This is a genomic window from Prochlorococcus marinus str. AS9601, assembly GCF_000015645.1.
Classification (GTDB): domain Bacteria; phylum Cyanobacteriota; class Cyanobacteriia; order PCC-6307; family Cyanobiaceae; genus Prochlorococcus_A; species Prochlorococcus_A marinus_O.
This window is the reverse complement of record NC_008816.1, coordinates 1,314,667-1,369,548: the sequence shown is the minus strand read 5'-3', so window position 1 is coordinate 1,369,548 and position 54,882 is coordinate 1,314,667. Positions and strand designations below refer to the sequence as shown.

General features: G+C 29.5%; 72 protein-coding genes, 1 tRNA gene and 2 pseudogenes (1 of these 75 only partly in view). 34 read left to right on the top strand and 41 right to left on the bottom strand.

What is annotated here, in order from left to right:
* Positions 1-94: 94 nt before the first annotated feature.
* The 6 genes from A9601_RS18810 to A9601_RS16685 form a co-directional block, all read right to left on the bottom strand.
* Entirely contained in the window at positions 95-235 is a 141-nt protein-coding gene (locus tag A9601_RS18810) for a hypothetical protein (protein WP_002806251.1), read from the bottom strand.
* Between the two features lie 263 nt (positions 236-498).
* The gene (locus tag A9601_RS18805) at positions 499-654 is read right to left on the bottom strand and encodes a hypothetical protein (protein ID WP_011819027.1); all 156 of its coding nucleotides are present in this window, start codon (positions 652-654) and stop codon (positions 499-501) included.
* A 76-nt stretch (positions 655-730) separates the two neighbouring features.
* A complete protein-coding gene (locus tag A9601_RS16700) occupies positions 731-934 on the bottom strand; it encodes a hypothetical protein (protein WP_011819026.1) in 204 nt (67 codons plus the stop codon).
* A 120-nt stretch (positions 935-1,054) separates the two neighbouring features.
* Complete coding sequence (locus tag A9601_RS16695) at positions 1,055-2,662, bottom strand: ArnT family glycosyltransferase (RefSeq protein ID WP_011819025.1); 1,608 nt, start codon at positions 2,660-2,662, stop codon at positions 1,055-1,057.
* A gap of 220 nt (positions 2,663-2,882) precedes the next feature.
* A complete protein-coding gene (locus tag A9601_RS16690) occupies positions 2,883-3,095 on the bottom strand; it encodes a hypothetical protein (protein WP_011819024.1) in 213 nt (70 codons plus the stop codon).
* A 1,636-nt stretch (positions 3,096-4,731) separates the two neighbouring features.
* Positions 4,732-5,118, bottom strand: coding sequence for a DUF3804 family protein (locus A9601_RS16685; protein ID WP_011819022.1), 387 nt, complete (start codon positions 5,116-5,118; stop codon positions 4,732-4,734).
* A 322-nt stretch (positions 5,119-5,440) separates the two neighbouring features.
* Here A9601_RS16685 and A9601_RS18800 point away from each other — a divergent pair, with 322 nt between their 5' ends.
* The gene (locus tag A9601_RS18800) at positions 5,441-5,599 is read left to right on the top strand and encodes a hypothetical protein (RefSeq protein ID WP_225866253.1); all 159 of its coding nucleotides are present in this window, start codon (positions 5,441-5,443) and stop codon (positions 5,597-5,599) included.
* 31 nt (positions 5,600-5,630) lie between these two features.
* On the opposite strand, the gene A9601_RS16675 is transcribed toward A9601_RS18800, so the two are convergent.
* Positions 5,631-6,011 carry a DoxX family protein gene (locus A9601_RS16675; RefSeq protein ID WP_011819019.1) on the bottom strand — a complete coding sequence of 127 codons (381 nt, stop codon included), beginning with the start codon at positions 6,009-6,011 and terminating at the stop codon, positions 5,631-5,633.
* Positions 6,012-6,202: 191 nt separating this feature from the next.
* Here A9601_RS16675 and A9601_RS16670 point away from each other — a divergent pair, with 191 nt between their 5' ends.
* From A9601_RS16670 to A9601_RS16665, 3 genes are all read left to right on the top strand, one after another.
* Positions 6,203-6,688: a hypothetical protein gene (locus A9601_RS16670; protein WP_011819017.1), complete on the top strand. Its 486-nt coding sequence runs from the start codon at positions 6,203-6,205 to the stop codon at positions 6,686-6,688.
* 555 nt (positions 6,689-7,243) lie between these two features.
* Positions 7,244-7,387 (top strand): hypothetical protein, encoded by a 144-nt coding sequence (locus A9601_RS18795; protein WP_011819016.1) that lies wholly within the window; start codon positions 7,244-7,246, stop codon positions 7,385-7,387.
* An 84-nt stretch (positions 7,388-7,471) separates the two neighbouring features.
* Positions 7,472-8,056: a DUF1543 domain-containing protein gene (locus tag A9601_RS16665; RefSeq protein ID WP_011819015.1), complete on the top strand. Its 585-nt coding sequence runs from the start codon at positions 7,472-7,474 to the stop codon at positions 8,054-8,056.
* Between the two features lie 72 nt (positions 8,057-8,128).
* Here the strand turns inward: A9601_RS16665 and A9601_RS16660 are convergent, their stop codons facing one another.
* A complete protein-coding gene (locus tag A9601_RS16660) occupies positions 8,129-9,334 on the bottom strand; it encodes an LptF/LptG family permease (RefSeq protein ID WP_011819014.1) in 1,206 nt (401 codons plus the stop codon).
* A 934-nt stretch (positions 9,335-10,268) separates the two neighbouring features.
* Here A9601_RS16660 and A9601_RS16655 point away from each other — a divergent pair.
* Positions 10,269-10,475: a high light inducible protein gene (locus A9601_RS16655; protein WP_011819012.1), complete on the top strand. Its 207-nt coding sequence runs from the start codon at positions 10,269-10,271 to the stop codon at positions 10,473-10,475.
* 656 nt (positions 10,476-11,131) lie between these two features.
* On the opposite strand, the gene A9601_RS16650 is transcribed toward A9601_RS16655, so the two are convergent.
* Together A9601_RS16650 and A9601_RS16645 are read right to left on the bottom strand one after the other, a co-directional pair.
* Positions 11,132-11,272: a high light inducible protein gene (locus tag A9601_RS16650; protein WP_011819010.1), complete on the bottom strand. Its 141-nt coding sequence runs from the start codon at positions 11,270-11,272 to the stop codon at positions 11,132-11,134.
* Positions 11,272-11,379 carry a high light inducible protein gene (locus A9601_RS16645; protein WP_011819009.1) on the bottom strand — a complete coding sequence of 36 codons (108 nt, stop codon included), beginning with the start codon at positions 11,377-11,379 and terminating at the stop codon, positions 11,272-11,274. Before A9601_RS16645 ends, A9601_RS16650 begins: the two co-directional genes overlap by 1 nt.
* Before the next feature lie 576 nt (positions 11,380-11,955).
* Between A9601_RS16645 and A9601_RS16640 the strand changes: the two genes are divergently transcribed.
* Entirely contained in the window at positions 11,956-12,579 is a 624-nt protein-coding gene (locus tag A9601_RS16640) for a DUF938 domain-containing protein (RefSeq protein WP_011819008.1), read from the top strand.
* A gap of 44 nt (positions 12,580-12,623) precedes the next feature.
* Here the strand turns inward: A9601_RS16640 and A9601_RS18790 are convergent, their stop codons facing one another.
* Together A9601_RS18790 and A9601_RS16635 are read right to left on the bottom strand one after the other, a co-directional pair.
* Positions 12,624-12,785 carry a hypothetical protein gene (locus A9601_RS18790; protein WP_011819007.1) on the bottom strand — a complete coding sequence of 54 codons (162 nt, stop codon included), beginning with the start codon at positions 12,783-12,785 and terminating at the stop codon, positions 12,624-12,626.
* A gap of 117 nt (positions 12,786-12,902) precedes the next feature.
* A pseudogene (locus A9601_RS16635) lies at positions 12,903-14,069 on the bottom strand (fatty acid desaturase).
* A gap of 517 nt (positions 14,070-14,586) precedes the next feature.
* On the opposite strand from A9601_RS16635, the gene A9601_RS18785 reads away from it, so the two are divergent.
* Positions 14,587-14,727, top strand: coding sequence for a hypothetical protein (locus A9601_RS18785; RefSeq protein ID WP_011819005.1), 141 nt, complete (start codon positions 14,587-14,589; stop codon positions 14,725-14,727).
* Between the two features lie 140 nt (positions 14,728-14,867).
* Here A9601_RS18785 and A9601_RS18780 read toward each other — a convergent pair whose 3' ends face one another.
* Entirely contained in the window at positions 14,868-15,020 is a 153-nt protein-coding gene (locus A9601_RS18780) for a hypothetical protein (protein WP_167315829.1), read from the bottom strand.
* On the bottom strand, positions 15,013-15,171 hold the full coding sequence (locus A9601_RS18775) for a hypothetical protein (protein ID WP_011819003.1): 159 nt from the start codon (positions 15,169-15,171) through the stop codon (positions 15,013-15,015). The genes A9601_RS18780 and A9601_RS18775 overlap by 8 nt, the downstream gene beginning before the upstream one ends.
* Before the next feature lie 289 nt (positions 15,172-15,460).
* On the opposite strand from A9601_RS18775, the gene A9601_RS18770 reads away from it, so the two are divergent.
* Positions 15,461-15,613, top strand: a complete 153-nt coding sequence (locus tag A9601_RS18770) for a hypothetical protein (RefSeq protein ID WP_011819002.1) — start codon at positions 15,461-15,463, stop codon at positions 15,611-15,613.
* Between the two features lie 3 nt (positions 15,614-15,616).
* Here the strand turns inward: A9601_RS18770 and A9601_RS16630 are convergent, their stop codons facing one another.
* From A9601_RS16630 to A9601_RS16625, 3 genes are all read right to left on the bottom strand, one after another.
* Positions 15,617-16,723 (bottom strand): fatty acid desaturase, encoded by a 1,107-nt coding sequence (locus A9601_RS16630; RefSeq protein ID WP_011819001.1) that lies wholly within the window; start codon positions 16,721-16,723, stop codon positions 15,617-15,619.
* Positions 16,724-16,804: 81 nt separating this feature from the next.
* A complete protein-coding gene (locus tag A9601_RS18765) occupies positions 16,805-16,960 on the bottom strand; it encodes a hypothetical protein (RefSeq protein WP_011819000.1) in 156 nt (51 codons plus the stop codon).
* Between the two features lie 85 nt (positions 16,961-17,045).
* Positions 17,046-17,264, bottom strand: a complete 219-nt coding sequence (locus A9601_RS16625) for a M protein (protein ID WP_011818999.1) — start codon at positions 17,262-17,264, stop codon at positions 17,046-17,048.
* 210 nt (positions 17,265-17,474) lie between these two features.
* Between A9601_RS16625 and A9601_RS16620 the strand changes: the two genes are divergently transcribed.
* Positions 17,475-17,792: a hypothetical protein gene (locus A9601_RS16620; RefSeq protein ID WP_011818998.1), complete on the top strand. Its 318-nt coding sequence runs from the start codon at positions 17,475-17,477 to the stop codon at positions 17,790-17,792.
* An 11-nt stretch (positions 17,793-17,803) separates the two neighbouring features.
* On the opposite strand, the gene A9601_RS16615 is transcribed toward A9601_RS16620, so the two are convergent.
* The 3 genes from A9601_RS16615 to A9601_RS16610 form a co-directional block, all read right to left on the bottom strand.
* Positions 17,804-18,139, bottom strand: coding sequence for a DUF805 domain-containing protein (locus A9601_RS16615; RefSeq protein ID WP_011818997.1), 336 nt, complete (start codon positions 18,137-18,139; stop codon positions 17,804-17,806).
* Positions 18,140-18,206: 67 nt separating this feature from the next.
* Positions 18,207-18,371: a hypothetical protein gene (locus A9601_RS18760; RefSeq protein ID WP_011818996.1), complete on the bottom strand. Its 165-nt coding sequence runs from the start codon at positions 18,369-18,371 to the stop codon at positions 18,207-18,209.
* A 474-nt stretch (positions 18,372-18,845) separates the two neighbouring features.
* A complete protein-coding gene (locus tag A9601_RS16610) occupies positions 18,846-19,025 on the bottom strand; it encodes a hypothetical protein (RefSeq protein WP_011818995.1) in 180 nt (59 codons plus the stop codon).
* Positions 19,026-19,306: 281 nt separating this feature from the next.
* Between A9601_RS16610 and A9601_RS18970 the strand changes: the two genes are divergently transcribed.
* Positions 19,307-19,438, top strand: coding sequence for a hypothetical protein (locus A9601_RS18970; RefSeq protein ID WP_257008698.1), 132 nt, complete (start codon positions 19,307-19,309; stop codon positions 19,436-19,438).
* A 66-nt stretch (positions 19,439-19,504) separates the two neighbouring features.
* Here A9601_RS18970 and A9601_RS18755 read toward each other — a convergent pair whose 3' ends face one another.
* Together A9601_RS18755 and A9601_RS16600 are read right to left on the bottom strand one after the other, a co-directional pair.
* On the bottom strand, positions 19,505-19,675 hold the full coding sequence (locus A9601_RS18755; protein WP_011818993.1) for a hypothetical protein: 171 nt from the start codon (positions 19,673-19,675) through the stop codon (positions 19,505-19,507).
* 92 nt (positions 19,676-19,767) lie between these two features.
* A complete protein-coding gene (locus tag A9601_RS16600) occupies positions 19,768-20,043 on the bottom strand; it encodes a cupin domain-containing protein (protein ID WP_011818992.1) in 276 nt (91 codons plus the stop codon).
* A gap of 116 nt (positions 20,044-20,159) precedes the next feature.
* Between A9601_RS16600 and A9601_RS18965 the strand changes: the two genes are divergently transcribed.
* Entirely contained in the window at positions 20,160-20,294 is a 135-nt protein-coding gene (locus A9601_RS18965) for a hypothetical protein (protein ID WP_263890273.1), read from the top strand.
* 196 nt (positions 20,295-20,490) lie between these two features.
* Here A9601_RS18965 and A9601_RS16595 read toward each other — a convergent pair whose 3' ends face one another.
* Positions 20,491-21,363, bottom strand: coding sequence for an EamA family transporter (locus A9601_RS16595; protein WP_011818989.1), 873 nt, complete (start codon positions 21,361-21,363; stop codon positions 20,491-20,493).
* Positions 21,364-21,500: 137 nt separating this feature from the next.
* Positions 21,501-21,689, bottom strand: coding sequence for a hypothetical protein (locus A9601_RS16590; RefSeq protein ID WP_225866252.1), 189 nt, complete (start codon positions 21,687-21,689; stop codon positions 21,501-21,503).
* Between the two features lie 233 nt (positions 21,690-21,922).
* Here A9601_RS16590 and A9601_RS16585 point away from each other — a divergent pair, with 233 nt between their 5' ends.
* From A9601_RS16585 to A9601_RS16565, 6 genes are all read left to right on the top strand, one after another.
* Entirely contained in the window at positions 21,923-23,155 is a 1,233-nt protein-coding gene (locus tag A9601_RS16585; protein WP_011818987.1) for an NAD(P)/FAD-dependent oxidoreductase, read from the top strand.
* Between the two features lie 101 nt (positions 23,156-23,256).
* Positions 23,257-24,006: a GAF domain-containing protein gene (locus tag A9601_RS16580; RefSeq protein ID WP_011818986.1), complete on the top strand. Its 750-nt coding sequence runs from the start codon at positions 23,257-23,259 to the stop codon at positions 24,004-24,006.
* A gap of 88 nt (positions 24,007-24,094) precedes the next feature.
* Positions 24,095-24,580, top strand: a complete 486-nt coding sequence (locus A9601_RS16575) for a DUF2214 family protein (RefSeq protein ID WP_011818985.1) — start codon at positions 24,095-24,097, stop codon at positions 24,578-24,580.
* Positions 24,577-25,113, top strand: coding sequence for a DUF1643 domain-containing protein (locus tag A9601_RS16570; protein ID WP_011818984.1), 537 nt, complete (start codon positions 24,577-24,579; stop codon positions 25,111-25,113). The genes A9601_RS16575 and A9601_RS16570 overlap by 4 nt, the downstream gene beginning before the upstream one ends.
* 82 nt (positions 25,114-25,195) lie before the next feature.
* Positions 25,196-25,324, top strand: coding sequence for a hypothetical protein (locus A9601_RS18960; RefSeq protein WP_011818983.1), 129 nt, complete (start codon positions 25,196-25,198; stop codon positions 25,322-25,324).
* Between the two features lie 87 nt (positions 25,325-25,411).
* Entirely contained in the window at positions 25,412-26,143 is a 732-nt protein-coding gene (locus A9601_RS16565; RefSeq protein WP_011818982.1) for a pirin family protein, read from the top strand.
* A gap of 8 nt (positions 26,144-26,151) precedes the next feature.
* Here A9601_RS16565 and A9601_RS16560 read toward each other — a convergent pair whose 3' ends face one another.
* Together A9601_RS16560 and murD are read right to left on the bottom strand one after the other, a co-directional pair.
* Positions 26,152-26,472: a hypothetical protein gene (locus A9601_RS16560; protein ID WP_011818981.1), complete on the bottom strand. Its 321-nt coding sequence runs from the start codon at positions 26,470-26,472 to the stop codon at positions 26,152-26,154.
* Between the two features lie 85 nt (positions 26,473-26,557).
* On the bottom strand, positions 26,558-27,988 hold the full coding sequence (murD, locus tag A9601_RS16555; protein ID WP_011818980.1) for a UDP-N-acetylmuramoyl-L-alanine--D-glutamate ligase: 1,431 nt from the start codon (positions 27,986-27,988) through the stop codon (positions 26,558-26,560).
* Between the two features lie 100 nt (positions 27,989-28,088).
* Here murD and A9601_RS16550 point away from each other — a divergent pair, with 100 nt between their 5' ends.
* Positions 28,089-28,355, top strand: a complete 267-nt coding sequence (locus A9601_RS16550; protein WP_011818979.1) for a hypothetical protein — start codon at positions 28,089-28,091, stop codon at positions 28,353-28,355.
* On the opposite strand, the gene A9601_RS16545 is transcribed toward A9601_RS16550, so the two are convergent.
* A complete protein-coding gene (locus A9601_RS16545; RefSeq protein WP_011818978.1) occupies positions 28,350-29,279 on the bottom strand; it encodes an oxidoreductase in 930 nt (309 codons plus the stop codon). The genes A9601_RS16550 and A9601_RS16545 overlap by 6 nt on opposite strands.
* Positions 29,280-29,387: 108 nt before the next feature.
* Entirely contained in the window at positions 29,388-30,137 is a 750-nt protein-coding gene (locus A9601_RS16540; protein WP_011818977.1) for an NAD-dependent DNA ligase, read from the bottom strand.
* A 276-nt stretch (positions 30,138-30,413) separates the two neighbouring features.
* Between A9601_RS16540 and A9601_RS16535 the strand changes: the two genes are divergently transcribed.
* Positions 30,414-31,568 carry an FAD-binding domain-containing protein gene (locus A9601_RS16535; protein ID WP_011818976.1) on the top strand — a complete coding sequence of 385 codons (1,155 nt, stop codon included), beginning with the start codon at positions 30,414-30,416 and terminating at the stop codon, positions 31,566-31,568.
* 135 nt (positions 31,569-31,703) lie between these two features.
* Entirely contained in the window at positions 31,704-32,255 is a 552-nt protein-coding gene (locus tag A9601_RS16530) for a DoxX family protein (protein WP_011818975.1), read from the top strand.
* On the opposite strand, the gene A9601_RS18750 is transcribed toward A9601_RS16530, so the two are convergent.
* The 6 genes from A9601_RS18750 to A9601_RS16505 form a co-directional block, all read right to left on the bottom strand.
* The gene (locus A9601_RS18750) at positions 32,247-32,420 is read right to left on the bottom strand and encodes a hypothetical protein (protein WP_011818974.1); all 174 of its coding nucleotides are present in this window, start codon (positions 32,418-32,420) and stop codon (positions 32,247-32,249) included. The two genes, A9601_RS16530 and A9601_RS18750, sit on opposite strands and share 9 nt — an antisense overlap.
* Positions 32,421-32,494: 74 nt before the next feature.
* Entirely contained in the window at positions 32,495-33,046 is a 552-nt protein-coding gene (locus tag A9601_RS16525; protein WP_011818973.1) for a pyridoxamine 5'-phosphate oxidase family protein, read from the bottom strand.
* Positions 33,039-33,656: a methyltransferase family protein gene (locus A9601_RS16520; RefSeq protein WP_011818972.1), complete on the bottom strand. Its 618-nt coding sequence runs from the start codon at positions 33,654-33,656 to the stop codon at positions 33,039-33,041. Before A9601_RS16520 ends, A9601_RS16525 begins: the two co-directional genes overlap by 8 nt.
* A gap of 67 nt (positions 33,657-33,723) precedes the next feature.
* Positions 33,724-33,795 (bottom strand) — tRNA-Val (locus A9601_RS16515).
* Between the two features lie 49 nt (positions 33,796-33,844).
* Positions 33,845-34,636: a photosystem II S4 domain protein gene (locus tag A9601_RS16510; RefSeq protein ID WP_011818971.1), complete on the bottom strand. Its 792-nt coding sequence runs from the start codon at positions 34,634-34,636 to the stop codon at positions 33,845-33,847.
* Positions 34,637-35,203: a hypothetical protein gene (locus tag A9601_RS16505; protein WP_011818970.1), complete on the bottom strand. Its 567-nt coding sequence runs from the start codon at positions 35,201-35,203 to the stop codon at positions 34,637-34,639. It lies immediately after the preceding gene.
* A 99-nt stretch (positions 35,204-35,302) separates the two neighbouring features.
* On the opposite strand from A9601_RS16505, the gene serA reads away from it, so the two are divergent.
* The 4 genes from serA to A9601_RS16485 all read left to right on the top strand — a co-directional run bounded on the left by serA (position 35,303) and on the right by A9601_RS16485 (position 38,700).
* Positions 35,303-36,889 carry a phosphoglycerate dehydrogenase gene (gene serA, locus A9601_RS16500; RefSeq protein WP_011818969.1) on the top strand — a complete coding sequence of 529 codons (1,587 nt, stop codon included), beginning with the start codon at positions 35,303-35,305 and terminating at the stop codon, positions 36,887-36,889.
* Between the two features lie 18 nt (positions 36,890-36,907).
* Positions 36,908-37,819 carry a 50S ribosomal protein L11 methyltransferase gene (gene prmA, locus A9601_RS16495; protein WP_011818968.1) on the top strand — a complete coding sequence of 304 codons (912 nt, stop codon included), beginning with the start codon at positions 36,908-36,910 and terminating at the stop codon, positions 37,817-37,819.
* 134 nt (positions 37,820-37,953) lie between these two features.
* A complete protein-coding gene (locus A9601_RS16490) occupies positions 37,954-38,253 on the top strand; it encodes a ferredoxin (RefSeq protein ID WP_011376994.1) in 300 nt (99 codons plus the stop codon).
* A gap of 78 nt (positions 38,254-38,331) precedes the next feature.
* A complete protein-coding gene (locus A9601_RS16485) occupies positions 38,332-38,700 on the top strand; it encodes a hypothetical protein (protein WP_011818967.1) in 369 nt (122 codons plus the stop codon).
* Between the two features lie 9 nt (positions 38,701-38,709).
* Here the strand turns inward: A9601_RS16485 and A9601_RS16480 are convergent, their stop codons facing one another.
* Positions 38,710-39,270 carry a pentapeptide repeat-containing protein gene (locus A9601_RS16480; protein WP_011818966.1) on the bottom strand — a complete coding sequence of 187 codons (561 nt, stop codon included), beginning with the start codon at positions 39,268-39,270 and terminating at the stop codon, positions 38,710-38,712.
* A gap of 74 nt (positions 39,271-39,344) precedes the next feature.
* Positions 39,345-40,283, bottom strand: a complete 939-nt coding sequence (gene rnz / locus A9601_RS16475) for a ribonuclease Z (protein ID WP_011818965.1) — start codon at positions 40,281-40,283, stop codon at positions 39,345-39,347.
* 88 nt (positions 40,284-40,371) lie between these two features.
* Here rnz and A9601_RS16470 point away from each other — a divergent pair, with 88 nt between their 5' ends.
* On the top strand, positions 40,372-41,547 hold the full coding sequence (locus tag A9601_RS16470; protein WP_011818964.1) for a SpoIID/LytB domain-containing protein: 1,176 nt from the start codon (positions 40,372-40,374) through the stop codon (positions 41,545-41,547).
* A 3-nt stretch (positions 41,548-41,550) separates the two neighbouring features.
* Here A9601_RS16470 and truB read toward each other — a convergent pair whose 3' ends face one another.
* Positions 41,551-42,474: a tRNA pseudouridine(55) synthase TruB gene (gene truB / locus A9601_RS16465; RefSeq protein ID WP_011818963.1), complete on the bottom strand. Its 924-nt coding sequence runs from the start codon at positions 42,472-42,474 to the stop codon at positions 41,551-41,553.
* Positions 42,475-42,616: 142 nt separating this feature from the next.
* On the opposite strand from truB, the gene A9601_RS16460 reads away from it, so the two are divergent.
* Positions 42,617-43,291 carry a class I SAM-dependent methyltransferase gene (locus A9601_RS16460; protein ID WP_011818962.1) on the top strand — a complete coding sequence of 225 codons (675 nt, stop codon included), beginning with the start codon at positions 42,617-42,619 and terminating at the stop codon, positions 43,289-43,291.
* Here A9601_RS16460 and rpmA read toward each other — a convergent pair.
* Both rpmA and rplU read right to left on the bottom strand, forming a co-directional pair.
* Positions 43,284-43,544, bottom strand: coding sequence for a 50S ribosomal protein L27 (gene rpmA / locus A9601_RS16455; protein WP_011818961.1), 261 nt, complete (start codon positions 43,542-43,544; stop codon positions 43,284-43,286). The two genes, A9601_RS16460 and rpmA, sit on opposite strands and share 8 nt — an antisense overlap.
* A 9-nt stretch (positions 43,545-43,553) precedes the next feature.
* Positions 43,554-43,994 carry a 50S ribosomal protein L21 gene (rplU, locus tag A9601_RS16450; RefSeq protein WP_041484631.1) on the bottom strand — a complete coding sequence of 147 codons (441 nt, stop codon included), beginning with the start codon at positions 43,992-43,994 and terminating at the stop codon, positions 43,554-43,556.
* Between the two features lie 144 nt (positions 43,995-44,138).
* On the opposite strand from rplU, the gene kaiB reads away from it, so the two are divergent.
* Positions 44,139-44,456 carry a circadian clock protein KaiB gene (gene kaiB, locus A9601_RS16445; protein WP_011818959.1) on the top strand — a complete coding sequence of 106 codons (318 nt, stop codon included), beginning with the start codon at positions 44,139-44,141 and terminating at the stop codon, positions 44,454-44,456.
* 60 nt (positions 44,457-44,516) lie between these two features.
* Complete coding sequence (gene kaiC, locus A9601_RS16440; RefSeq protein ID WP_011818958.1) at positions 44,517-46,046, top strand: circadian clock protein KaiC; 1,530 nt, start codon at positions 44,517-44,519, stop codon at positions 46,044-46,046.
* On the opposite strand, the gene A9601_RS16435 is transcribed toward kaiC, so the two are convergent.
* Both A9601_RS16435 and purD read right to left on the bottom strand, forming a co-directional pair.
* Positions 46,043-48,109, bottom strand: coding sequence for a HAMP domain-containing sensor histidine kinase (locus tag A9601_RS16435; RefSeq protein ID WP_011818957.1), 2,067 nt, complete (start codon positions 48,107-48,109; stop codon positions 46,043-46,045). The two genes, kaiC and A9601_RS16435, sit on opposite strands and share 4 nt — an antisense overlap.
* Positions 48,110-48,113: 4 nt before the next feature.
* Positions 48,114-49,445 carry a phosphoribosylamine--glycine ligase gene (gene purD, locus A9601_RS16430; RefSeq protein ID WP_011818956.1) on the bottom strand — a complete coding sequence of 444 codons (1,332 nt, stop codon included), beginning with the start codon at positions 49,443-49,445 and terminating at the stop codon, positions 48,114-48,116.
* A 144-nt stretch (positions 49,446-49,589) separates the two neighbouring features.
* On the opposite strand from purD, the pseudogene A9601_RS18255 reads away from it, so the two are divergent.
* From A9601_RS18255 to lpxB, 6 genes and pseudogenes are all read left to right on the top strand, one after another.
* Positions 49,590-50,321 (top strand): annotated as a pseudogene (locus A9601_RS18255) (phosphoribosylaminoimidazolesuccinocarboxamide synthase).
* Between the two features lie 36 nt (positions 50,322-50,357).
* The gene (locus A9601_RS16420; protein WP_011818953.1) at positions 50,358-52,496 is read left to right on the top strand and encodes a BamA/TamA family outer membrane protein; all 2,139 of its coding nucleotides are present in this window, start codon (positions 50,358-50,360) and stop codon (positions 52,494-52,496) included.
* Positions 52,497-53,333, top strand: a complete 837-nt coding sequence (gene lpxC, locus A9601_RS16415) for a UDP-3-O-acyl-N-acetylglucosamine deacetylase (protein WP_011818952.1) — start codon at positions 52,497-52,499, stop codon at positions 53,331-53,333.
* Between the two features lie 17 nt (positions 53,334-53,350).
* On the top strand, positions 53,351-53,809 hold the full coding sequence (gene fabZ, locus A9601_RS16410; protein WP_011818951.1) for a 3-hydroxyacyl-ACP dehydratase FabZ: 459 nt from the start codon (positions 53,351-53,353) through the stop codon (positions 53,807-53,809).
* A gap of 4 nt (positions 53,810-53,813) precedes the next feature.
* Positions 53,814-54,656 (top strand): acyl-ACP--UDP-N-acetylglucosamine O-acyltransferase, encoded by an 843-nt coding sequence (gene lpxA / locus A9601_RS16405; protein ID WP_011818950.1) that lies wholly within the window; start codon positions 53,814-53,816, stop codon positions 54,654-54,656.
* A protein-coding gene (gene lpxB, locus A9601_RS16400; RefSeq protein ID WP_011818949.1) for a lipid-A-disaccharide synthase crosses the window boundary here: on the top strand, positions 54,653-54,882 show its start. The gene runs 949 nt beyond the window's last position; 230 of the gene's 1,179 nt are visible here — the first part of the coding sequence; its start codon is at positions 54,653-54,655; its stop codon lies beyond the right edge, outside the window. Before lpxA ends, lpxB begins: the two co-directional genes overlap by 4 nt.

Genomic DNA, 54,882 nt, shown 5'->3' with positions numbered 1-54,882 from the left:
AATTAGCGTTTCATTTTAAAAGTAAAGTATGCAAACCCACCAAGCAATAAAAGACTCACAACTCCATAGGTAATCGCTATGCCGTACATGTAGGTCATTTATTTATAAAGACATAAGCAGAATATAAATAAACTAAGAAAACTCCAATAGCAATAGAACTTCCATAAATAAGAAAGTTCCAAAATCTATATAATTTAGGTTTTTTAAATTCTTTTTCTTCTTCTTTAGTAATCATCTATTTTCTTTTTCTTCTCTTGCAGCATTACCTTTTGCTCTTAATACAAAAGTTATTGTAAGGGCAGCGCTTAATATCACAGCATCAATTAATAGGTGCGGGGAAATATTCATCAGCTGAAAAGAGAAATAAGAAGAGTCATTATCTTTTCATAAATAAATCTATTAAACATTAAAGTAGAGGGGTTCATCCCTCTAAGTTTAGATCGACTGTCAATCACTGACTATTTTAGATTTTAGCTTCTTTAACAATCATTATTTTATTTAGCCAGAGCAAGAGAAGGAACCTGCAACTATATTTTTAAAAATTGGCGCTTGACCCAAGGCATACAAAAAGAAAGTTGATGATACTAGAGTAATAGCTATTTTCGAAAGTCTATTAAATTTTAAATTTGATACTTTTGAAAATGCAGAATTCATTTATTAATTTATTTATTTAACTTACTATAACTGCATAAAATAGATATTCAGCCTCAAAATTTACCAAAGAAAAATTTTATTGCTCCTTTTCTTTAGCTTGCATTTTTATAAGTTCAAATTCTTTTTTAGAAACTATTCTGATTTTGTATTCTGGATACCTTGTCTTCCACCATTTATTGATGGCAATAAATACTCCTTCTAAATCTTGGGCACAAATTTTTACCCATAAAATCTTATTTTCAACTTCTTTATAGAATTGCCAACTTGTAGCTGAAGCCATTAAATTAGTTAATCAAATGTAAGTGATATTTTATTTTTAAATTATTTGCTATTGATTAAGTTAAATACTTTGTTCATAACCGAATCAAGATTTGATTAATTTTATAACAAACCATAATTTTTAATTTATTTTTATGAGGTTAATATCTTTAAATTCTTTCAAATTTATAAATTCAGTTCTTATTGAATTATTTAATTTTTTCATATCTTTGTTATTTATAATTCCATAAATTGGCTCTATTTTAGGGATTTGCTCTTTTTTAATTATCCTGGCCTGTGGGAGATAAAATTTCAATAAATTTAAATTTTTATTATCTAATTCACCTATAATAAATATCTGGTTATTATTAATTATTTTTTTTATATCGGGCTGATAAATAAAATCTTTTATTTCAGTATTTGGGTTTCCTATTGTACCATTAATAAAAAGCGTATTTAGTATAAAAATTTGGATAAAAAATATTGATAATATATTATTTATATTAATAGATTTTGAATTAGTTTTATATATTAGATTTAAAGATAGAATCAGTGATATTAATGATAAAAAGGAAATTATAAATCCTTCAATTAAGTAGAATTGATTAAAGATTTTTAAATGAAAATTTAATATTGATATGAAAAATATTAAGGAACTTATTATCAACATTAATCCTCCAAATATTCTTAAGATCAATTTTGATTCATATGATTTTTTTTTAAATGATTCATAAATTCCAAAAGAGGCATTTGATGCCAATAAAGGAATAGTAAATAATCCATAATGAGAATATTTTGAAGCTGTAAACATCAGGAGAACAATATTTATAAAAGGAGTAAAAACTAATAAAATTTGAATTTCTCTGGATTTATTCTTTAGGATATATCTAGTCCCATTAATTAAAAAAATAAAGAAAGGTGTAGATAGTAAAATTAGATTCCTTGGATAAAATAAAAAACCCTCTAATATGTTATTTTCAGTTAATGTTTTTGCCTTTAATAACATATATGGCCTTATTAACGAATCAACTCCATATGTTCGATATGAAATGTAGTAAAAAATAATTAGAGGTATTAAACCTACAAAAAATCCAATAATCAAATATCTCGTATTTCTATATCTTAGTTTTTTTATTTTGAAATAAATCAATGGAAATATACTGACTAAAGGTAATAGTTGTAAATAACTTCTTACAAAAAATGGAAGTGACAGAAAAAAACCGCTTAAAAATAGAAATTTATTTTTATTTTTTTCTTTTAAAGAATTACTTGTTTTTAGTAAAAATAAAATACCTAATAAGTTTAAAAAGATATAAAGTGTATCAGGACTACAATATTTGCCGTAGCTGAACCAAAGAAATGATGAAGATAATGTAAAAATGGATATTAATCCAATTTCTAAAGTACTTATATCTTTAATTATTTTGAACAATACAAATGAAGAAAGTATTGAGAATATATAACTTGGTAATCTTGCTGAAAATTCACTGATTCCGAACATTTTAAAACTCAATGCAATTAACCAATATGAACCAATAGTTTTATGATGTGCCTTTTCAAAAGGTGTGAACCAATTATTAGAATCTATTATTAATTTTGCTCGATTAGCATAAAGAGACTCATCGTGAGCCACTAAACTATGATTCTCGATAAAAAATATTGAACAAAAAGAAACCAAAAGAAGAATAGATATTAAAAAAAATATAAGCCTTTTATTGATAACTAAATTTTCTTCTTTTAGGTTCATCATTATTTATAAAAAAAATTCATTATCCAATAATGTTTTTTATTAAAGGAAGTTAAAGGTAAATACATTTTTTTAAACATTAGCTTTTATAAAAAGAAATATCTAATGGAAGAAGGGGCCATAGAACGACCCCTCTTGGTGAAACTCTTCCAAAGAAACACCTTTAAAATATTACTCTGAAAGATGTAATGTTTAACAAATTAACATAATTAAGGTTAAGAATTTATGCGGCCTTTTTGAAGGGATTAACATTTCTTAAAAAGTTATTTCTTTTGTGGGTGCTCATTTTTCTATATCTTTGATTTATGTCCATGATATATTTTCTTGCTTTTTTATCACTTTCAATTTTCTGTTTTCGAAGACGTAAAGACCTTAAATCTTCTATTGAAAGGAGGTCATCATCTCCATTGGAAATTAAATTATCAAATCTCATCATATTAAGAAATTAAGTATCTTCTTTAAGTGCAAGATTACCAACCTCATCTTTATTTGCAATAGAGATAATTAACCAATTTCATTCGAATAAGTTAATAAATGTTTAGTAAGTTTTTTATTTAAATATTAAAACCTTCAAAAAAAATTTCTAAAATCAAGAAAAACTTTTGGTTGAATTAGATGGAATTTTTACTGATACCAATGATTCGCCATAATGAGATTCGGCTGATCTGATTAGTAACCAGTAAAAAAAGTTAACTAAAGCTTTCTCCACGAGGATTTAGTAATTAATTTAAATAACCTAATAATTTTTGTAGTAGCAATATACAAAAAAATATTATCAAGTAATCAAGATATTTATCTCATAAAGCATAGATTCATATTAGGAGAGAAAATTTAAGATTTTAGGCTTTAGGTGGCGGACTAAATCCTCTTGGAGTATTGGACTTTACCCCGCTCTATTTTTTAGCAAAAAAAATAGTACTGCAAGGTAACTAGATCACCAATTATTCTATTTATTCTGAATAAGCATTTACGGCTTAATTGATCAAAAGTAATTGAGCGTATGTTGGTTTTTTTGTATAGTTTGGCTACAAAAATTTAGTTATATCAATCGATTCAGTATTTTTGCTCATTGATATATTGATTCTTAGAATAATATTATTATTGATGCCTAAAGAAGGTTTAATTTTGAAAAAAATAATTAAATTTTTTAAACTACTTAAGAGAAGAATTGACATTCGTAACGCAGAGACTGAATTGAAATTTATATTGGAAAATAAATAATGGGATTCCCACATTGCCCTATTTGTGTAGTTCTAGCATTTGTTTCAGTTTTTATGGGAGTTACTCGTAGTTATATGTTGTGTATTCTTGTTCGGGAGTTTATGAGAGCCGAATCTGCTTTTAAATTGAAGTTTAGTTTCTATTAATTGTTGACATCTAAGTATAAATACTTTATAAATGGATTGTAGTGAATACTACAAAATCGTCCGATCTACCATCTGATAGACCGCAGTACGACTCAAGCCATAGGACGGGGACTTGAGCAAGTTCAGGAGCTGCATCATGGTAAACATGTATTTCAATGGAAAGTCTTTCGTATATTGTAGAAAACAAGAAGAAAAGATTATAAAGCTTACTTATAGAGGATCTATTTACTTGAAATAAGATTTCTAATTTCTTTTTTTAAAAAAGTTTGGACATTTATTGACCTTTTTGGATTAAGTATTAATTAATACTTTATAAGAAGAACTTATAGTGGATATATTTTTTGCCTATTTAAAAATTCATATATTCGTATATTTAGTAACGAGAAATTAATTTTAAAGTAACTATTTTTTAATTAGATTTTCAAAAGGTTATGCAACCTATTTCTGAAGAACTTTACAAAAAAATAGTTGAGAGTTCTAAAAAATGAGTAATTTATTAATTGCCTTATTAGCTTTAGATATAGGCGTTAGCCTGTCTAAAGTTTTTATTTTTACTTGAAAATCAAATTACTTAGCATAAAAACAGCAATTGTTTTCTAAAAAAGAAATATTTACTGGGTATTCTTTATTTTATAAAATACAAAATTAAACTAATAAAAGAACTACCTACAAGTAGTAGTACCATCAACAGCGCTATTAACTTAGCTAGTCCCATAAAGATAAATCCGAATTTCCGGTAGATCTTTGCATCCAGTGAATTTTCCAAACATTATTTACTTTTTTAAAAATGGATGTCACTGTTGGTAAGTCGTCATTAGGAGCCCCTTTGTAAGTAAATTTTGAACCTAGTGTAAAGATGCACATTACGATATTTTCGCTTAAAAATTCGAATCTGTGAATTTTGGTTATTTCTGCCTTTTCTTGAACTATATCACCAGTAATCATTTGTTCGAATCCCTTTGCATCTATTGGATTACCACTCGGTCTTATGAATAAAAATTCTGGAGTAGCATTGTCAACAAAAAATGATGCCATTTTTTTTGGATTAGCAAACTCATCTAATAATGAAATTATTGTTTCTTTATCATTCATAAAAATAAGGGGAGTAACCTTTCTAGTTTAGATCTACTGTTTTAAATGTACAAATCGAAATGAGATAATTTTAAAAAAAATTCGTTAGGATGTTTGAAAGAATTAGATTTTAATTTAAATCATGATCAATTCATTAAATAAATTATTGCCCGTTAGCAAAAAGGTAAAAAAATATTTGCCTTTATTTATTGGATTTAAATTACTCACATTTACAGGCTTTCTTACTTATTTAATGAATCGCTAATTGATAAAACCTTAAAATAAATTTTAAATAAATTAAGATCTAGTGAATAAAGAAGAACGAATTAAAAGATTTAAGTCTATGTCGAGTATACAAAGACAAGAATTGATTTTAAAGAAGATGAAAGAGAGAGGCATAGATGTAGGAAGCGGGGTTCCTAATAAAAAATACGATAGCAATGAGGTTTATGAATTAATTCATATTGCGAAATGCTTTCCAGAACTAAGAAAGAAAAAATAATAAAATATGTAGGTTTCTTTAATTAAGTTAATTATTTTGGTTCCCTTATTGCAGTAATAATTAATCCACCTATCAAACCTAGATTCATAAATACTGCTCGTTGATGGAAAGGGAATAAATGAAAAATTATTGTTGTTGGAATAAGAAATAGTAATAAAAAGACTGTACCAATTTTTTGATTTTCTCCAAATATTAAAAAACCCGAACCCAAGATAAGACATATAATCGCACCTACTAGAAGAATAGATGAAATTTGATCGGGAATACCTTTTGAAGAAATATATTCAACTGTTCTTTCAAAATCATTTATTTTGCCTGGTATTGCAGAGATAAATATTGCTGAAATTGATACTCTTGCAAAAAAATCTAAAAAGGATCTGATACTTTTATTTTTTAAAAAAGTTTTTTTCATACATTTATTATAAGAAAAAATTTTTTTTAAATACTTAATTAGTTCGAAAAACTTTTAAAGTTTTCTAAAGAGTTTTAGCTTAATTAATAGAAATTTTTTTAATTGATTTGCATCTTTTAAAGGACATTAAAAGTTATTTTAAAATTCTCTTTTTATATTTATGCAATAATAAAATCTAATTTAAAATAAATATGTTTAAGAAATTTCTTCTAACTTCTTTTTTACTTTTTGGTTCTCTCATAACTATATATCCCTCAAAAAAAGAAAATACTAATTTTTTCGATTATTGTTTTACTCTAGAAAAAATAATTTCTAGAAATTCAGTAGAAAAAAGTAAGAATCTATCGAATAATTTTAAGCCTTTAGCAAAAGATATTACTCTATTTGGAACTAAGAAAACTAAAGGTAATTTGGCTAACAAGATAATTGATCAATATAAAAAATCTAAAAAATTATTCATTGTAACTTTAGTGCCAAATCAAATTTATTGTTTAGCAGGATATTGGATTGAGGCATCAAATCCAGGTAAATTTGAATCGATTTTCTATAAGAAAAGTAAACAAAAAATAAATGAATATAAAAATATAAAAAAAGAAGTAGACGAATTTATTAAAGATATTAATTTAGAATATAAATCTATAAAAAAAGAAATTAAAGATTTTTTTTTAGAAAATTAAAATTCTTTTTCTAATTCAATTGTTTTAATAGTTTTGTAAGTTACTCCGCTGGAAAATTAATTATTTTGACTTTCTAGTGCCACCATAGGAATAATTTTTATTTTTAGAAATTATACTCCAACATTCTTTACAACAAAAAATCCAGTCCGTATGAACTATGGATTTAACTCTGTAATGAATTTTATCTGGCTTACGACATGAATCACATTTTTTCATTTATCTATTAACATTTAAGTTTATTTTAGATAAGCGAAGTTTGATTTTAAAAGATTCACGAAAAAATTTTTATCGTGTCATTATAAATATGCACTCAAAATATCCTGGAGCAAAGCAGTGGTTTTGTTGAGTGCGATTATTTCTTGATGCCTTAAAATAAACCAAATGTTTTCTTTATATTTTTGAATTTAACCGAATAATTGTATAAACTTTTTTGAATTTTATTTATCTTTATTGCAAAAGAAAATATTTGATTATACATCGACATTGGAACTTTAAAAAGAAACTCACGAATCTTATTTTATTGATTTTAAGATGATTTTATAAGATTTTAAAATTATGAACATTTATCTTTTTTGGATATTATTTTTATCATTATGGGCAATAGTTCCCATAATGATTATCAAAGGTAGAGTGGACGAAGCTCCCAAGATTCAAACTTCACCAAAAGTAAAAGCAAAGAAAAAAGGCTGGTTCAATTAAGATAATCTTTTACTTAGAACAATAATCTGCAAGATAATCTTTGATAATTTAAATTTAAGTCAAATTAAACTTTATTTCTTAAAAGTGGAAAAAATAGAAAATAATTTTCTCTATTTGGTTGTCCTTGGAGGAAGAGTAAAAAAAGCTAATATTGAACTTCATGATGTTAGATGGGTTGTTGGGTCTAAAATTGAAGATACATACGATACTTTAAGAAAGAATTGGTTTGGATCTTCAAAAGGTTTGCATATCGATAGCTATAAAAAAATACAATATTTAGATGGTTATAAGATAAATCTTCGAAATATTGAAAATTTGAAAATAAACAATAACAAATTTTCTAATAAGAGTAGCACTAAAAAGAATTTATGGTTCGTCAATATTGGAGGCTATGATCCAACTTCTATGCAAGAAAAACATGAGTTTGGATTAGTTATAGCTACAAATAAATTAGAGGCAAAAAATATAGCTAAATCTAAATGGCTTATTGGGTGTAAAAAAAAGCATAAAGATGATCTTGCTTCTTTAGAAACATTAATTAGTTGCGATGATTGTAAACTAATAAAAAAGATAGATAATTGGGCAATAGAATTAACTCAAGATAAAAACTTTATTGAAGAAAAAAATTATCCTGATTGGTATGGATATCAAAAGATAGATGGGAAATAATGATTTAAGACTCTTTTAATTGCAAAAGAATTTTGCTTAATGATTTTTATTATTATTTATAATTTTAAATATTTAAAAAGAACTTGATTTTCTTAACAAATAAATTCCACCTCCCAGAGAAATTAAGACAGGTAACCATGCAGCAAAAATTGGAGGTAAAATACCTTTTACTCCGAAGGAACTAAATATAAATGACATTACATAATAAATTAATATAAGAATTACGCTCAATCCAAATCCCTGGCTTTTTGAAGATCTTAAATTAGATTTAGATCCCAGACTGCTTCCTATTAAACCAAAGACCAAGCATGCAAAAGGTAGAGTAAATTTTTCTTGAATGCGGACTTTCATTCTTCTAACCTCTTTCAAGTTTCCAGTTTTTTTATAAATTTTTTCTGCTTGTATAGCCTGCTTTAAAGTCATTTCATTGGCATCCTTAGGTACTTTTGCTAACTCCATGGGTCCTTCCACAAATGGATATTTATATTCTTTAAATTGAATATTTGTAGTTTGTCCACCTGAATCAATTGATACAATACTCCCGTTAGAAAAAATCCAAGAAGAACTTTTTTTGTCAAATCTTCCAGAGTTTGCTTTTAAAATTTGTTGAAAATCTTCTCTGGAAAAATCTAATACTGTAACGTTTTTCATGATCTTGTTTTCATACCATTGGGAATAAAAAATATGAGTGAGTTTAGAATTATTTTTTGTTGGTTTTTTAGTTTCGGAATTTATTCTGGATCCATATCTTGAAAACATAATGTTTTCTTTTCCTTTTTCTTCGCTGAAAGAACTTCCTATCCCTGCTCTTAATGTTGTTTCAGCTAACTTGTTACTTTTGGGAACTAAATTATCGTTAAAGTAAAAAGTTAATCCTGTCATAAATATTGAAAGAGCGATAGCTGGAGAAATAATTCTTGAAGTTTTTATTCCCAATGATTTCAGTGCTAATAATTCAGAATTGCTTGATAACTTTCCATAGGCTAATAAAGTAGAGAGTAAAACTGCCATCGGGAATGACAACACTAGAAAGCTTGGTAAGCTAAAAAAGAGAACTTTTAACGCTAGAAAAAGTGGTAAACCATACTCAACTATTTTCCTTATTAGATCGAACATTACCCCAACAGATAATGAGATAACAGTAAAAGCAGAAATAGCAAATAACATAGGGGGTATTATTTGCCCAAGTAACCATCTATCGATTAGAGGTATTGAATACCAAGGACTAATTAATTTATTAATAGTTGATTTAATTAGTGATTTATTTGAAAGTTTCAAAAGAAATTTATTTAATTTGTGCTACCTTTCCCAGCATTATAAAATATCAATGTTTTATAAAACAATATAAAATTTGCATAAAAAAAATTTTTAATTTAGTTATTTAAGAAAAAATAGTTTATTAATACTTGCAGTAAAACAAAAAATTTGGTTTCTTTAAGAAGAAAGGGGGAAAGAATGAAAAATAAAGCTTTTATAAACGAATGTAAGTGTGTACACTGCCAACAAAAAATAGATCAAATTAATAATTCAATGTTCTATTGGGATAAATTGATCTTAAGAAAAAAGTCAGCCTAGATAGTTTAAAAATCTGTTATTTATTTATAATAATTAAGTTTTTTGATTCTTAATGTTGTTCCTCATGAAAACAAATCCATTTACTTAGCCTTTTGATTTTTCTTGTAGATAATATTTTCTCTATTCAAAAGAAAAAGGATAATAACAATGCAAGAGGGGATGAGAATAAAATCTAAAGACATAACTTTTTTTAACTCTATTTTTTATTTAGCAATAAAACTATTTATTGACATTTTATGTTCGCGTAAAAATTAGATTTGGTAGAAAATTGCTTACTACTTGTTTAGTTTATTTATTTGCTTTTAAAATTGAAAGAGCTTGCAGGTATCCCACAGGCAAGCTCATGACGAACTAGTTAAATTCAGATTTGTGATTTAACCAGGCAAGCACTTCCTAAATGCTTTTTATATTTTACTAAGTAAAATTACTCACTGTGAGTATAAATGCTCATTTTTAGAGATTTATCTGTAAATTTGATAATTAAAGGGGATTTTATTAAAAAATCTGACCTATTAATTTTTTTAAACAGAAATTTCAAATATTGACTCGTAATTGCTTGGGGATTCAATGATTGAAGTCTTTTAGTTTACATAAGTTAATATTTATGTTACTTTAGTTAACAATTATTATATTTTAAATGACGAAGTCTGGAGTTACTACAGAATCAGGTGGAAGACAAAATATGTTTCCATCAGAAACTAGGCCTTATATTGATGAATCTGTATCTTATGATGGGTATCCTCAAAATGCTGAAAAAGTAAATGGCAGATGGGCTATGGTAGGTTTCGTTGCACTATTAGGTGCATACATAACAACAGGCCAGATAATTCCAGGAATTTTCTAGTTCCTCGATTTCTGTTTTTATAAGCTATTTTTAAAAAATTTAAAAGAATTTAAATAAATTTAGAATTAATTTTTATTCAATTAACCTCATTCTTTTAGCAATAATTTATTTATTTTAAATTTGAAAATAAGAAAAACCAAATAAACGTTACCGCATTCAGGCTAAATATTATTCCTAGAAATATGTAAGCAAATTTTTTGCCTATAAATGCTGTATCTGGTTCAAGCTTTACTCTCATTAAATCCTCAAATTATTTCGATAAAGATAGCATCAAATAACAGATAAATTTATGATTTAAAGAAGAAAAATAATCAAATTAATATTTATGTTTTTATTTATTTTTTAAAATTCAGTTATCATAGGTTTTCTGCTTTCTGGTTGGGAATTTAATTTATTGATATTGTTTCTTGTAAAACTTTCTTAGTTTGAGTAACTATTTATGCCCAACTAAATTAATAAAATTAGCCTAAATAATATAACTAATCTTTGGAATGACATTGGATCCGTTAAACAATCAATATCGTAAGTTAAATTTTAGAATTAAGACAAAACGTTATACTGATTTTTAAACCTTAACTAAAACATAAAGTTTGATATCAATTATAAGATTAGAAAAAAAGTCGAGTTTAACTCGACTTTATGGAAAAAAATTTTCTTTAAATAAACCCTGGTATGATTTGACCTGTTGTTAGGTATGCTCCTATTAGAGCGATAAAACCGATCATTGCGAATCTTCCGTTAAGCTTTTCAGCAACGATTTTTTCCTTTTCGACTATTTTTGTTTCGTTATTTTTCATTAGAACCAACCTGGAATAATTTGACCAGTGGTTACGTATGCACCGACTGCTGCAACGAAACCTAACATTGCTGCCCAACCGTTAAAACGTTCTGCTTTTGGAGTCATTTTTTTAATAATTTGTAAACAAATATAACATATTTTTTATTAATGTAAAGAAAAAAGAAATTTTTTTCTTACTTAATTAGGTAATTTTATGAAAATGCTACATATATGTATCGAAACATACCATAATAGTTTTTATTTTTTTTTCTGAGATTTTTTCCAATTTGAAACAAAATAAATGTAAATTATTACCTTTTTCTTTTAAAATTAAATCCTCATTCAGAGGTAATTTTAATTAATATAATACAAGAGTCAGCTAGTAGGGATACAGGCTGACTCTTTTTTTGAGCATTTTTGGTTTTGACTAAAAGTAGTTTTTAGAATTCAAATAATTGCTATTAATAAAATAGTTATAAATTAATTTATGTCATTCGCGACTTACTACATGCACTTAATTTTTGGAAAGATTCCTTCTCTAATGAGTTCTGATTTAATACTTTATATCTTGCCTGCTCTTACAATTTCAATATTATTGTTTAGTCTTAAAATAATGTTTTTCAAGACTCCTAAATTAAGAAAGGTTAAATAATCAACGATTTTAGAAATATTCTTTTTATCGAAGCGCCCATTTTTTTAATTTTGGATAATAGACTGTTTTATTCGTCAACTCAAAGAAATAGAGACTGCATTGGTGATGTACTCTCCAGAATTATAAAAAAAGGTTCAGTATTGGAAATCGGGAGTGGCAGCGGTGAACATGGAGTGGTTTTTCAAAAACGCTTTCCTGGAATAATTTGGCAAACAAGTGACCCAGAGTTAGTGCATAGAAAAAGTATAAGTTCTTGGATTGAGTATGAAGACCTAACTAAGAATATGCCCCAGCCTCTTGAGATTGATGTAGAAAAAATTCCTTGGAAAATTCCATTGAGATTAGCTCATTCTTTGCAAGGAATAGTCTCTATAAATATGATTCATGTTGCACAGTGGTCTTGTACTGTAGCACTCTTTAGAGAGTCAGGAAAATTACTCAATAAGGGGCAATTTTTGATTTTGTATGGGCCATTTAAAATTTGTAATAAGCATACAAGTGAAAGTAATTATTTTTTCGATAATTCTTTAAAAATGCAAAATGGTCTATGGGGTATTAAAAATCTTGAGGAAGTTTGTGATGAGAGTAAGAAAAATGGTTTTTCTCAAGAGGATATTATTAAAATGCCTGCAAATAATTTTTCGATAATTTACAGAAAAATTTTTGATAAATGAAATGTAAATATTAATAAGTTTTGCGAATGCAGCATATTAGATGATCAACCTGATAGTTTTTTGCTCCATTCTTTATGCTTTTGATCTAAATCTGAAATTTTTTCGCCCAAACTCAACTGTCTTTCTAATAATTCAACTTTTGTAAGTGTTATTTTTTCCGAATAAAATTTAATAGGCTGATTACCATGCAAATTGTCGCCACTCATAGAATTACCAAAATGTAAGTATTTTCTAAGATGAAAAGTTTGTTATTGCTAATTCTTTTATATTCTTTTCAGATTTGCGCAAATTAATGTGATAAAGAATTGAAACTTATTATGTTTTTAATCGACCATTTTGTATGAAGATTGCCAAATATATCTTCCTCTCTTAATGTCTGACTTAACAGCAACGCAATTGCAAGCAATATTCCATAGAGCTTTGTGTATTGGGTCAGGATTAAAAAGATATGCTTTTTAAAAGGCTTTTTTAATAAAGACAGTTGCCTTTTTTGCATGATAATGAGGGATCGTTGGACATACATGATGAACGACATGGCTAGAACCTATATTATGGTGAAGAAAATTAAGGACTCTACCGTAAGGCCTGTCAATAGACAGAAATGCGCCTTTCATAAAGGAAAATTCCGTATTTGAAAGATGAGGCACATCTGAATCTGTATGATGAAGCCATGTATAAACTACTAGCCAACAATTAACCACTAATAAAGGGCCAAAATACATAGCAATTACTGGAAATAATCCATACTTGAAAACTGAATAAACTATGCCCACTAATGTTAAACATACACCTATATCTGATATCCAAACTTTCTTGGCCCATATTGATGGCCATAATGCTTTAGAAAATGGTTTTATTGGCCAAAAATGATTTGAAGTACCATATTTAAGCCCTCCTGTACTTCCTGTAAGTAAATAAGCAGGCCAGCCAAATATTAGATGTAAGACAAGTTGAAGAATTCCATATTTTTTCTTACCTAAGGAATTTGAAAAATGTAATTCTTTTTCTCCGCCAACTTTTTCTGTAACTCCATTCCCTTTTATGACCAATGGGACGTGAGTTTCTCCATTGGTTATGTTATTTGTGAATCGATGATGAATAGCATGAGAACGCTGCCAAGAAAAATAAGGCACTAGAAGTAATGAATGTAGGAAATAACCAGTAATAGACTCCAGCGTCTTGTTTTTAGAGAATGCTCCATGCCCACATTCATGGGCAATTACCCAGAATCCCATTGCAGTGGTGCCTGATAGAAATGCGTAAATAATCCAAATTGGGATCATTTTTGGGGTAAATGGAATAGATAACCCTATCGCAACTATTAATAATTGAATTAAAGTTGATTGTAAAAGATACCTCAAAGAAGTTTTGGTATTGCACTTAAAGTAGTGATCTGGGATAACATCCTGAAATTCTTTTATGCTTGGAATATCTTTATCCTCTATTACAAGCGCTTGGCCTTTAAGACCTGAAAATTTTATATTACTCAAATTTTTTTTTGGTTAAGAATAGTGTTAAATAAAAGTGAATTTATAAATTCTATTATCCATCAAAGGATCTCATAATGAAAAGAATTTATAATTTTGTTCCAAATATTTTTTATTTTACTCTTTTATCGCAATCTTATTAATTATTTCTTTCTTTTTTATGCTGATTGCCTTTGCTCTTCTTTAAAGCTGAATTAATTTAAAGACCGCGTATGTACCTCTTAGGTAAACCAGATTGTTTACGTGGCTTTACTAAAATAGGTAAGACAATAACTCCTACGGTAAAAAGACAGATTGGAGCAACTACCATCAATATAGATTCTAGAGACATAAATAATTTTGAATTTATTAATAAATAGCAGGATTTTTTTTTAAAGTCATGCGTATTTATATCTATTTTGTGAGAATAGATTCAAAATTTTTATAAATTATTAAGTAAAAAAGAAAAAAAGATTAAAAAAAATCAATTTTTTTACAATCCATCCTATTTAGTTAATCATTACCTAAATAGAGATTAGTTATGGATGAAGAAAAAAAGTGGATGCTTATGACTTATTATTGTCCAACTTATGGTGATTCAGGTTTAGTAAAACCGATTCAACTAACAAAAAAAGAAATTAGTAAAACATTCTTAAAAAAAGGTAGGAGTTCTAAAAACTAATTTTTTAAAATAAAAACTAAGATATTTTGAAAATGTTCTAATTCTTGATTGAAATCTAGTTAATTAAAAATTGATATCTTAAAAATCTCATAAGCTGCTTTTTTTTGAGCAGTATTGCTAAATACATTGAAAAACATAACTTAATTTGTATCAGAATCGCATGTTAATTCACATTGATTAAGTTCATGAGATGATATCTTTTCTAAAATTCTTAACATATCAATTTCGGAAAGCTCTCCATTCGAGTTCCATTTTAAAGTTGTTTTCCTTTGAGGTGAATTTTTTTTATTCATTTTGCTCACCCCCCTTTAAATGAACTTCTAAACAACGAGTAATACATTCTTGATGACCATCCACAACACTGCATTCAGTAATACACTCAAAATATGAATTAATAGAATCTATTTCTGTGTTCTGGTTGGTAGAAACAAATGAATCATTCATAATATTGTTAAATTTATTTGGAATAGAGATATAGCACGAATTTATGTTCAATAATTTAATTTATTAAGTGAATTAGAAAAAATAAGTATTATTTACTAAAGCTATATTTCACTTAGTTTTCCTTCAAAAAAGTTAGTATTATTATTCTTTTCAAAGATACAAGAAAAAAACAATTTGATTATTTAATTTTAACTTTATAAGTTAATCTCTCAAAAAAATCAGCATAAAGACTGATTTACTTTTAAGTAATTTAGTTAGAAGATAAAAAAGTACACTTTTAGATTTTCAAATGAAATCATTAATTAATTGGCTTTCGAAAATGTTAGAGAGTATGGCAAATGCTTTTATGCATCCTTTAAAAAATGACTTGCCTCCATCTATAGGAACTCATGCTTATAGCAGTATTCCCATAAAAAGAAAATTGAGAAGAAGATTGAATTAGGTATTAACTTATAGGAATTAATTTTTCATTTTTATTATCCCAAATAATATATTTGAAGCAGTTATAAAAATCTCTTAATTTTAAGAACTTTGATTGTTGGAGCAAATGAATGTTTGCTTTATGACAAGCTCTTAAGTTGTAATTTGGTATTCTCTCAGAGAGATGATGAATGCTGTGGAAGGATATGTCTGCTAAAAACCAATTTAGCCAATTAGGGATATCTAAATTGCTACTACCTAAAATAGCTCCATCGATGAGATCCCAATTTTTTGTATTTTTAGCATACGCATTCTCATAGTTATGTTGTACGAAAAAAACACACATTAAAATTGCTGCTGATAATGTTAATACAATGGAATAAAATGATAAGAAAAAAACTATCCCCAACCATTTGCACATAAAAATCCAGCCTATTATTACTACTATGTTATTGATTATTAATTCACTTAGTTCACCGAAATTATCTCCATAATCAGAAAAAGGTGGTTTGACTCTTGAATTAATAGCTAGAAGTTGAGAAATTTGTCTGTTTTTGATTTTGATAAAAGTCTCTTTCAATATATCTTTAATTAAATTAAAAATAATAATAATAAGTCCTAATCTGGGTTTTAAAACCAAGTAAAAAAAACCGCCAGGGAAAAGCATAATCCAGTTTCGACTTACTTTATAAAATATTTGCTCTCTTTTTGTAAGGGATGCATAATCTTCAAGACTTAAAACATCTACGGGCCCTTTATAAATTTCCCAATTTCCATTATTTCTATGATGAAATGCATGATCAATCGACCATGACTTTTGTGGAATACCATTAACCAAGCCAAGTAAAAATCCAAATAAGCGGTTTAATTTCCGTTTTGTAAAAAGAGAATTATGACCGCAATCATGCATTAATGAGAATGTTCGAGAAGAGAATAGAGTTAGTAGAACTATCGAAGGTATTAATAGAAATCCTTTAATCAATAATGAAAAAGGTTGATTTGTGATGTGGTAGATGATTAACCAAATTGAGATTATCGGAATGATGGTAGAAATAATTTGATAAGAAGCTCTAAAATTATTTCTTTTTAGAAATGGCTTTATTAAAAATTCACCTCTATATACTTTAGGCATATTTCTCTTTTTTTTTTGATACTAACAATTTTTAAAAAGTATTGATTATTTAATAAACAATAAAAAATTTTAAAAATCATACTAAAGAATAAATTCTTTAGACATAGTTCTCAATTGATCTAGATTTAATCTTTCTAAGTAATTTTTAAAGTCACTAAGATTCCTAGTAGAGTCAGAATTTTTGCTCTCGTAAAGAAGACTATTAGAAATCAACTCAATAAGATGATCTTTATCCATAACTTCTTATAGACCAAAATTCCTGTTAAAAAAATTAAGATCTTGAATTCGAGATCATTAACTCATCTCTATAAAGAGTAATTTTTTATAAATTTTTTAAATCTTGTTCTATTTTTTCTAATCTTTCATTTAATTCTTTTTGTTCCTTAATTAAGGCTTTTTTCTTTTCTGCAAGCTCTTTATTCAAAGGAGAATTGAAATATTTTTGGTAAGAGACAAAAAAAACTGCTATTGCTACTGCAATGCCAAGAGCACCAATTATTAAAATTGGAGATGAAGGAAAGTCGTAAAATGGAATTGACAATTTACTTTGCTAAAAATAAATTTTAGCTATCTCATAAACAAAAAAATGAGTAATAAATACTTATTCTTTAATAAGCTTTATGGCAATTATGCTAGTTATTTTGTAAAAAAATAAATAAGGTTAATCTTTAATTAAATTTTTTAAATAAGTATTTGTACAGCTGTCAAAGAATGAATAACTAATAATGATTAAATTAGTAAAAAATTTTTCATGAAGAAAAGCATTAATAAAAAACATAATAAAAATGAACCATGGTTTAAATGGTTAACTAGAGAGCTTAATTCTTATGAAGCTTTTCAGGATTTTGAATCTGGCAAGAATCCACGAGATGTAGCAGAGGATTTTATTTCTAGAAATAGTACTGCTATTTCAGAAGTTTTTGATAATTTTGATGAAGAAGATAAAGATACGCTCGATCAGTTTCTTAAATTAACCGAATGCGAGATGCATGTGTTTAGAATTCTTGAAAAACAAATAGAATTTAGAAACAAGGTAAGATTTGTAGATTTTAAAAAAAGAAAAAAATGAGGAGTTAATTTCTACATAAGTTTATTTTTCCCATTACCAGTCTTTCCAAAGCCTAGCCAGATGAACCACAAGATCCATCCGAAGATAGGTATTAAATTAATAAAAATCCATTTCCAATCTTTTCCAAAATCTCTGATTCTTCGTATATCAATAGCTATTTGAGGAATAATACAAACTAATCCATAAGCATTAAAACCAAACGTTTTTAAAAATATTTTTATAGTTAGGAAAGAAATTATAAGATTCGCTAGTTGAACTAGCCACCAGTTCGATCGAGATGTGAATCCTTTGAAGTCTGTAGCTTTAATCCAAAACTCTTTATATGCACTGAAAAAGTCATTAAGCATAAATTAAAAATTCAAAAATTGAAAATATTCTATCTAATCGTTAATTTATTAAAATGTTATTCATTTCCTAAACAGGATCAAAAAAATTAATATCATTTGAATCTTGTTTTGGGATCTCATCTTTATTTGGTAATGAACAGAATCCGTCTTTGCAAATCATCTTTTCTTTTGCAATACTTGTAGTCTCTGAGAATATATTTTTGTTATTGTTATTTGAAGATTCTTTCAGCATTTATATAAAAAATTAAATCCAATATTTAATTAATAACTCAATTGATTTTAATAAGCAATAAATTTAACATTAATTATTTACTTTTTTTGATTTGGCAAGTCTCTCCAAAATAGCGCCATTATATAAATGAATAAAGATATAGAACAAATATAAAGTAAAGAATTTAGATGCATTTTTATTTATTAAAGTAATTAGTAGGAGAGCCCCCCGTCACAAAAAGGAACAACTATGAATTTATAGTTGTTTAACTAAGTAATCCTCCAAATTCTAGTATTTATTTGAGTTTTTTACGATTTATCTTTATTTATATCTGTTAAAGCTTTTCTACCTTCTTTAAGGGTTCTCAAGACAAGCCAAGACAGAGAGGAAATGATAATAATGGTAAGTGTAATAAGGGAAAAATGAATTGTATCAATATTGTTAATCAATTTACTGGAGTTTTTAAAGAGCTAGTAATTTTAAATCTAAAAAATTTCAAACTTCAGATCTAGAGTAAGCAGGTATAAGCATTCCGCCATCTTGGTCATCGTTATCATCATCAAATCCACCACCTAGTAGTAACTCAATGATTACAAGCATAGCTATTGGATAAAGACACCATAATATCGCTGTAAAAGGGCTTACTGCTGAAGAGGCTGAGTAAATATCTGTCATGGCTTGATATTAATCTAAAGAAACAACAATTGTGGATCCTCCGGGAAGTGTTATTCAACATTTCTATAAATATTTTTTAAACTTTTCTCTGCCGCACGAATAAATCTTTAGTATTTATTGATATTTTTATTCTTCAATATGAATGTGAATAATAATTTTTTTAAACCTTATGAGAAACTAATAATGACATAATGAATCGCGTTATTGTTATTTTTTATACTTAACAATAATTGTACAATTTTGATTCAAAAACTATTATTTATCTTGATTTTATAAATTCTATGTTTTCTTTCACTTTTGATCCTTTGGCTGCGATATTCGGTATATCAGGAATTGTAGGCTTCTTTTTCTTTGTTTCTGCTGCTAAGGGAACTTCCAGTATCAATACAAAACCAAAAAAGGAATTAGATTAGAACTGATTCTGTGAGAAAACTAAATTGAGATTTTAAATCTAGTGTTTTCAAAAGGCTTGTTAATTATTACTTGTTCCATTGTTTAGAAATAAATTCAAGAAAATCTTTTAGGTCCTCTTCAGGACAATTTGTTTGTTTTTGCAAATCAATGCAAATTTGCTTAATATTTTCAAAAGCTTTTTTTACTATTTCGTTTTTTTGAATAACCTCAAAATATTCTTGATCAGTAAAAGGCATAATATTAGTTCCCCTTTTGAAAATTATTTATTAACCATATTTTATCTCTATTGACTTAGCAGTAAAGAAAGGAAAAATCTTTTTTCTAAAATTTACCTACCCAATCGATAATGTTTTTTAATACTTTTGGTTACTTCCCATTGGCAGTTAAGTCCAGCAGGAAACTCAACTAGATCTCCAGCTTTAATCAAGTAAATGTCGCCGTTTTGGGTACTTATTTTCGCTTGGCCTTCAATAATTAAACAAATTTCCTTATCATCGTAATTCCATTGAAATTTGCTTGGCTCACATTCCCAAATAGGCCAACTTTTGATTCCATACTGAATTATTACGCTCGCACTACAAGGGGAAGTGATTAGGACTTTCACGAATTAGTTTGAATATTTTTCTATTTTACAAATAAAGGAAATTTATATTTTCAAGAATGTGTATTTGTTTACCGTCTTTTATTTTTTTTGGTTTATTATGAAAAAAATTTAAATTTATGGATGAACTTTCTGTATTGTCAATTTCATTATCTATAGCTTCTCTTGGTATATTTTTTTTATTTTTTGCGTCCAATGATGATGATGACCAAGATGGAGGTAAGTTGATTAAATCATTCGAAAGAATTAATTAATTTTAAGTAAATAGAAAATTTAATAAAGATTTATAACCCATAACGCCTGCATATATACAGCTTAGAAAAATAACATAAACCTCAAATGTACCAAGGTTTTTTTTCTTTAAAATTTTCATTGTTCTTAGTGTTTATAGGATAATTTTATTTAATCTAATATCTATTAACATGAGTATTTTTTACATTAAATCTGAGATTAAAGAATTATTAATGTCAAGCCAAACAATAAAAAACAAGTAAAAAATATTATTTTTTTGGTAATTTCTCTTTCCTCATTCTTAGCAAAAAATAAGGAAATTACTGGAGATGTGCTTAATAAAGCCCATCCTAATCCTATGGGAAGGGTTTTAAAAACGACTTGTTGTAGCAATATCCCTATATTGGTTCCAAGAAGTATTGAAATCAAAAATTTTTTTTGTTGTTTCTTTTCAATGTCTTTTAAGAAAAAATTAATATTAAATCCTTTTAGACTAATCAAAAAAATTATTGCTCCCAATAATCTTATCTCAGTTGTAAGGAAAGGAGATAAATTGCTTTGAAGGAAAACCATCCTTGAAAAAAGACCTCCAAGAACTGCACATAAAACTGACAAAAAAGGAAAAGCAAAAATCTTAATGTTATTTTTTTCTGAGAAAGGTGCATTTTCCTCTTTTAAATTATTCCCTTTTTTGAGAATTATGAATAGCGAAATGGATACTATGATTATTCCAACCCATGATTTAGTTGCTAAATTTTCATTAATAAAAGTTTCTCCTGACAAAGCAGCTATTAAGGGAGAAAGCGTTTCTATAGATAAAGTTTTTCTTGTACCAATTGTTTGTAGTGACTTTAAATAGAAAGTATCACCTAAACCAATACCTATTATTCCACTTATTAATAAGATAAATATGTGTTTTAATTCTGTTATAGAACTGAGATTAATAAAAGCAGGTATAAAAACTAAAAAAGCTATTATATTTTTTATTAAATTTATATCTATTGATTTATATTTTTGAGTTTGCGTGCGCCAAATACAGCACGCATAAGTCCAAGATGTAGCGGCTCCAAAAGCAGAAAGGATTCCAATCAAAACGAATAATTTTTAGAAATTTTATTTTATAAATTGAGTAAATACTAAAAAGGATACATAAACAAGGATCAAAATCCCCGGTAAGTACTGAATAAGTGATTTGAAATTATTTTTTTTCATATTTTCAAAAATTCATTTTAAACAGTTTTTTTATTAGTAGGGTACAAACTCTCTAACTTTTTTCTTCTTTTAACTTTCTCATTAATTCTTTCTTCTTTTTCTTTTTTCTTGATCTCATCATTTATCTTATTTTGTCTATAACCAAACCAAAGTAGAACCCAAATAACAGAAGTTATTAAAAGAAGAGCAGTATATTGACCAGTCATAGGAAAACTGGCCTCAGAATATTTAACGTAAGAAAATATTAGACTCATTTAATTAAGTTAAAGCATAAAAATAACGACTGCGTTAATTTTTTAGAAATTTAAAAATTAGTAAATTGCAACTATTTATTATTTGGTTTTAAAGTTTTTTATTAATTTTTTTATGGTTTTTGGAGTAATTTTTCTTTTTTACTACTTGCTATTATTCAGAATGAAGCATATTAAATAATAAGTTTTTGGAACCTTTTGATTTGGCAGTTGTAGGAGGTGGTGCAGCCGGTTTTATGACAGCAATAACTGCTGCTGAAAATGGAGTAAAAAGAATAATAATTCTTGAAGGTACTTCAAAACTTATGGAGAAAGTAAGGATTAGTGGAGGGGGAAGATGTAACGTCACTAATGCGACATGGATACCGAAAGAACTAGTTGAGAATTACCCCAGAGGTGGGATTCAGCTCTTGGAATCATTTAATCGTTTTGCTCCTGGAGATGTATATGATTGGTTTGAGAAAAAAGGGTTAAAATTAAAAATTGAGAAAGATCTAAGAGTATTCCCAGTGTCTAATTCTTCTTCAGATGTTATTGATTGTTTGAGAAAAAGTGCTTTATCTAAAAACGTAGAGATATTAACAAAATTTTTTGTAAAAGAAATTTCAAAAACTCCTGATAATATATTTAATATTTTTAGTATTAAGAAAGAAAAGGTAACTTCAAAAAATATTATTCTTTCAACTGGAGGTAATCCAAGCGGATATAAATTAGCTCAAAATCTTGGACACAACATTGTTAAACCTTTACCATCGCTTTTTACTTTTTCTACAAAAGAACCAAATTTGGATGAATGTAGTGGGGTATCGGTAAAGGGCATAGATATAGAAATAAAATTAAACACTAAGACTTTTCAAAATAGAGGCGATTTACTAATAACTCATTGGGGTTTTAGTGGGCCAGCAGTATTAAAACTTTCATCAATTGCTGCACGAGAACTTTACAACCAAAAATATAAATTTAATCTAATCATTAAATGGTCTGCTTTAAGTTATGAGGAGTTAAAAGAAAAAGTTAACTATTTAAGATTAAATAAAGGCAAGGTGAATCTAATAAACAGTAGACCTCTTCCAAAGTTAACAAAAAGATTATGGATTTTTTTGTTAAATAAAGTAGGTATTGATAAAGAGAAAAAGTGGGCCGATTTACTGGCGGATGAAAGAGAGAAAATGATAAATATTCTAAAGAGAGACAAATATATAATTTCGGGCAAAGGACCATTTGGAGAGGAATTTGTTACTTCTGGAGGTGTAAAAATTAATGAAGTTAATTTTAAAAGTATGGAGAGCTTAATTTGTCCAGGGTTATTTTTTTCTGGAGAAGTTTTAGATGTTGATGGGATTACAGGTGGATTTAATTTTCAACATTGTTGGACTAGTGGATGGATCGCCGGGATTGCAGTCTCAAAGTTAAATCATTAAGTAACAAATCAATAAGTTTATCTTTTTTTTATTAAGTATTAGAGGGAAAAAGTTTTTTGGAGAAACTTTAATTTTAAAGTTTTAATTATTGGTGAAGATTAATGCAGAATCTTGTATCAAAAAAAGAAGAAGAGGAAAGAAGATTAAAAGCTTTAGCAGAATATAGGATTTTGGGAACCAAGCCAGAATCATGTTATGACGATATTACAAAAATTGCTGCTACTACTTGTAATGTGCCTATTTCTTTAATGACTTTGGTTGACAAAGATAAACAGTGGTTTAAATCCAAAATAGGACTTCAAATATCAGAAACTAGAAGAGATTGGTCTTTTTGTACACATGCAATAAAAGAAAATAGTCCATTAATTATTCATGATGCTTTCCAAGATGAAAGATTTATAAATAATCCATTGGTAACTGGAGATCCAAAGATTCGTTTTTATGCAGGTTTTCCTCTTAGAAATAGTGATGGTAATAAGCTTGGAACTCTGTGTGTAATAGACAGAAAGCCAGGAAATCTTACTACACAACAATTTAATATTATGGAATTATTATCCAAGCAAATAGTTTCATTTTTAGAGCTTAGAAAAAAGTCATTAAATTTGCTAGACGCTTTATCTAATTTGCATAAACAGGAAGGGATTTTATCTGTATGTTCATATTGCAGAGAAGTGAAAAATAAGGAGGGCGACTGGATGCATTTAGAAAAATATCTTTCCAAAATTAGTGATATTAGATTCAGTCATGGGGTTTGTGATAATTGTATGGAAAAACATTTCCCAGATGTAATTGAAGTGTGGAATAAAAAGGATTTTTTTGAAGACGGCCAAAAAAGGTTTTTAGATTCCTAGAATCAAAAACTTGCTTTTTATTGTTTAATCTATTTTCTAAACAAATTCTTTATTTGGTGGTTAGTATTGTATAAATTTTGACTAGAAAATGTTATTAGGAACTTTATTAACAGGTGAAATTGCTAAAAGTGCATTAGTAGCATATGTTCATTACTTAGGAATTATATTGTGTTTCGGTTCTCTTTTATTTGAAAGATTGACTCTCAAAGTAGGTCTTAATAGAAATGAGACGATTTCAATGATAATTGCAGATGTAGTCTATGGTTTGGCAGGTGTTGCAATATTGGTCACTGGAATTTTGCGAGTTAAGTATTTTGGTCAAGGAGGTGATTTTTATACAGGTAATCCTGTTTTTTGGATAAAAGTTTCTCTTTACATTCTGGTGGGATTACTTTCTTTATATCCAACAACAACCTATATCTTATGGGCCATTCCATTAAGTAAGAATAAATTACCTGAAATATCAGAAAATCTAGTTGAGAGGTTCAGACTTATCATTACTACTGAATTAGTGGGCTTTGCAACAATACCTTTGTTTGCCACGCTCATGGCTAGAGGTGTAGGTTTAGGTTGAAAAATTTATTTCTAGAAAGAAGTTGTTTAATAAGTGCTAACAAACTATATAGATGGAGCTTAAGTTATAAGATTTCTAAATCTAAAAAAGAGATTATCTTTATTGGTTTAAATCCCTCATTATCGGATGAAATTTTTTTGGACAACACAACAAAAAAGATAATCAAAATTTCGAAAAACAATGATTACGGCAAAGTAAAATTAATAAATTTATTTGCTCTTATTTCAAGCAAACCAGAAAAACTTTTTAAACATAAAAACCCTGTGGGTTATCTAAACAATAATCATATTTGTAAAAACTTAAAACACTGGTCTGAAAGTAAAAATTGTGATTTATGGTTAGGTTGGGGTAACAAAGGTAAATTTCTAAATAGAAATAAAAGAATATCAAAAAAAATAATGCAATATAACTCAATTAGAGAAAATAATTTTGATAATCCTCTTGGACCGCTTTTAATTAAGAAAACAATCAAAGATAATCCAATACACCCTCTATATTGTTCTGATAATTCCATCCTCCAATCTTATTTTTAGGTAGTAAGGCTCAAATGCAAACCAGTATTTTTAGCTATTCCATTGAATATGTGTTAATTTCTATTTGTTAAGTTAACTTAATATGAAAATTTCAAAGCAATTAAATAAACTAAAAAACTTGAATGTTGAGGCAGAAAAATGTTCTACAAGAGAAGAAGAAAAAAAAATAATTAATAAAGCAAATAAAGCACAAAGTAAAATTAACAAATAAATAAAAATTAATTTCACTTATTCATAATTTATAATTTTCAAAAATATTTAATTTACACAAATACACCATATTTATTTCTTAGTACTTATGTCTTTGAAAATAATTAAAATAAGGAAATCTCACGAGAGATTTAGATCGACTAGAGAATGGCTAAATTCGATGCATTCATTCTCTTTCGCAGAGCATAGAGATCCAAAATGGGATAATTTTGGGAAAATTAGAGTTATAAACGAAGATATTATTTCTCCTAATGCAGGATTTAATACACATTCTCATGCAAATATGGAAATAATTACTGTCGTAACAAAAGGAGCAATTACTCATAGAGACTCTTTAAACAATCTTGGAAAAATTCACAAAGATGAAGTACAAGTTATGTCTGCAGGTACTGGAATCTCTCATAGTGAAAAGAATGAAGAAAATGAGAACTGTAAGTTGTTCCAGATTTGGATATATCCTCAAAAAGAAAATATCAAACCTCGATATGATCAAATTTCATTAAATGAAAAGTTGTGGGACAATCTTATTTTTAATTACAAAGACGGTAAAAATAATAAGCTTTTTCTAAATCAAAGTATCTCTTTATGGCGTTGTAAATATAAGCCAATTAAAGAAAAAAAATTGCCATTAAAAATCGATAAATATAATTGGATACAAATAATAGAAGGTAATCTTTTATTAAAAAGTAAAGACTCTAATTCAAATATATTTCTCGAAACTGGAGATGGCTTGGGTTTTGAAGTTAATTATTATGATGATGTCTGTATTGATACTGAAAAAGACTTAGATTTTCTCTTGTTTTCGATGCCGTCCTTATAATTTATCTGTTACTTTTCCCCATCAACTCCTTTATTAAATGCATTTAAGGCTTGCAAAGCCATATTAAGGTGAACTTCCATAGCACCAAGAGCAATTAAAGAATTTGGTGATTTATCTTTTAGTAAATTTTCTTTTCTTTTTGATAACTCATTAACTACCTTCTTAGTTGAAGCTTCCCAATTGTTTATTAACTCTTCAAATTCTCTTTTTTCGGTACTTTCTATTTCTGCTATTTCATCAGAAAAATGAGCATCCTTTTGTGCCTTAAGCATCAAGTAACTTAGTTTTTTGTGACTTATTGCTTGAGGTAAATTGTTAGATTCACTCATTGCTAGTGGTTAATTTATAATCAAAATCTAACTAATTAAGTAAATATTTGCTAGGGGTTAACGGTTGTGATGACCGACCTGGAAATTACGAAATGATACTTGAACAAAAAATGGATTGATTAACCTTTAATTTTTCACTTATTAGTTTCTTGAAATAATCTCCACGCTCTTCATAATTTTTAAATTGATCAAAACTAGAGCATGAAGGTGAAAATAATAATGTTCCAACTCTATTATTTTGTAAATAATGAAAAACAAAATTTAAAAGCTCTTTTAGTTCTGAAAATTCAAAAATATTTTTTTTAAATCCTTCATTAATAAGCGCCATTTTTAGGACTTTTGAGCTTTCTCCAAAAAGAAAAACACATTTAACTTTTTTCTTTAAAACTTTTATCCACTCACTATATTCATTGCCTTTTAATCTGCCCCCAGCAATTATTATTATTTGACCTTCAATTGAACTTATTCCCGCAATAGATGAGTCAAAATTTGTAGCTTTACTATCATTGATGATTTCCAGACCATTATTTTTATAAATTGTTTCCATCCTATGGGGTAATTGTTTGTAATTAGATAAAGAATCTTTAATCTTCTTGCCAGATAATCCAACTTTTCTTGCTGCTGCAATTACCAATAAAAGATTTTGAAGATTATGCATTCCTTTTAAAGAAAAATGTTCAAGTTTGAATAATTTCTTCCCTCTCTCAACAATGTATGCTTGATCATCTATCCAATAATCGCAATGAATAAAATTTGATTTATCTAAACTAGTTGTTATCCAAACCCCTCTTGATAGTGAACTGTAGTAATTTCTCAGGTTTTTATCGTCATAATTATAAATTCTAAAATCAGATTTTTCTAGCAAGCTTTTTTTTATATTGAAATAGTTTTCAAGTGTTTTATGTCTTTCAAGATGATCTTCTGTGAAGGTTGTCCATATTCCAATATTAGGTTTTACTTCTGGAGATATTTCTATTTGATAACTGCTTAATTCAGCTACAACCCAATCAATTTTTTCGTGTTTTTTGGAGTAAGCATATTTACATAAAGGTGTACCAATATTTCCAGCAAAAGGAGCATATAATCCAGTATCGCAGAGTATATGGCTTAGTAAATGAGTAACAGTAGTCTTGCCATTAGTGCCAGTAATACCTATCCAATTTGTGTCTTTTAAAATTTCCCATGCAACATTAATTTCTCCAATTACTCTAATTCCCTTTTTTTTTAATTCAACAATAGTTACATGGTCATAAGGTATTGATGGACTCACAACAACAGATTCGATCTCTCTCACAAAAGGTTGAATTTCTTCAAATACAAATTCTTTATTCAGAGAAACTAGTACATCAAGTTCTTCTAATGCTGTTTTTCTTTCTAAGAATTCTATCCCATCGTTACTTTCCCAAACAATTACTCTCTTATTGATGCTTCTCAAATACTTGGCAGCCCAAAATCCAGATTTACCTAATCCAATTACAAGATTAATATTTCTTTTACTTGAATAATTATCTATCATTAAATTTATAATTGAATTTATATTAATTGTGTTTAAGGGGTAATTCAATCATGAGATCTTTCTGCAGTATTTATAGTATTCGCCCAAGAAAAGTTAATTAATGGAAGATAATACTGCAAAATATTGGTTCACTTGGTTTTATGAAAAGTGGGAGAAAAATGCTCCAGGTGAATTAATTGAACAAGGTTTAACTCCGTCTCAGATTGCTGAACGCTTTGTTAATGAAAACCATGATAGCTTTATTCAATTGTCAAAAAAAATTGATGAAAAAAATTATGATGCCTTAACAGAATTTATGAAACTCTCAGAAAGTGAATTACATATCTTAAAATATTTTCTAAAATTAGTAAAAATGAAAAATTTATAAGAAGTTTTTAAGTATTTCAAGGCTTTTTTCCCATAAATTTTTTCTTTCTTTTTTATTCATGGCGAAAGGAGAAGTAGGGGATAGTTTTGGATGACCTCTGAAATTAAATCTAGGTCCATAATGATCACCACCTCTTGCGTCTGGTGAAGTAGCTGCAAAAAGTTGAGGTAAAGCACCCATCTCAGCAGTTTGAAAAATAGGGCTAAATAATTCCAATGAAAATGTTTCTAATGGACTAGGGTTAGGTTTTTGAGCAGTAAAGAGATTTGTTTTTGCAATTCCTGGGTGAGCAGCTAAAGAAAGTATATTTTTGTGCTTTAAGTTTTCATTTAGTTCCAAAGCAAACATTACATTCGCTAATTTGCTATTAGAGTAAGATTCCCATTTATTGTAATAGTTCTCAGCTTTAAGATTTTTCCAACCAACTTTGCCAAAAAATTGTGCTCCAGAAGTAACCGTCACTATTCTAGATTCTTCTTTTTTTTCAATAATTGGAAGTAGCTTTAGTGTCAAAAGCATATGAGCTAAATGATTAACTGCAAATTGTATTTCATATCCCTGGGCACTAAGTGTTTTAGGCGGATGCATAATGCCTGCATTATTGATTAGTAAATCCAAATTTTCAAAATTATCAAAAATTTTGGACTGAACTTCAACAATATTTTTTAAATCTGACAAATCTAATTCTAAAGGTGTAAATATTCCTTCAGGATTAAGACCTTTAAGTTTTTTGATAGTTTGATTAGCTTTTTCAAACGATCTACAAGCTATAACGATATGAGCATTTTTTTCTGCTAAGGCCTTTGCAGTGTAGTATCCAAGACCACTATTCGCACCAGTAATTAGCGCTGTTTTGCCTGTAAGGTTTGGAATATTAGATGTTTCCCAGTTAGAGATTTTAGGTCTTGAAATAGTGGCAGTCATTTATTAATCCTGCAAATTGCTATGGAATTTAACCACAATATAATTACTTTTCCACTGTAAATACTGGAAGTCAGTATCGTGAGCTCTTCTTGAAGGTACTATTTAATATTATCTTTCAATTGCATATTGCCATTCGTTATTTTGAGATAAACTTTTCTCTCTAAGTAACTTTAATTTCCTACTATTTATTTTTATAACTATCCCATTAGTTGGATATTTCTCAAATATTTTTTTCTCTAACCAATTTTTTTTATATATTTGGATTTCGCTTGTATGATTTGTGAAGTAACTGTCAGGGGTGCTGAAGCCACATTTTTTAAGATAGTTAAGGGTTTCGTATTGATTAAGTCTTCCATTAAGTATTTCGAAACAGCAAAAGCGGAGACTTTCTCCAATCCCTTTCTTATCATTGAGGTATTTTCTTGTAATTCTTTGGGAAATGCCGGCAACTTGGTTTGTAGCGTATAGTTCACCTCTAATTTGAAAATCTCGTTTGATAGGAATACAATCGGGGACATTTTTAATTTGTTTAATTTTGCTTGATACATCAAATCCTTTTTTTGTAATAGCTTTATTAAACTTGCCATCTATATATCTAATTGCAATAGCACAGCCATCAATTTTTGGTTGAATGCTTAATCTTGTTTTTGTTAATAAACTTTCCAAAAATTTTTTATAGTTTTCTTTGGCTAATTTTGGCAAAAGTTTATTATTTTTTTGATTAAAGTAGTCAGGCTCTGGATCAACAGGAATAAAGAGCTTTTCTAGTTGCTTAAATGCATCATCCGAAATTATGCCTTCACCTATTCTGTATTGTTCATCAAGATACTTAACATCTCTCACTAATAAATTATTCATAATAATTTTGATAAATATTTAAAAATCTTTTACAAAAAATCATTTAAACAAAGATTTGAAAATTAAAATTAGATCTAAAAAGTAATTGACCACTAAATATCCTCCTACGCAGAGAGCAATTAAAGGGTATAAAATGAACACATAAGGCGTTTAAATTAAATACTTCAATCAAACATATTTACAAAAAGTGAAATAGAAAATTTTAAGGATTAATTTGCAGGCAAATTTTTGAAATTTCTATCAATACAAAAAAAAATTTTTTAAAGTTATGAGAAAATGTCATTTTTATTAAAAGCACAAAATACCTGGGAAAATTTTGCGAAATACAAAATTAATGATTATGCAAAATTAAGAAATTTTGATTTTGGGCCAAATAACGAAAGTTCAGTTTCAAAATTATCGCCTTTCATTACTCATAGAATATTATCGGAATATGATCTGATCCATGATATTAAAAGTAAGTACAAAATCAAAAATTCAACTAAATTTGTTGAAGAAATATTTTGGAGAGTTTACTGGAAAGGGTGGATGGAAAATAGACCTAAAGTTTGGAGAAATTTTATTTCAGAAAATAATCTCGATTTTGATTATGAGCTATATGAAAATGCAATTAATGGCAATACAGAATTAGATTTTTTTAATTCTTGGGTTCATGAATTAAAGCAGTACAACTATTTGCATAATCATACAAGAATGTGGTTTGCGAGTACTTGGATATTTAATTTAGGCCTCCCATGGCAATTAGGAGCAAAGTTTTTCTTTAAATATCTTTTTGATGGAGATGCTTCATCTAATCTCCTTAGCTGGAGATGGGTTGGAGGATTGCAAACGAAGGGAAAACAATATCTTTTTTCATCATCAAACCTCAGAAAGTTTTCTAATAATAGATTTAATGTGGAAAAAATAAGTAATCAACAAATTTTTCTTGAAGAATCTAATCAAATACCATTTGAAGATGAGATTTATAAAAATGATATGGATCCTAAATCAGATAATCTGATTATGTTTGAAAATGATCTGCACCTTGCAACTCTTAAAAATTTACTTCCAAGCTATAAAAAAGTATTTATTATCCTTTTAAAAAATGAACAAAGACAAATTAAATTGTCTGAATCTGTTTTGAAATTTAAACAAGATTTGGTCTCTGAATTTGTAGAGCAATTTGATAATGTTAAACAGATTGATCCTTATTCACTGGAAAATACTTTTAAAAATACCAATGAAATAGACATTATTTATCCTGGAGTGGGAGAAAATTATGATTTCATAACTGAGTTTAAAAATTTACACCATAAAGAAATTTTTAATCTTGTGAGGGATGAAGATTTATTTGCTTGGAAATTTGCTAAAAGAGGGTTTTTTAAATTTAAAGAAAATATTCCAAAAATAAATCAGAGAATATTAGAAAATTTTTCAAAAAACAATTTTTAACTTAATTGAATTCCTAATCAGAAAATAACCCTTTTGGTAAGTAAGTATAAATACTTATTTAGGTATGACTTTTGCTCTTTAATCCACGATGGATACTGTGACTAGTTATTTTTACTTAAGGATAATTTTTTTATAGTGCTTTCAACAATTCTTACAAAGTCGTTTAGCAAAGATACTGCTTTATTAATTCTTAGAGTTATAACTGGAACTGTTCTTATTCATCACGGTTATGAGAAATTAGCAAATATAGAAAATTTCGCTGATGCTTTTGTAAGACCACTTCACCTCCCATTCCCAATATTTTTATCATACATAGCGGCATTCTCAGAAATAGGTGGTAGTTGGTTACTAATTATCGGCTTAGCCACAAGATTTGGAGCTTTGGCAATTGTTGGAACAATTTCTGTCGCTATATATCATGCACTTGTTACTTCAGGTTTTAATATTTTCTTACTAGAGCTTTTACTCTTATATTTTGCTTCAGCAACTTCAATTGTATTAACAGGCCCCGGTAACTTCTCCTTAGATGAAGTCATTATCAGAATTTTGAAATCTGAAGATGAGGAGGAAATTATAGCTTCAACAAAAGTTAAACCTTCCAAGCAAGTCGAAGTCAAAGAAGAAACAAGTAAAGGTGGCTTATTTCAATTTTTGCAAGCGAACATTCTTTCAGATACTTCAAGCTAACTTTTTAGGATAAAGGTTATTGATTAGTTCTAACCTTTTTCGATAACTGTTTTTCTTCTCAAGTTTTATCTTAATTGTTGCTTCAGATAGACTTATAAATAGCCCTATAGCTGTTACCCAAGATAAAAAAATAAAAGGGTTTTCTGGAATTTCTGAGAAATTCATATTAATAATACTTCTTTTTTAAAACTGACTGATCACAATATGTTTTTCAACCTAAATATACAATTTAGAAATATTTAAGGATTAATTTCAACTTTTTCCCATTTTTTAATCTTTTCCCAAATATATCGTTTATGAACAGGCTGTTCTAATTTAAGAAGATCCACTGAATCGATTTTAAAATTTAGAACTACAAAATTTTCTGACTTGGGTAGATTGGATAATATTTCACAACTAGATTGGACTTTTGGGTTTATTTTCTCTCCAGGAGATCCCCAAAACCAAGACGATTTTGATTTTTCTGATAATAAATCCCAATAATTTTTGTCATCACTTAATTCATATATTTTTCCTTTGAATCTATATTGTGATTTGGTTTTCAAAAAGAACCATAATATTTCTGCATTAGGGTTAGATTTTAAATGCCCAATTTTTTCACTTCTTCTATCTGTAAAAATAATCATTGAACTATCTTTATGCCATCCTCTGAAAACAACTGTTCTTAATCTTGGCTCATTTTCTTCGCTGACTGTTGCAAGCTGTATCCATCTATTAGAGGGCGATTTGCCCTCTTTTTTTCTTGAAGATTTTAAATCTTGCCTCCAACTGGGTAAGTTGTTATCAGGCATTTAATTTAGGCAATATAAAACCACTTTTCTTTTTGTATTCTTCGAATGAATCATATTTTGAGAGCGATTTATCTTTTTTTATCATTCTTGGTAGAAAAACTATAGAGAAAAATATTGCAAGAATTACTAATGGTATTAAACTCATTGAAAGTATGGCGAATGAAAGATAAATTAGTATTTCTCCTAGATAATTTGTATTCCTTATATTTTTGAAAAATCCTTCTTTAATTAGATCTTTTTTTAATTTAAGAGAAAAATATTTTTGGGCATCACTAGAAAAGTGTAGAAACACACCAATTATATTTATAGATACAGATGCAGCTATTACAATATTTGGAACAGATTTCTGAGATGATATAAGAATGTAGGGAGCTACCCAGTAACTTCCAAGGAAAATAAAACCCGTAACTGAAGTTAAAAAATTGATTTTTTCTTTAAAATAAGGATCTGGGAATATCTTTTCTTTTAGAAGCCAAAGTAATCCATAAGTACCATGCAGAGCTAAATAAACGTAGGGAGCGATCGTAAAATTATCAAAAAAAATCATAAGACCTACCACTACAAATGCAGTAAGCCCCTTATGTAGATTAATTATTTGATTAAGTTTCATCTTTATTAATAATCTAAAAAATGAAATTATTTTCTGTGGATATAACCTAGGTCGTCAAAAGTTTTAATGGGCGATACTGGATTCGAACCAGTGGCCACTACCGTGTCGAGGTAGTGCTCTACCACTGAGCTAATCGCCCCAATTGAGGAATTTTTAATCCCCCTTATAAGAAAATAGCAGGTTGCGTTTCATTTTCTAAGTAATTTAACTTTCCATCGTTCTCTTTTGGTTATTTCTAAATTTAGAATTTCGATAAATCCTTTATTTTCAAGTTCTAGTTTGTCGCCAATTTTTAGATTAATTGTTGGCTTATTAACTTTGCTTCCATTTAATCTGAGCATTCCATTCTCTATCCTTTCAATGATTTTGGTTCGTGATACCCTAAAGCCAGCTGATGCTATAGCATCTAATCTTGTTGAAGCTTCTACAGTATTGACAAGTTTTTTTGATCTTCCAGAAGGTATTTGTAATTCATCTATACCTACTACATTAACTTTTACTTTTACGTCTCTTAAATAAAAAATCTTTTCATCTAGATGCTTTATATTTGAATTATCAATTATCCCTTGTGCTCCCCTATCGCCAATGGTCCATATATCTCCAACTTTTATTTGATTAACCCCATTTTCAATTAAAAGGGATCTAAAGTCGTCTTGTGTAGCATTATCAAATAAAAAATTCCCATTAATTTTTATTCCTTGAGCTGGAAAATTACTTTTTAGTGCATCCTCTTCAGGAATATTATCTCCTCTAAAGCAAGCTATCCTAGATCTTTGAGAAGAGGAGAATCCTCCATAAATAAAAAATTTGAAATCATTTAAATTTTCAAAATCTTTTAAAATTTCTTCGCAAACATAAGTTGAATTAAACCCTGTCCAATAAGTTTCCCAGTGTTTGTAGGCTAAGTTAGCAATATTTATTAATTCCTCAGTTTCTTTTTTGTAGTTTGCATTTATTAAGATCTCTTTTAAGTCAATCATTTAACCTTCTAAAAAAATTATATCTTTTGCTTCTGATTGTTTTATCAAAGACCATGGTAATTCAGCTCCAATTTGATTTTCAAGTAAAACAAGCCATTTACCCTCTTTATTAAAATTAATGATTGATCTTAACTCTTTATTTCTATTAATGTTGATACTTGCAGAAGAAACAATGCTTCCTAAATATCCTGAACCCATTCCTAAAAGACCTCCAATTAATGATTCCCCAATGTTATTTAAACCAAGAAAGCTGAAGGTAGATAAATTTGTCATATTAGAAAAAGCTATTCCAGCTATAAACCCAAATGGCATTAGCCATCTACTCATATCTCGTTGTCTGATCTTTCTATCAAGTTTAGGATTTAAGATTCTTATATCTTCAAAATTTTGAGATTTGAATAAGATATTTGCTTTCGCATTGAGCAATTCTGTTTCGTCTAATGATATTTTCTCACTTATTGGTGGGATCAAAATAGCTTCAGAGAGCATTACTGATTTTTCTTTGAAAACATCAAATAGCTGAATACATTTATCAATGTCTTCAAATATCACGATACTTTTAGTCAAATTTCAATCCTCAAATGTTTGTGTGTTATTCAAATTAATAAAATAAGATACATACACTATAGATTAAGTTAAAGTAAAAGATTAAAGAACCAATCTTAAATGACAAAAGTTCTCATTACAGATCCAATTGATCAAACAGGAATCGATATTCTTTCACAAGTTGCTCAGGTTGATCAGAAGATAGGAATATCAGACTCTGAGTTAGCGTCTATTATTAAAGATTATGATGCTTTAATGATTCGTTCTGGGACCCAAGTGACTGAAGAGATTATTAACTCTTCAAGTAAACTTAGAATTATTGGAAGAGCCGGAGTTGGAGTCGATAATGTAGATGTTAAGGCTGCTACACAAAAAGGAGTTCTTGTTGTTAATTCTCCAGGGGGTAACACAATAGCTGCTGCTGAACATACTATAGCTATGATGTTGGCCTTATCTAGACATATTCCAGTCGCTAATAGTAGTACTCTTTCAGGTAAATGGGAAAGAAAGAAATTTGTTGGGAATGAGCTTTATAACAAAAAATTAGGTGTAGTAGGTTTAGGAAAAATTGGTGCTCATGTAGCGAAAGTTGCTAATGCATTAGGAATGGAAGTTTACGGATACGATCCCTTTGTCTCAACTGAAAGAGCTCAACAAATCCAAGTTAAACTATCTGAAATAAAGGATTTATTCCAACAATCTGATTACGTAACTTTGCATTTGCCTCGTACACCAGAGACAGAGAATTTAGTAAATATGAAGGTGCTTAAAAGTATGAAAAGTAGCGCAAAATTAATTAATTGTGCCCGAGGAGGCTTAATTGACGAAGAAGCATTAGCAGAAGCTTTAAATGAATCATTGATTGGAGGTGCTGCGATAGATGTCTTTTCTAAAGAGCCATTGGAATCTAATTCACCACTTTTAAAGGTTGAAAAGAATCTTATTCTTACTCCTCACCTAGGAGCATCTACTCGAGAAGCGCAAGAAAATGTAGCTGTTGATGTTGCAGAACAAATCAGAGATGTCTTGCTTGGTTTGTCTGCTAGAACTGCCGTAAATATTCCAGGTTTGAGCCCTGATATTATGGATAGCCTAAAACCTCATTTGCAGTTGGCTGAAACAATGGGTCTGCTTATAAGCCAGCTTTCAGGAGGACAGATTCAAAAACTAGAGGTGAAGCTTCAAGGCGAATTTGTTCAACATCCTTCCCAGCCATTAATAATAGCTAGTCTTAAAGGTCTTCTAAGTAAAGCTTTGGGAGATAGGATCAATTACGTAAATGCTTCTCTAGAGGCAGATTCAAGAGGTATTTCAGTAGTCGAGAGTAAAGATGAGGCAAGACCTGAATTTGCTAGTGGATCTTTGCAATTAACCACTTATGGAGATAATGGCGACCATAGCGTAGCAGGAAGCATTTTTGCTGATGGGGAATTAAGAATTATTAGTATTGATCAATATCCTGTTAATGTATCGCCAAGTAGATACATGTTGGTTACTAGGCACAGGGATATGCCTGGTATTATTGGCAAGCTTGGTTCTTTATTGGGTAGTAACAATGTAAATATTGCTTCAATGCAAGTTGGGCGCAAAATTGTTAGAGGTGAAGCAGTTATGGTTCTAAGTATTGATGATCCAATTCCTAATAAGTTGCTTGACACCATTATTGAAGTAGAGGGAATTACCAATGCTAATCCAGTTACTCTATAAAGAGGTCTGCTCTCTGTAATGACAATTAAAGATTGGTATAAACTAACTTTTTTGATTGAAAGTGATTCAGAAGAAATAATTATTTGGAAATTAAATGAGCTGGGGATATTTAGTTTTTCATTTGAATATTTAATTAAAAATAAAAATAAAAAAGAGGTGAATATATGGCTTCCAGTCGCTGATTGGAGCGAGAGTTCTAGGTTTGGTGTTGAAAAAATAATTACCAAACTTCTAAATATTAATGCCCCTACGAATCAATTTTTTGACTGGAGTATCATAAAAGAAGAGGATTGGTTGACAAGCTGGAAGAAATATTGGGCGCCTGAATTAGTAGGAAATCATTTTTTAATATTGCCTTGTTGGATAAATCTAAATGAAAAATTTAAAGATAAAAAAATCATAAAAATTGATCCTGGAGCAGCCTTTGGTACAGGAAGTCACCCTTCGACTTATCTTTGCTTGGAAAAAATGGATAATATTTTATTTTCTGATAAAAAGATATTAGATATTGGAAGTGGTAGCGGGATTTTGAGTGTCGCCGCAAGATTGCTTGGCGCTAAAGAAGTTTGTGCAGTGGATAATGATTATCTAGCTATAAATGCAACTAAATCTAATTTCCAACTAAATTTCGGTAATTTAAATAATTTAAATACATATTTGGGATCTTTTAATGAGGTAATTTTAAAAAATCAACTCAAACAATTTGATTTTGTTTTATGCAATATTCTTGCAGAAGTAATAAAAGAAATGATTCCAAATATTTATAAGTGCTTAAGAAATAATGGGGAAGTTATTTTTAGTGGAATTCTGAATTCACAAAAGGATGAAATTATAAAAATATTAATTCAGAATGACTTGAAATTATTGGATGTATCAACTAGAAAAGATTGGGCATGCATTTCTGCGCAAAAAGCCAGCGATCCAACCTAAGTATAAGTTTTTCTTATACATACTCTTTCATACATTTTATTGTGTCATTTTTTACTTCAAAATCTCACATATCGACCTAATCGATGTTAAAAATGTATGAGATAGGTATTAACTACCAACAATTTTTTAATTAAATGGCTTCTTACAAAGTTACACTCATCAGTGAAGGTGAAGGTCTCAATTCAACTATTGAAGTACCTGATGACCAATACATTCTCGATGCTGCTGAAGAACAAGGGATCGACCTTCCTTATTCCTGCAGAGCTGGAGCATGTTCAACATGTGCTGGAAAAGTTACTTCAGGTAGTGTTGATCAATCAGATCAAAGTTTCTTGGATGATGACCAATTAGAAGCTGGTTTTGTTCTTACATGTGTTGCTTATCCAACATCTGATGTAACAATTACAACTCATGCTGAGGAAGAATTGTATTAATTATATAAAATTAACTTTTCTAAGTTGATTATTCATTATTTCTCTGCCACCCTCTATGAAGGTGGTTTTTTTTTGTATATGAATAATTTTGAATTCTTTAAGACTGGCAGTGTTCAATCAAGTTATGGAGGTCAGTACAGTTATAAGGTAATTGGACCATGTTGCAGACTTTATGATAGGGAAGAGTTACCTTGGCCCTGCTCAAGGCTTGCTTGGAGAAGTAAGGAGCCTAGTTGGAGAAGAATAGGTTCTAGGTTTGTTGCTGATATGGCCTCAAGAAAATGCCCATCTTACTCAGTACAAATTTTGGAGCCTGGATCAAAACCTGTTGAGACAGTTATAACTCTTTTTTCAAAGAAATTTTCTTCTGATATACAAGAATGGTGGTATAGCAAAAAACCAGGCTCAAAAGAGCCTGGTAATATCTTTCCTTATGAAGTTAGTTAGCTTTAGGTATTATGCTTTTGGCTTTGGAGGCATGTAACCTTTTAAGCCGCTGCATTCAAGACTATCAATTGTATTAACTCCAGTTTTTGTGTTAGTTCCACTAGCTCTTTCACATAATGATTTTCTTTGAGAAAGATCAAGATTTGCATCAGTAAAGTCTGCCCCATCAATAATTGCTCCATCAAAAACACTTTTCATTAGTTCACCATTGGTAAGATTTGCATCAGTAAAGTCAGCATTATCGAAGCGTGTTGCATATGCAATGAGGTCTGTCATATTGGCCCCTTTAAAACTAGAGTTTTTTGCTGTTGTTACACTCATATATGCGCCTTGAAGATTAGCTTCTCCTAAATCTTGATTAGATAAATCATATTTAACATATTCAGTATTATGAAGGTCTGCACCGTGAAGATCATCTTTTAAAACGTCAACTGATGAAGGATCACTAGGATAAAGTGCGTTTGCAGAGATTGGATTAATAAGTAAACCAATAATTAATGGAAGAAAAATAAATAGTCTTTTACAAGACATATGTAGTGATGAAAAAATAGAGACCATTTCGATCGACATCAAATAGAAAAACCTAAGACTATTATTTCATGGGTTGGCCATTTACAGCGCTCCTGCTAACGAACTGTTGCAGTTTATTTTATTTCTGCAGTTAGGAAATCTTTGGCAAGATGAGTATTTGGGAAAACTTTTTGCGCCTCTTTAAGCAAATCACCTGGTGTAATTGAATTTTTATTAGTATATCTTGGACTTAAATGAGTAATAATCAATTTTTTTGTATTAGATAATAATGCTGTTTTGGCAGCCATAATTGTAGTGGAATGTAATTTTTCATAGGCCATTCTCTCATCCGTCTGAGAAAATGTTGATTCATGTACGAGTAAATCGGCATTTTTCGATAGTGAAACAGCTGATTCGCTAAAGACTGTATCTGTGCAATAAACAAAACTTTCTCCTTCTCTAGGCGGTCCACAGAATTCTTTTCCATCAAATGTCCTTCCGTCTGGTAATACGACTTTTTTACCTTGTTGCAGTTCTGAATAAATTGGTCCAGGTGCTATTTTTAGAGACTCTGCTTTTTTGATATCAAATACACCTGGCTTATCTTTTTCACTAACCCTATAACCATAAGCAGGTATTTTATGTTTAAGGCAGGCGCAATTTACTTTTATTTTGTTGTTTTCAAATAGAATTTTATTTTTTAATGCAAAATTTTCAACTTCCACAAAATGCAATGGGAATGACAATTTGCAAAAACTACTTTTAAGTGCTGAATTTATAAAACTTCGCAACTCTGAAGGACCGTAAATTTCAATACCCTCACTATTGCCTGATAAACCTAAGGTAGCCAAAAGTCCAGGCAAACCATAAATATGGTCACCATGCATATGTGTAATAAATATTTTCTTGATTTGTGAAGATTTAATATTACTTTTCATTATTTGATGTTGCGTTCCCTCTCCACAATCAAAAAGCCAAACTTCTGCTGACTGTGATAATTTAAGTGCTAGGGAAGAAACATTTCTCGTTAAGGATGGGACACCTGAGCTTGTTCCTAAGAAGGTGATATTCACTTATTTATGATATTTTTATTTTTATATCTGGATTAAATTTAGACTTTTAGTCAAACTTAGGCAAATTAAGCATTTGTTTTTAAACAAAGTGATACTTAAATTTAAAAATAATTATAGTAAATGTTGCCTGATAAGTATTCTATTTATTTGTGTTTTTCATAGTGAAAGTGTTTTTGCATCTAAAGAGCCAATAATTAGAGTTTTGATATCAAAAAATAACAATTTAAGGATCAGATCAGATAGATCAATTCCTTTAACAATAAATGGGAAATTTTTTTCAAGCAAAAAAATAAAAGGCTTAACCTTGAAAAATGAGAAAAATAGAAAAATTTTATATTTTGATAAAAATAAACAAAAAAAATATGACTTAAAAAATAATCAACAATTTAAAATAAGTTCTTCTGATAGAAGAGGTATATGGGTAGGTCAGAAGAGATTTTCTGGTAAGCTTAATATCTTTGTCCTTGACTCTAAAATATTGGTAGTAAATGTTTTAGGAATAGAAAAATACCTCAATAGCGTAGTGGGTTCAGAAATGCCAACAAAATGGCCTATTGAAGCATTAAAGGCACAAGCAATTGCTTCAAGAACTTATGCTTTAAATCAAAAGGGAAATAATTTATTTGATATAGATTCAACCCAGAAAAATCAAGTCTATAATGGCTTAGAGTCTAGAACTTACAAAACTATCAGAGCTGTTAAAAGTACAAGATCTTTGGTTTTAACTTATAAAAATAAATTAATTAATGCTTTGTTTCATAGCAGCTCAGGTGGAATGACAGAAAATAGTCAAGATGTATGGAAAAATAAATATCCATATTTATCAAGTGTGAAAGATTTTGATAAAAATAATCCAAAATTTAGATGGCACAAAACAATTTCGAGTAATCAATTAATAAATTTATTTCCCGAGATTGGAGGTTTAAATAATATAGAGATTCTAGATATTACTGCGACCGGGAGGGTAAAAAATGTAAATCTTATTGGGGCTTATGGTTCTTATCAAATGTCTGGGGTAGCTTTAAGAAAAAAATTAGGACTCAACAGTAATTTTGTGAGATTTAGATTTTTTGAGGAAGAATTAAACAACAATACTCCCCAAAAGAGAGGTTTAATAGCTTTTGGACAGGGATCAGGTCATGGAGTAGGAATGAGTCAATGGGGTGCAAAATATCTGGCGTCTAGAGGCCAAAAAGCTGAAAGAATACTAAAGCATTTTTATAGGGGTGTTCAGATTAAACCTTTTAGAAAAGAATACCTATAGAAGTTATTTAGCATTAAGGACTAATTTTGGATTTATATTAGATTGCTCTTTATTTAAGAAGCCTATCCCAAGAAGTGTTTGTTTGTTATCTATTACTTTTATAGGTTTTTTATAGTCAAATGATTTGCTTTCCCGGAAGTAATTAATATCAACTTTAATTTCTCTTCCTGTTTGCCAAAAATTGATTTGTTCTTCATTACTTAAGACAAATGTTGAAATGTGACTAAGAGCAGAAATTGTTGGAATAATAAAATTTTTCGAGTTTTTTTTTCCTTTTTCTTTTTCAATATCAGATATTTTTATCGAGTTTTGTTCATCAAAGCCACAAGCTGAAATTCTTTTTAGTTGAAGAAGGCAACCTGCGGAATTAAGAGTTTCTCCTATATCTCTCGCGATTGATCTTATATATGTGCCAGCTGAACATTTGATTTTTATTTCTATGATTCCGTTAATTTGGTCCCAGTTCATTAAAATGAGTTCGTCTATTTTTACTTCTCTTGGTGCTAATTCAAAAATTTCATTCCTGAAAGATTTTTTATAAGCTCTCTCTCCATTGACGTGCACACTAGAAACTTTCGGCGGAATTTGTTTAATAATTCCTCTAAATCTATTGAAGTATTGATCTAATTGTTTATAGCTGATTTTAGGCCAACTTTTTTGACTAATTATTTCTCCTTGAATATCATCAGTGCTAGTTCTTATCCCTAATTTAATTTCTCCTATATAGGTTTTACCCTGGGGAAGATATTGAATAAATCTTGTTGCATTGCCTATAGCGATTGGTAATGTTCCTATAACTTCTGGGTCAAGAGTTCCTGTGTGCCCAACCTTTTTTGTATTTAGTAACTTCCTTATTTGTTTAACACAATCATGAGAGGTACAGCCTTTATCTTTATTAATTACTAAGAATCCATCTTTAGTTTCCATTTTTAATATTAAGAATACTTTCAGAAAGATTTATAACCATTCTATGATTTTGGTATTGGAAATTTAGAGAAAGAAATTGAAAAACCATAATTTCATTTTAAAAGAGTTTTTAGACAATGCTTTCAATTTGAAATCACACTTAATGGAATACTTATCTATCAAGGAATGTGATTTAGATGGATTCCTTGCAAATGCAAAGATTAATTTAGCAAATTCACATCCTGGGGATGCTTTAAATGATGTTTCAGATTTTTATACTGAGATTGTAGGAGATAGGCATGTAGCTGATTTAGCTGCTTGGCATATTACAAGTAGAGACTATATAGCTGATACTTTAAAACTTCAGCAGAGATTTTCTAGAGATTTAGTTTTAGATTTTGGAGGAGGTATTGGTACGCATGCCCTAGCTAACGCTATGTCTTCGAAAGTTGAGCATGTTTTTTTTGTAGATATTAATCAAACAAATAGAAATTTTGTTGAATATAGGGCTAAGAAATTAGGAGTAGAAAAAAAACTTACTTTTTGCAAGACAATTCAAGATACACAAATATTGAAATTTGATACAGTAGTCTGTCTTGATGTTTTGGAACATCTTGCAGATCCAGCTTCTCAAATTAATAATTTCAGTGAGATTATGGATAGTAATTCTATCGCTCTATTCAATTGGTATTTCTATAAAGGAGATAAGAATGAATATCCGTTTCATATAGATGATATTCGAATTGTTGAAAAGTTTTTTGAGACTCTTCAATCAAAATTTTTAGAGGTATTTCATCCTATTCTTATAACCACAAGAGCTTATCGGAAAATTAGATAACTATATTAACTCTTTTTCTATTTTTTAAATTTCTTTTAATGCTTTCGAAACTTACGGTCCCTTCTTTTAGTGCAAAAAGCGTGTCATCTTTACCTATGCCAACATTGTTTCCGGGCAAAAATGATGTACCTCTTTGGCGGATTAAAATTGATCCAGCAGTTACTTTTTCTCCACCATAAGCTTTAACACCTAGTCTTTTGGAATTTGAATCTCGACCATTTCTTGTAGAACCTGTCCCTTTTTTATGTGCCATTAGAATTGTTTAATTTGTAGATTTTTCTGATTTTGGTTTAGTTTCCTTTTTAATAGTTTCTTTTTTTGAAGAAGACTTAGGAGTATCTTTACCTATTGTTATAGATTTTACCATAACTCTTGTAAGTTCTTGTCTATGTCCCATTTTTCTTCGTGTCTTTTTTTTTGGACGCATCTTGTATACAAGAATTTTCTTATCTCTCTTATGGGAGACTACTTCCAATTCAATTTTTGCGTCCTTAACGTAAGGTTTTCCAACAGTAATAGAGTCTTTGTCTTTTAGAAGTAAAACTTTTTCAAGTGTTATCTTATCTTTTTCTTTTGCATTTAACCTGTCTATGTCATAGTATCTGTTAACTTCGAACCAGAATTGTTGACCCGAAGTTTCAGCTATCGCGAACAATTCATTACTTTTTAAAGAATTGCTTGAGGAGTTTTTAGAATTTGTCATCTTTTTAAAGACGCTATCAGGCTCAAATTTATAATTTGATTTAGCCAAATAAGCAATCATAATAGTTTGTTTATTTTCTTATTTTGTAGTGTAATAAGTCAAGGGTTGTTTTAAATCTTTTATATCAATTAAGGACCAATAACAATGGCAGCAAGAAAAACATACATTTTAAAACTCTATGTTGCTGGAAATACACCTAATTCAATGAGAGCCTTAAATACTTTAAGAGGAATTTTAGAAAATGAATTCAAAGGTGTTTACGCTTTGAAGGTTATTGATGTACTCAAGCAACCCCAACTTGCAGAAGAAGATAAAATTTTAGCCACCCCAACCTTAGCTAAAATTTTACCGCCTCCTGTGAGAAAAATAATAGGTGATCTCTCAGATAGAGAGAAAGTATTAATTGGTTTAGATCTCCTTTTTGATGAATTAACTGAAACTGAATATAGTGGAGATAAATAGAACATTAAAAACTTTCAAAATTCAAAATTTATTTTACTTTTGTTTAATTAGTTTAAAACTATGAATGATAAGAAATTTGGCAAATCAAATAAAATGCAAGTACAAAAATTACCAACTGGCATAGAAGGCTTTGATGATGTTTGTAGGGGTGGTTTGCCTGTATCTCGAAGTACACTCGTTAGTGGTACCTCAGGAACGGGTAAAACTGTTTTTTCACTGCAATACTTACACCATGGAATTTGTAATTTTGATGAGCCTGGTATCTTCGTAACATTTGAGGAATCACCTTTAGACATCATTAGGAATGCTGCGAGTTTTGGGTGGGATTTACAAGAATTAATTGATCAAAATAAACTTTTTATTTTGGATGCTTCTCCTGACCCTGATGGTCAGGATGTTGCAGGTAACTTTGACTTGTCTGGTCTTATTGAGAGAATTAGTTATGCGATCAGAAAATATAAAGCTAAAAGAGTTGCAATAGATTCAATAACTGCAGTCTTTCAACAATATGATGCTATTTACGTTGTGAGAAGAGAAATATTTAGACTCATAGCAAGATTAAAAGAGATAGGTGTGACAACAGTAATGACTACAGAGAGGGTTGATGATTATGGACCTATAGCTAGATATGGAGTAGAAGAATTTGTATCTGATAATGTTGTTTTACTAAGAAATGTGCTTGAGTCAGAGAAGAGAAGAAGAACTTTAGAAGTTTTGAAGTTAAGAGGTACTGTACATATGAAAGGTGAATATCCATTCACCATGGGGATTGATGGGATAAGTGTGTTCGCCCTCGGAGCAATGAGATTAACGCAGAGATCCTCAAATATTAGAATTAGCTCTGGAGTTAAAGATCTTGATGATATGTGTGGTGGAGGATATTTTCAGGATTCCATCATTCTCGCTACTGGAGCTACTGGTACAGGAAAAACAATGCTTGTATCAAAATTTGTTGAAGATGCTTATAACAATAATGAAAGAGCAATACTTTTTGCATATGAAGAATCTAGGGCTCAATTGCTTAGGAATGCAACTAGCTGGGGAATAGATTTTGAAAAAATGGAAAGTGATGGGTTATTGAAAATTATTTGTGCATATCCTGAATCAACTGGTTTAGAAGATCACTTACAAATTATAAAAACGCAAATTAATCAATTTAAACCAAAAAGGATGGCAATTGATTCTCTCTCTGCATTAGCCAGAGGTGTAAGTTTGAATGCATTTAGACAGTTTGTAATTGCTGTTACTGGTTATACAAAACAAGAGGAGATAGCAGGCTTCTTTACTAATACTGCAGAAGAATTTATGGGAAGTCATTCTATAACTGATTCTCATATCTCAACAATTACAGATACCATATTGTTACTTCAATATGTAGAAATAAAAGGTGAGATGGCAAGAGCTCTAAATGTTTTTAAAATGCGGGGATCATGGCATGATAAACGAATAAGAGAATTTATCATTACAAATAGTGGCCCAGAAATAAGAGATTCTTTTTCTAATTTTGAACAAATATTTAGCGGCGCCCCTCACAGAATTGTACCTGATCAAAATGTTCAAAATGTTTTTAAAGGATTAGATAATAATTAGATAATTTCCTTAATTTCAGAAGCGGAGAAAGAATCTGAATTGTTAATAGCTTTTGTCAATAATTCATCTTTATCAGATTGTGCTAAAGCTAAATCAAACCAGAAAGTTGTTCCTACTCCTAATTCACTAGCCATACGAATTTCTCCACCATGTTTTTCAATTATTCCTCGCACGATTGACAAACCTAAACCGGTACCTTGCTCAGTATGAACAGAATTCTCTACTCTATAAAAACGATCAAAGATCTTTTCTTGATCAGCTTGAGATATTCCTGAGCCAGTATCAGCAATCTCAATTCTTACTTTTGGTAGTGGTGATACCAATTCACATTGAGGGGCTGCATCATTTTTAATACTTGGAGGGAAAGCAGGGCAGGAATCTGGCCAAGTATAAGCTCTTATAATTAGGGTGCTGTTTTTTGGACTAAATTTCAATCCATTACCCAGCAAATTATCAAAAACCTGTAAAAGTAAATCAAAATTTCCAAGAATTGGAGGAATAGTTTCCTCTATATCATGAGCTAAAGAAACGTTTTTTTCTGTTGCATTAAGTCTATAGTTTCTAAGTGTCTGCTCTATTGCGGGCTTTATGTCCATTTGTTCTAGTTGAACAATTTTACCAGACTCTAATCTTGATAAATCTAATACATCATTTACAAGTCTTGTTAACCTATCAGTCTCTGAATTTGCAATTCCCAAAAATTCTATTTGTTCTTCATCAGAAAGTTGATCTTTTAAATCATGTAAGGTCTCTACATAACTTTTGATATTAAAAAGAGGTGTCCTTAATTCGTGCGAAACATTACTAATAAATCTATTTTGTGCCGCGTTAAGTTCAACTTCTCTAGTTAAGTCTTGGATTGTTACGGCTATTCCTTTTAATTCAATTTTATTTGTATCCAAAACTGATTGCAAGACAATTCTTAGGGTTCTTGCTGGTTCTCCTAAACTGAATCTTAAATCGTCTTTCTCCTTTTCCCTGTTTAAAATAGATTCAATATTTGAATGTAAGTCGTTAGATAGAATTTCGGGGATTTCATTTAAAAAATGTTTACCCTCTAAGAATCTCCCTTCCCAACGAAATAATCTCTTTGCGGTTGGATTAGTGAGTACAATCTTCCCTTTTGAATCCAATAATATGGCACCATCAGCCATTGTAGCTATCAGGGATTGCTGCTTGATTTGCGCCGCTTTTAGCTCTTCTATATTAGCCTCATCATAATTTTCTAACTGGGTGGCCATTCTGTTAAATCCATTTAAGAGTTCTCCCAGATCACCTGTCATGGGTAAAGAAATTCTGGATTTAAAATTTCCTCTTGAAATTTCTCTAACACCTCTTACTAACTCTCTGACGGGTCTTGTAATAGTTAGTGCATTAAATACAGCTCCAAGTATTACTAAAACCCAAATAGAGATAAAAACTGCAATAGTTACTTCTCTAGTTAAGGCGGCACTGGCTAATGCTTTTTTATTCGGGGTGACTCCCAAAGCTAAAGTTCCGAGATATTTGCCTTTCCACAACATTGGGACAAATACATCTGTTACTTGACCTTGAGGGGTCGCATGCTGTCTAACCAATGGGAATTGTGGTCTTTTCTTTAATTCAGAGGGTAGTTTGAGTCTTCGAGTGAGTTGAAACTGACTGTCTGAGCTTGTCGGCGTTGCACTGATCGGTATTCCAAGTTGAACAATATCTTCAGCATCAGTAAAGAATATATAACGTAAGTTTCGACTGGATCTCCAAAACTTTTCAGCTACATTTGAAATTTCTTTTTTTTGGTTGTTAGCGACTAATTCTGTAACATTCCCAGATAACAATAAGCCAAGATCTCGAGCATATCTTGTATCGTTCATTCCTGCATCTCTTTGGATACTGTTTAATGCAAAGAAAGTTATTCCTGTCATTAGGAGGCTTACGACAAGAGTTGCTATCGCTAACAACTTTGTCCTTAAACTGAACCCACTCCACCAAGCGAGGAGTCCATTAATCCAATGGTTTTTATTCATTTCTTCATTATCATTGATGCTATATTTCGCACTTTCTTGATTATTGGAACCCACCATAATCTTAATTCTCCTTTGAAAAGTTTTTTCTGACTTGATAACCTATGTCATTTCTGAAGTAAATTCCCTTAAAATGGATTTTTTTTAAATTCTTGTATGCTTTTTCAAAAACCAAATCGAAATCTTTATCTTGGCAGACAACACTTAAGACTCTTCCTCCACTAGTTAATAATTTCCCATTTTCATTAGAAGAGGTACCTGAGTCGAAAATTTGACAATCATTCGAATCAATCTTACCTATATTTATTTCAAATCCAGTTTCATATTCGAAAGGATAACCTTGTGAGGTCGCTATTACACAACCGCTAACTTTATCAGATGTATTAATTTTTTCACCACTAGTTAAATTTCCCATTGAACATTTCTCTAAAAGAAATACGAAATTCTGATCCATCAAAGGCATTATTGTCTGGCATTCTGGATCACCAAATCTGCAATTGTATTCTATAACTTTAGGCCCAGATTCTGTGATCATTAACCCAAAGTAAATTACACCTCTATAGTCAATATTTCTTTTATTTAATTCATCTATTGTAGGTTCAATTATCTCTTTAATAATTCTGTCAAGGTAAGCTTCTGTTAATAATGGGGCAGGAGAATAGGCTCCCATACCACCTGTATTTGGTCCTTTATCTTTCTCATTAAGTCTTTTGTGATCTTGGGCGGTTGGAAGTAATGTGTATCTCTTCCCATCGCATAAAGCAAAAACTGAAACTTCTGGCCCTTGAATTTTTTCTTCTAGAACAACTATATTCCCAGAGTTGCCAAATCTACCATTAAAAATTGACTCTGCAGCTGCAAAGCATTCATCTTTTGAATTAGGAATAAAAACACCCTTACCTGAAGCTAGACCATCTGCTTTTACTACCAATGGAATTGATGCTGAATTGATGATTTTTTTGGCTTCTTCTAAAGAATTGACTTTCCAAAAGTTTGCAGTTGGAATATTTGCGTCTTGCATAAATTCCTTTGCCCAAGATTTACTAAATTCTAATTTTGCTCCATCTTTATTAGGACCAAATACTTTAAAATTTTTTTTGCGAAGAAAATCAGCTAATCCATTTGCTAGAGGTATTTCTGGTCCGATAACAACTAAATCTATTTTCAAAAAATCAAGCTTTTCAACTAGTTCATTTTTATTATTTATATCAATTTTTATTCTTTTACATTTATTTATTCTTTCTGAACCAGCGTTGCCAGGTATTAAATAAACTTTTTTAACTAATTCATTTTTTTGAATAGCCCAAGCCAAAGAGTTTTCTCTCCCGCCATTTCCAATTATTAATATATTTTCTAATCTAATAGAGCTCCTAGAACTTGGTGAATGACTTCCCATATATTCGTTTTTTTAAGGTTTTGAGGTTTTGATGAATAATCAGTTAAGATGAAATGAAATCATTTAAGATCATTTAAGATTGATCTCTAATATTTATGTTAATTACAAAAAGTAATTTAGTAATCATAATAAGGTTTTAAATTAATGAATAATAAATATAAATTGATTTATGAAGGCAAAGCAAAAAAAGTATTTACTCATGATGATTTAGATAAAGTAAAAATTGAATTTAAAGATGATGCTACAGCTTTTAATGCGTTAAAAAAGAAAAATTTGAAGGAAAAGGCAAACTTAATTGCTTAATAAGTGCAAGAATTTTGAATTCTCATTAAAATGATATACCAACTCATTTTATTGAACTTGAAATGAAACACGATTATTGCAAAAAAAATAAAAGTTATACCATTAGAAATTGTTCTAAGAAATATTGCTTATGGCTCCTTATGTAAACAAACGACTATTAAACCTGGAACTCCCCTATCAAAACCACTCATTGATATCTATCTTAAAAATGATGAACTTAATGATCCCCTTATCACAAAAGATAGAATTGAATTAATGAACATACTAAGTCCTCATGATTTAGAGTTAATAATAAAGTTAACTTTGAAGATTAATGTAATCCTGAAAAGTTTTTTTAAAAGTATTCAACTTCAACTTGTGGATTTCAAGTTGGAATTTGGTTATGACTTTAGAAATAATATACTTCTTGCGGACGAAATAAGCCCTGATAATTGTAGATTGTGGGATTTAAATCAAAAAAATGATACAATCGTAAGTCTAGATAAAGATAGATTTAGGAATGATTTAGGTGGTCTAATTGAAGCTTATACTGAAATTCACCGAAGAATGAACGATTTTCTACTACCTAATTGAATAAATAATGACTTATTTATCTTGATAAAAAGTATTATGCAAAAACATTTTTTAAAATTTGGAAAGGTTTTCACAAATGTTGCCTGCTCTCCTTTGATTTTGATATCAAATAATTCAGAACTGGCCGCTAAGTTCTTGCCAAATGATGTTGATCAATCAATAAAAACCTTAGACATACAAAATATTAATAATGGTTTATTTCAAGGGATTGATACTAAACAAGAGAAAAATTTTCTTCTTGCAGAAAATAAAAATGATATTACTGAAGAAAGTGTTCTTATCTCAGAAATAATTATCGAAGGTTGGGAAAATCATCCTGAGGGTAGAAAACTAGAATTGGCTGCATATGACTCTATGAGCATAAAACCTGGAAGTATTGTTGATAATCGAATTTTAAATCAAGACCTAAATGCAATATATGCTAGTGGTTGGTTTTCAGGAGTCAAAATAAAATCTCAAGAAGGGCCACTAGGCGTGAGGCTGATTGTAAATGTAGTGCCTAATCCAATCTTGAAGAAAGTTGAACTTCAACCAGTTAACTCTGTAATCTCTAATGAATACGTAGATGATATTTTTAATAACTATTATGGGACAACTCTGAACTTAAATGAATTTCAAAATAAGATACAAATAATAAAAAAACGTTATGAAAAAGAGGGTTATTCTTTAGCTAGAATTAATGGCCCCGATAGAATCTCAGACAACGGAGTAATAGCATTAAAAGTTTCTGAGGGAATTATATCTGACGTAAAAATAAGATTCCCAGATTCTGATGGTGAATTTGTTACTGATGGAAAACCTAGAAAAGGGAAAACAAAAGATTGGGTCATAAAGAGAGAATTAAAAACGCAACCTGGTTCAATATTTAATAGAAAAATTTTGGAAGCAGATATCGGTAGACTCTATGCCACATCATTATTTGATGATGTAAAGGTTTCTCTTGGCCCTGATGATTTAAATCCTGATCAAGTCATTATTTTTTTAGATGTGAGCGAGCAAAGAACAGGATCACTTACAGGTGGACTTGGATATAGCAATAGTTCGGGTATCTTTGCCACAATTGGTTTGCAGGAAACAAATGCACTAGGAAGAGCATGGTCTACAAATTTAAATTTAAATTTTGGAGAATATTCAACCACCTATAATTTTTCATTATCTGATCCATGGATTAAAGGAGATAAACATAAAACATCTTTTAGAACAAATATTTTTTTAAGTAGAGATTATCCACAAGAATTTAAAAGTGAAAAGCATGGGAAATTATATTCAGTAGATGATCAAATACCATCTAGCTCTGATAGTTTTTCATCAATAGTTTTAGAAAAAACAGGAGGTGGATTTTCTTTCTCAAGGCCATTTAATGGCGGAGATCCATTTAAGATCTCTAAATGGCGAATTCTTGCAGGAATGAATTTTAAGAAGGTTAAGATGATTGATGGTGATGGAAACAAGAAACCTTATGGTGATAGGACGCCAACCACAACCAGAAATAATATAAGCGATATTATTTGTATTGGATTTACTCCAAATGATGATTCATGCCCTGAAGAAAATACATTAGTGAGTGTTATCGCAAGTACTTCTAGAAATAATTTAAACAATTCCATCAACCCAACTGCAGGAAATAAATTTAGCTTTGGTACTGAACAATTTTTTTCTATGGGGGAAAACTCTCCAACATTTAATAGAATGAGAGCCTCATATTCATTTTTCATTCCAACAAAATTAATAAATTTAACGAAAGCGTGTAAGTCAAGTAATGCTAATAGCGAAGACTGTCCGCAAGCTATTGGATTTCAATTTAAAGCAGGAACTATTCTTGGAGAATTACCTCCTTACGAAGCATTTTGTATGGGAGGAACATCATCTGTTAGAGGTTGGGGATCTTGTGATTTGGCTGTAAGTAGAAGTTTTGTTGAGGGTACAGTAGAATATAGATTCCCAGTTTGGAGAATGATATCAGGAGCTTTATTTGTCGATGGTGGAAGTGATTTAGGCTCTCAAAAGGACGTTCCTGGAAAACCAGGTAAATTATTGAAGAAATCAGGTTCTGGTTTTTCCCTTGGAGGGGGAGTTGGGGTTAAAACACCAATAGGTCCACTAAGATTAGATTTTGCTAGCAAAGACCTAAGTGGAGATTGGAGATATACACTTGGAGTTGGATGGAAGTTTTAAGTGTTTTCTTGGCCTGCTAATTATGATCATTGTTATACCCTGGCGGGTGTTATCTCCAGAGAAGGTATAGGCCTACACAGTGGAGAAAAAACGAGAGTTATAATTTCCTCTTATGAGAAAGAAGGGTTTTATATATCTTTCAGGGATAAACCAGACGAGATTTTTAAGTTAACTCAGGATTTAATTGGAAGTACGATGCTTTGTACAGCTGTTAAATTAGGGGGTAGAAATTTGTATACTATCGAACATTTATTATCATCAATGGCAGGTTGTGGATTGAGTTATATACATATTGAAGTTGACGGGAAAGAGATTCCTCTTTTAGATGGATCGGCAATTCAGTGGGTTAGAGATTTTGAAGAAGTAGGGATAAAAAAAGCTCCTAGACCAGATAATTTCTTTCGAGAGATTAATAAATCAATAATTTTAAATAAAGAAGACTCAGTTATAGCAGCAACTCCTTCTGAAAAAACTACAATTATATCTACCATAAGTTTTGACTATAAAGCAATTGGAAATCAAACTTTTGTGATTGATTTAAATCCAAAAAGTTTTGTTGAAAAGATTGCTCCTGCCAGAACATTTGGTTTTAAAGATCAATTTCAAGAGTTAAGTGAACTTGGATTAATAAAAGGAGGAAGTTTGGAAAATGCGCTTGTTTGTGACGGTGAAAAATGGGTTAATCCACCATTAAGATTTGATAATGAACCAATAAGACATAAAATTTTAGACCTTATTGGGGACTTGGCTTTGGTAGGGTTACCTAAGGCTCAAATTTTAGTATATAAAGGGTCACACTCTTTAAATGCTTTATTAGCCTCATCGCTAAAAAATTAACTTTATCTTTAATCGTTTTGGAAAAGAAATTATCCAGTGAAAATAATCAACTCTCATCTGAGAACATACTAGGTTTATTACCTCACAGATATCCCTTTGCTCTTGTAGATAAAGTCATAGAGAATATTCCTGGGGAGAGAGCTGTTGCAGTAAAAAATGTAACTATAAATGAGCCTCAATTTCAGGGCCATTTTCCTGAAAGGCCCTTAATGCCAGGAGTACTCATTGTTGAATCAATGGCTCAAGTTGGGGGAATCATAGTAACCCAGATGCAGAATCTTCCTAAAGGACTTTTCGTCTTTGCTGGAATCAATAATGTTAAATTCAGAAAACCTGTTGTACCTGGAGATCAATTGATAATTTCTTGTGATTTATTAAGTATTAAAAGACAAAGATTTGGCAAAGTTAAAGGTGAGGCTCATGTTGATGGGAAGTTGGTTTGTTCTGGAGAATTAATGTTCTCATTAGTCGACTAAGAAAATGGAAAATAAAAATACTGAATCAAAGTCAATCTTTAGTGGTGTTAAAATTCACCCAAACGCTTTTGTTGATCCAAAGGCAGAACTGCATGATGGGGTCATTATCGCTCAAGGAGCTATTATCGGTCCTGATGTGACTATTGGGAAAGGAACGGAGATAGGACCGAATGCTGTTATTACTGGAAGAACTAAAATTGGAATAAACAATAAAGTTTTCCCTAATGTGTTTATAGGACTTGATCCCCAAGATCTTAAATATAAGGGGGCATTTACCGAAGTAATCATTGGAGATAATAATACTTTTAGAGAATGCGTAACTATAAATAAGGCAACTGATGAAGGAGAGAAAACTATTATTGGTAATAATAATTTGTTAATGGCTTACTCCCACATTGGCCATAATTGTGAACTTGCAAATGGGATAGTTTTATCAAATAGTGTTCAAGTTGCAGGCCATGTAAAGATTGAAGAAAAAGCTATTATTGGTGGCTGTTTAGGTATCCACCAATTTGTACATATTGGATATTTGGCAATGATTGGAGGAATGACAAGAGTAGATAGGGATGTACCTCCTTTTTGTTTGGCAGAAGGACATCCAGGAAGATTAAGAGGTTTGAATAGGATTGGAATTAAAAGAAGTGGTTTGATGGAAAACAAAGATTTTGATTTTAAATTACTTCAAAGTACTTGGAATCTTCTTTTTAAATCTAGCGATACTATTACAAATTCATTAGAAAAAGCCATGAACAGAGAATTAGATCTTTCATCTTCAAAATTATGTAATTTTTTAAAAGAGTCAATATCTAAAGAAAGACGAGGACCAATGCCAGTAGTGAATTTATGAATAAAAAGATATTTATAAGTACTGGAGAAGTATCTGGTGATTTGCACGGAAGTTTGTTATCAAAAGCATTATTAGAGGAAGCTAAAAAGAAATTCATAGATTTAGAAATTTGCGGATTAGGTGGTGAAAGGATGAAGAAAGAAGGTGTAAAAATTCTTCAAGATACTACATCAATTAGTGCAATAGGGATTTGGGAGGCTTTACCTCTTATTCTTCCAACAATAAG

Bases quoted from the DNA above. Each gene is read 5' to 3' on its own strand.
- A9601_RS18810 (WP_002806251.1), bottom strand. From the start codon at position 235: ATGATTACTAAAGAAGAAGAAAAAGAATTTAAAAAACCTAAATTATAT.
- A9601_RS18805 (WP_011819027.1), bottom strand. From the start codon at position 654: ATGAATTCTGCATTTTCAAAAGTATCAAATTTAAAATTTAATAGACTT.
- A9601_RS16700 (WP_011819026.1), bottom strand. From the start codon at position 934: ATGGCTTCAGCTACAAGTTGGCAATTCTATAAAGAAGTTGAAAATAAG.
- A9601_RS16695 (WP_011819025.1), bottom strand. From the start codon at position 2,662: ATGATGAACCTAAAAGAAGAAAATTTAGTTATCAATAAAAGGCTTATA.
- A9601_RS16690 (WP_011819024.1), bottom strand. From the start codon at position 3,095: ATGATGAGATTTGATAATTTAATTTCCAATGGAGATGATGACCTCCTT.
- A9601_RS16685 (WP_011819022.1), bottom strand. From the start codon at position 5,118: ATGAATGATAAAGAAACAATAATTTCATTATTAGATGAGTTTGCTAAT.
- A9601_RS18800 (WP_225866253.1), top strand. From the start codon at position 5,441: ATGTCGAGTATACAAAGACAAGAATTGATTTTAAAGAAGATGAAAGAG.
- A9601_RS16675 (WP_011819019.1), bottom strand. From the start codon at position 6,011: ATGAAAAAAACTTTTTTAAAAAATAAAAGTATCAGATCCTTTTTAGAT.
- A9601_RS16670 (WP_011819017.1), top strand. From the start codon at position 6,203: ATGTTTAAGAAATTTCTTCTAACTTCTTTTTTACTTTTTGGTTCTCTC.
- A9601_RS18795 (WP_011819016.1), top strand. From the start codon at position 7,244: ATGAACATTTATCTTTTTTGGATATTATTTTTATCATTATGGGCAATA.
- A9601_RS16655 (WP_011819012.1), top strand. From the start codon at position 10,269: ATGACGAAGTCTGGAGTTACTACAGAATCAGGTGGAAGACAAAATATG.
- A9601_RS16650 (WP_011819010.1), bottom strand. From the start codon at position 11,272: ATGAAAAATAACGAAACAAAAATAGTCGAAAAGGAAAAAATCGTTGCT.
- A9601_RS16645 (WP_011819009.1), bottom strand. From the start codon at position 11,379: ATGACTCCAAAAGCAGAACGTTTTAACGGTTGGGCAGCAATGTTAGGT.
- A9601_RS18790 (WP_011819007.1), bottom strand. From the start codon at position 12,785: ATGAGTGGCGACAATTTGCATGGTAATCAGCCTATTAAATTTTATTCG.
- A9601_RS18785 (WP_011819005.1), top strand. From the start codon at position 14,587: ATGGATGAAGAAAAAAAGTGGATGCTTATGACTTATTATTGTCCAACT.
- A9601_RS18780 (WP_167315829.1), bottom strand. From the start codon at position 15,020: ATGAATAAAAAAAATTCACCTCAAAGGAAAACAACTTTAAAATGGAAC.
- A9601_RS18775 (WP_011819003.1), bottom strand. From the start codon at position 15,171: ATGAATGATTCATTTGTTTCTACCAACCAGAACACAGAAATAGATTCT.
- A9601_RS18770 (WP_011819002.1), top strand. From the start codon at position 15,461: ATGAAATCATTAATTAATTGGCTTTCGAAAATGTTAGAGAGTATGGCA.
- A9601_RS16630 (WP_011819001.1), bottom strand. From the start codon at position 16,723: ATGCCTAAAGTATATAGAGGTGAATTTTTAATAAAGCCATTTCTAAAA.
- A9601_RS18765 (WP_011819000.1), bottom strand. From the start codon at position 16,960: ATGGATAAAGATCATCTTATTGAGTTGATTTCTAATAGTCTTCTTTAC.
- A9601_RS16620 (WP_011818998.1), top strand. From the start codon at position 17,475: ATGAAGAAAAGCATTAATAAAAAACATAATAAAAATGAACCATGGTTT.
- A9601_RS16615 (WP_011818997.1), bottom strand. From the start codon at position 18,139: ATGCTTAATGACTTTTTCAGTGCATATAAAGAGTTTTGGATTAAAGCT.
- A9601_RS18760 (WP_011818996.1), bottom strand. From the start codon at position 18,371: ATGCTGAAAGAATCTTCAAATAACAATAACAAAAATATATTCTCAGAG.
- A9601_RS16610 (WP_011818995.1), bottom strand. From the start codon at position 19,025: ATGACAGATATTTACTCAGCCTCTTCAGCAGTAAGCCCTTTTACAGCG.
- A9601_RS18970 (WP_257008698.1), top strand. From the start codon at position 19,307: ATGTTTTCTTTCACTTTTGATCCTTTGGCTGCGATATTCGGTATATCA.
- A9601_RS18755 (WP_011818993.1), bottom strand. From the start codon at position 19,675: ATGCCTTTTACTGATCAAGAATATTTTGAGGTTATTCAAAAAAACGAA.
- A9601_RS18965 (WP_263890273.1), top strand. From the start codon at position 20,160: ATGGATGAACTTTCTGTATTGTCAATTTCATTATCTATAGCTTCTCTT.
- A9601_RS16590 (WP_225866252.1), bottom strand. From the start codon at position 21,689: ATGACTGGTCAATATACTGCTCTTCTTTTAATAACTTCTGTTATTTGG.
- A9601_RS16580 (WP_011818986.1), top strand. From the start codon at position 23,257: ATGCAGAATCTTGTATCAAAAAAAGAAGAAGAGGAAAGAAGATTAAAA.
- A9601_RS16575 (WP_011818985.1), top strand. From the start codon at position 24,095: ATGTTATTAGGAACTTTATTAACAGGTGAAATTGCTAAAAGTGCATTA.
- A9601_RS18960 (WP_011818983.1), top strand. From the start codon at position 25,196: ATGAAAATTTCAAAGCAATTAAATAAACTAAAAAACTTGAATGTTGAG.
- A9601_RS16565 (WP_011818982.1), top strand. From the start codon at position 25,412: ATGTCTTTGAAAATAATTAAAATAAGGAAATCTCACGAGAGATTTAGA.
- A9601_RS16560 (WP_011818981.1), bottom strand. From the start codon at position 26,472: ATGAGTGAATCTAACAATTTACCTCAAGCAATAAGTCACAAAAAACTA.
- murD (WP_011818980.1), bottom strand. From the start codon at position 27,988: ATGATAGATAATTATTCAAGTAAAAGAAATATTAATCTTGTAATTGGA.
- A9601_RS16550 (WP_011818979.1), top strand. From the start codon at position 28,089: ATGGAAGATAATACTGCAAAATATTGGTTCACTTGGTTTTATGAAAAG.
- A9601_RS16545 (WP_011818978.1), bottom strand. From the start codon at position 29,279: ATGACTGCCACTATTTCAAGACCTAAAATCTCTAACTGGGAAACATCT.
- A9601_RS16540 (WP_011818977.1), bottom strand. From the start codon at position 30,137: ATGAATAATTTATTAGTGAGAGATGTTAAGTATCTTGATGAACAATAC.
- A9601_RS16535 (WP_011818976.1), top strand. From the start codon at position 30,414: ATGTCATTTTTATTAAAAGCACAAAATACCTGGGAAAATTTTGCGAAA.
- A9601_RS18750 (WP_011818974.1), bottom strand. From the start codon at position 32,420: ATGAATTTCTCAGAAATTCCAGAAAACCCTTTTATTTTTTTATCTTGG.
- A9601_RS16525 (WP_011818973.1), bottom strand. From the start codon at position 33,046: ATGCCTGATAACAACTTACCCAGTTGGAGGCAAGATTTAAAATCTTCA.
- A9601_RS16520 (WP_011818972.1), bottom strand. From the start codon at position 33,656: ATGAAACTTAATCAAATAATTAATCTACATAAGGGGCTTACTGCATTT.
- A9601_RS16510 (WP_011818971.1), bottom strand. From the start codon at position 34,636: ATGATTGACTTAAAAGAGATCTTAATAAATGCAAACTACAAAAAAGAA.
- serA (WP_011818969.1), top strand. From the start codon at position 35,303: ATGACAAAAGTTCTCATTACAGATCCAATTGATCAAACAGGAATCGAT.
- prmA (WP_011818968.1), top strand. From the start codon at position 36,908: ATGACAATTAAAGATTGGTATAAACTAACTTTTTTGATTGAAAGTGAT.
- A9601_RS16490 (WP_011376994.1), top strand. From the start codon at position 37,954: ATGGCTTCTTACAAAGTTACACTCATCAGTGAAGGTGAAGGTCTCAAT.
- A9601_RS16485 (WP_011818967.1), top strand. From the start codon at position 38,332: ATGAATAATTTTGAATTCTTTAAGACTGGCAGTGTTCAATCAAGTTAT.
- A9601_RS16480 (WP_011818966.1), bottom strand. From the start codon at position 39,270: ATGTCGATCGAAATGGTCTCTATTTTTTCATCACTACATATGTCTTGT.
- truB (WP_011818963.1), bottom strand. From the start codon at position 42,474: ATGGAAACTAAAGATGGATTCTTAGTAATTAATAAAGATAAAGGCTGT.
- A9601_RS16460 (WP_011818962.1), top strand. From the start codon at position 42,617: ATGGAATACTTATCTATCAAGGAATGTGATTTAGATGGATTCCTTGCA.
- rpmA (WP_011818961.1), bottom strand. From the start codon at position 43,544: ATGGCACATAAAAAAGGGACAGGTTCTACAAGAAATGGTCGAGATTCA.
- rplU (WP_041484631.1), bottom strand. From the start codon at position 43,994: ATGACAAATTCTAAAAACTCCTCAAGCAATTCTTTAAAAAGTAATGAA.
- kaiB (WP_011818959.1), top strand. From the start codon at position 44,139: ATGGCAGCAAGAAAAACATACATTTTAAAACTCTATGTTGCTGGAAAT.
- kaiC (WP_011818958.1), top strand. From the start codon at position 44,517: ATGAATGATAAGAAATTTGGCAAATCAAATAAAATGCAAGTACAAAAA.
- A9601_RS16435 (WP_011818957.1), bottom strand. From the start codon at position 48,109: ATGGTGGGTTCCAATAATCAAGAAAGTGCGAAATATAGCATCAATGAT.
- purD (WP_011818956.1), bottom strand. From the start codon at position 49,445: ATGGGAAGTCATTCACCAAGTTCTAGGAGCTCTATTAGATTAGAAAAT.
- A9601_RS16420 (WP_011818953.1), top strand. From the start codon at position 50,358: ATGCAAAAACATTTTTTAAAATTTGGAAAGGTTTTCACAAATGTTGCC.
- lpxA (WP_011818950.1), top strand. From the start codon at position 53,814: ATGGAAAATAAAAATACTGAATCAAAGTCAATCTTTAGTGGTGTTAAA.